A 57,671-nucleotide genomic window follows, 5' to 3' on the forward strand; every position below is an offset into this window, starting at 1 on the left:
AAATTTCTGAATCGTTGATGCAAAAATGACTGTATTGACGGTTTTTTTATCCGGTGTTTTCAAGAAATTGTCTTATTTAAAGGAAAGTAGTAAGTGATTAATAGGGTAATTCGTGAGAAAACTTTAATTTGTGATTAATTATGTGTAAATTCTTGTGAGAAAATGGCGTGAACGTGTAAGATAAATGCCAGAGATTAGAATTATTTGAAGGGGTGGTGGTTCTTTGTCGAATTGGGCCAAATTTGTGAACAACGTCCCACTTAGGAGATTTGTTGTTCTTGGGGTAGTTGTCTTAATCTTGTATTTTGCACGCAGCATGATGAGTACTTTGCTACTAACGTTTATTTTTTGTTTGTTGGTCGTTAAATTAACAAATGGCATTCGCAGATTTGTTAAAATTCCATCGGAAGTCATTGTTGTGATTGTTTATTTGTTGGTTTTAGCCGGGCTGTATTTTGGCGTAACCGTCTATATTCCACAAGTTGCCGACCAGGCAATCAGCTCTACAAAAGATATTGTCGATTTTTATTCCAATCCAAGTAATTTACCTGATGACAATACGTTAAGATGGGTCAATGAACTCATAAAACAAAGTAATGTGATGGCCCAAGTGAAGAACGGCGTTTCACTTATTTGGAGATATATTACAGGTGTTGGAACAATGGGTATCACATTGTTTTTATCAATGATCTTAAGTTTCTTTTTCGCAATAGAGAAGAAGACCATGTACAACTTTTCGCATCTATTTTTAGATAGTGATTTTTCCTGGTTCTTTCAAGATCTTTATTTCTTTGGTAAAAAATTTGTGGCAACGTTTGGCGTTGTTATCGAAGCCCAATTTTTCATCGCAATTGTGAATACGGTTTTAACCACAATTGTCTTGGCTTTTATGCATTTGCCACAACTTGCAGTATTAGCGCTGATGGTCTTTATCCTGAGCTTGATACCAGTAGCCGGTGTGATTATTTCGTTTATACCATTGTCATTAGTCGGCTATTCCGTTGGCGGTTTACAGGATGTTTTGTACCTAATCATTACGATTGTTGTCGTTCATGCACTGGAAGCTTATGTTTTAAATCCTAACTTTATGGCTTCAAAGACCAATCTGCCGATCTTTTACACGTTTGTTGTCCTCTTAGTCGGCGAACATTTCTTTGGGGTATGGGGACTGATCTGTGGTGTGCCGGTTTTCACTTTCTTACTGGATATTCTTGGTGTGAAACGGCATAATGAGCCATTACCGCCAGCTAAACCCGACACCAAAACCTTTAAATATTGATGTTCAATCACAAAGTGAAATCAGTGATTGAAATCATTAATAATTTGTATGTTATTTCACAGACTTTTTTCTGAATACTGATGAAAATTATTCTGATTTGGTGTAAAATCAATCTGATAGAGATATAGAAAGAGGTAATGATATTGGCAAAACTTGTTTTAATTCGTCATGGTCAAAGTGAATGGAATCTTTCTAACCAATTTACTGGTTGGGTTGATGTTGATTTAAGTGAAGAAGGGGTTAAGCAAGCCATCAATGCTGGTAAATTAATCAAAAAAGCCGGTATTGAATTCGACTATGCTTTCACTTCAGTTTTGACCCGTGCGATCAAGACACTGCACTATGCTTTGGAATATTCAGACCAACTTTGGATTCCTGAAGAAAAAACATGGCGTTTGAACGAGCGTCACTATGGTGCATTGCAAGGTCACAACAAGGCTAAAGCTGCTGAAAAATATGGTGAAGATCAAGTTCATATCTGGCGTCGTTCATACGATGTTTTGCCTCCGCTTTTGGATGCAAGTGATGAAGGTTCAGCTGTTCACGACCGTCGTTACGCCAACCTTGATCCACACATTGTTCCCGGTGGTGAAAACTTGAAGGTTACACTCGAACGAGTAATGCCTTATTGGGAAGATAAGATTGCACCGCTTTTACTTGATGGTAAAAACGTTGTTATTGCTGCCCATGGTAACTCACTTCGTGCACTTTCCAAGTACATTGAAAACATTTCAGATGAGGACATCATGAATCTTGAAATGGCAACCGGTGAACCAGTTGTTTATGATTTCGATGATAAATTAAACGTTACAAACAAGACTAAGTTGGACTAATTTTCCAATTTAACTGAGGGTCTCACTAAACATGGTGAGACTCTTTTTCTTTCACAAAAATAAGTACTCGTCATAGTGTTGATAATAAATCAGGCCAACATGAATGATTAAAGTCCATGCTGGCCTGATTGGTTAAAAAATGTTTTATTCTAATGATACTGAACTTCAGCGGCTTTCTTATTATTGCCAAGATCTTCAAATGTTTTCGCAATGACATTTGGATCCATATGCCCGGGTTTGCCTTTTCGAATATAGGTGTTAATGGTTACAATTCCAGCAAAAACACCGGATTTACTTAATTCCTTATTTAATGCAATGACATAGCTATGCAGGCCGGCTTTGCCAATTGATTGTTCAACATCACTTGTACCGGTTTTGGCTGCTACGATGCTCCCCGTGTAAAGAAAGACACCGTCACCGGTCTTTTTGACGTAAGGCAAAGCTAAATTTGTCACCGTCACAGCGCCAAGAAGGTTACTTGCCAGACTTTCAGTTAACAAGTCGCTGGTTAAGTCGGCAGGCTTGTTTTTGGTCCGCATTGTTGCTGTATAAAGGACGACTTGAAGGTCTCCCTTTTGGGCAATTTCTTTTAAAGCATTTGAGACACTAGCCGGGCTTGCTAGATCAGCGGTTACTGAAAAGACTGAAATATTGGAGGCCGTGAGAGTCTTGACTAAATCATTTAACGGATTGGGATTTCGGCCGAGAAGGGCAATCGTATACCCCTTCTGACCATATCGATTCGCTAAAGCTTCTCCTAAGCCGGCATGCCCGGGACCAACAATTAAAGCAACTTTATTTGTCATTTGAAAGGCTCCCTTTCTCTTAGGGGTTAATATGCTTAAGAACGCCGGTACCCACCAGTAGTAATTCGATCGTAGTGGGGCCGACAAATGTAAAGCCGCGTTTCCTCATATCCCTTGCAACCAGAGTACCCAGGGTACTTGAATCCTGAACAAGTGCGCCTTCAACCAGGTTATCTTTAGGCTTGAATGACCAAAGATAATCGGCTAAGTCTTTAAACTCCGGGCTTAAGTTTAAAGTCGCCCGTGCATCCTGCACGACAGCCCGTATTTTTCTTGGATTGCGAATCATATCCGGATTTCCTTCTAACGCTTCCAGATCCATTTCGTCAAACTTGGCAATCTCTGCTACTTCAAAATGCTTAAACACTTTATCGAAAACAGGGAGCTTGCTGGCAGCAACCCGCCAGTTCAATCCCGGTTGAAAAATATTGACTGTCAGCATTTCAAACATAACACGAGGATCGTGAATTTCGGTTCCGAATAATGAATGATAAAGGTCAACACCGTTTGTACTTTTGACCATGTGAGTTCTCCTTTCAAACTTTCTTTTGTTTAGCTGCATGTAGAATAGCACTTTTTGAAGAAAAGCGTTCATGAAATGCTTAAAGTGACTGTAAAATTTTACATTTGTAAACGCTTAATGTGAATACTTTTTCCGTTTTTTAATGTGAGTATGCGAAAATATCTTCGTTGTAAGGATAATAAAATTATTTATAATAAACGCATTTAGGTTTATTATTTTCATAATAATAAAAGTCGTGATATTCTAGTTATCATTATAAAAGGTAGTTAAATATTTTTTGATTTAAATGGGTTTGGCTATTTATGAAGATTGAATTAGGACCGCTTTGATCCGCACACTCAGAAAGGACATATCACATGGAAACACAACCAAAACAAAAAGGTAAACCTGGCGGCATAGGCCTCACAGCCTTAACCGCAATGGTCGTCACATCATCAATCGGTGCCGGGGTATTCGCTTTGACATCGGATCTCGCAACTGCAGCATCTCCCGGACCTGTTCTGATTGCCTGGGGGCTTGTCGGCTTTGGCATTTTGATGTTGGCACTCTCCCTGAATAATTTGGTGTTAAAGCGCCCGGATTTGGAAGGGGTTTTTGCTTATGCCGAAGAAGGATTTGGTCAATACGCTGGCTTTATTAGCGGCTGGGGTTATTGGCTGTCTTCGTGGATGGGCAATGTTGCCTTTGCGACTGTTATGATGAGCGCGGTGGGATACTTTATTCCGATTTTTAAATCAGGAAATAATGTGCCTGCCATTATCACGGCCAGTATTATTTCATGGTGTTTAACTTATATTGTTAACCGTGGTGTTGAAAGTGCAGCTATTTTAAATGCAATTATTACAATATGTAAACTGATTCCGTTATTTACGTTTATCGTTTTCTCCATTTTATTATTTAAGGCAAATGTGTTCACTGCTCATTTTTGGAACAATGTCAGTGGCAACTTTAGCGGTGGCGCAGGTGTCGGCTCCCAAATCAAGAACTGTATGATGGTCATGATGTGGGTATTCGTCGGTATTGAAGGCGCTACAATGATGTCATCCCGGGCAAAGAAAAAATCTGATGCCGGCAAAGCAACTATTCTAGGATTGATCTGTTTATTATCAATTTACGTGTTGGCCTCCGTATTGCCATATGGTTATATGACACGTGCAGAGTTGACAACCATCCACCAACCAGCCATGGTTTATATTTTTAAGAGTATGGTTGGTAATTGGGGTGGTGCATTGATCAGCTTGGGACTCATTATTTCGACCCTTGGCTCATGGCTGTCATGGACAATGCTGCCGGCAGAAACGGTTATGTTAATGTCAAAGCGAAAGTTACTACCGCCGATCTTTGGTAAGAAAAATAAACATGGTGCACCAACCTTTTCACTTGTAATGAGTGGGGCTTTAATTCAAGTATTCTTGTTTACACTGCTGTTTACGGATCGAGCCTATAACTTTGCCTACTCATTATGTACAGCGGCAATTGTTATTTGTTATATTTTTGTGGCTGCTTATCAGGTTAAATATTCCTATCAGCATTTAAGTGAGAAGGGGAATTTAATTCAACTCTTTGTTGGTGCTTTCGCTTTTATCTTTGAATGTGTCGGAATCTATATGGCAGGATTACAATTTGTACTTTTGTGTGCTATCGCATATATTCCCGGCTTCTTCCTCTTTATGAAAACCAGAAAAGATGCCGGTTATGATAAATGGTTCTCTAGAATCGAATCAATTGTTACAGCCGCAATTGTGACCGGTGCTGTATTGGGAATTGTTCTGTTAACAATGGGAAGAATCAGTGTTTAAATTGAATGATCTACAAGGTTGAGTCAAAGTTGGGTTTGATTCAACCTTTTTTGTTGGCGTTTTTGTCAGGAAAGTCATGTTGAAAATCTTTGATGGATTTATCGGATAATGCCATGTGTTAATTAATATCGAATAGGGTAAAAAGAATTTTTTAATAATTAGTTTGAAAGTCAAATTTTCATGCTATCATTAGTCTATGATTTTAATCATACATAGCAGTTACATTTGATTTTCTTAGAAAGAAGTGTTTATCATCAGACACCCACGGAGGACCCGCAGAGTTAATCGTTGGTATAAGCAATGGTGGGTCATAATAGCCGCATGTATTGTAATTTTATTGATTGGCCTATTTGGCGGACAAACCTTAATGAATAAATTTTATGATGATTCAGCAGCTAATCAATCAGCCAACGTTAACGTCAAAAAACAAAGCAGTCATCATATTATTCAGCATAAGCAGGATCCAAATGATATTGATCATGCGCCATTATACAAAATTGGTCAATATTATAATAGTCCCAGATATGGACGAATTAAATTAACCGGGATTTCAACAGAACGGAATTTGGTATTTATGCGAAATCAACTGACGACGACCATCAACTGGGCTAAAGTATGTACGAACACACCGAGAACAGCGGCTCAACGGGCAAACTCAGCGAGTGACTATAATTTGGACAAAGTTGATAATCCATATACCTATCTAAAAGTTCAGTATACGGTTCAGAATCAGTCTTCAAACGCAATGACGTTTGGCGGTGTTAAACAAGTTGGTTTTGCCAATGGCAATGTTTTAAGCGGAACGGATGAATTAGTCATTGATGATGGGCAGTCTGAGCAACTAGCACCCCATTCCAAGCGGGTTTTCACCATTCATGTCCTTATTGATAAATTTACGGATCAGGCTCATCCAAAAAGCGTTCACCTGTATTTTGATGATTCAAAGGGTGCCGTGACATTAAAAAAGGCCTCTCAGGGCTTTAACTGTCTATTGCCGTTTACGTATGATCGAGGAAAAGGTGCCTAACAAAAACGTGACCTTTAGTGTGGCTTACTTATAGCAAGTAATCACGTTAAAGGTCACGTTTTGAGTTTGTTACATTTTGACGTAACCTTTTTTAGAAGGTTGAATTGTCAATTCAATAAGAAATTAAAACTGTCATAGTAACAGAAATATGAGTAAGGGTGCCGTTTGCCCACAGGATATAACTACCCAAGCCAATGTAAACAACCGCGGTCATATAACGTGACCAGTTTTCAAGAATATGACCGATAGTTGGAGTCTTACTTAATAAATAACCAAGATAACAGAAAAGGGTCATCTTTTGCTTATTACATGTGTCATAGTAAACATATGACTGACACTGCATCTTGATGAATAGACGATTAATTCTCTTGCTATTTCAAGAAAGTTAGTCGAGAATATAAATTAATTAATGCCATGAATGGGGGAACTGAAATGCCAAAGATCTATTTCTTATGTACAGGAAATTCTTGTTGAAGCCAAATGGCGGAAGGGTTCGCTAAAAAGTTGCTGAATGATAGTTGGCATGTTGAAAGTGCCGGTATTGAAAAACATGGCTTAAATCCGCTGGCGGTTAAGGTAATGTCTGAGAAAAAGATCGATATCTCAAGGAATCAATCCAAGTTGATTGATAGAGCGTATTTAAATCAGTGTGACCTTGTCGTGACACTTTGTGGGGATGCAAGGGACCGTTGCCCGGTCACACCGCCAACCGTAGAAAAGCGTCATTGGCCTTTACGTGATCCGGCGCAGGCTCACGGCAGCAACCTGGAAGTGCTGGATGTATTTCGGCAGGTGAGAGATCAAATCGAAAAACGGGTAGCGGCGCTAGCGAAACAATTAAACGCGTAGTTGATCATTCTACAGATTTAACGTTGGCTGCCAAAGGGGTAAACTTAAAGGGAGTACAAAACATAAAAGTGGGGATGAGATGATGGTTAAACGGGTTTTGCTGGGGATGGCCCTGATCTTTTCGCTTATTTTAGTCGATCAGTCAGTGGCGTCAGCAGCTAAAGTGACAAAGAATTCTTTTTTAACGACCAAGCGGGTGATTAAAACATACAACAGTTCCAAGACAATTAAGGTCACCATTCCCAAGGGGACGACTGTTTTGGTTAACGGAACCAAAAATGACAATGGTCAGAAGTACGTTTCGTTAAACCTGAATCGCCTTCGTTATCAGATTCGAAGGCCATTGATAACGGCTCAAAATTCAAGCCGGGTGAGTCGCTGGATCTTGGCGAAGGGCCAGAACTTCAGCAAGACCAACAAACCGGTTTATCTTTCTTACTATTCATTAACCAGAAGTAACAAAGGACATGCGCTATTATCATATGTTGCGAATGGTGATTTGTGGAAAGGCAGTACGCTGCCTGCTGATTATGCACAGCTGACCGGGACAAGGTTTACGATCACCACGGATGGGTATCTCGACTTTTTTTCGAGTTCGCCCTACAAATATACGATCAGTCCCAAACCAACCAGTTCAACTGAAATTCAAAAATCATATTACCGTTCTTCACGTCAGTTATACTTATATTTCAAAACCAAATTAAAGGGGCTGCCGGTGACAAAAGTGTCCACAAAGGGCAATAATCGTTATCGTTTGAGTATTAATCGAACGACACAGACAACATCAACTGCCGTTCCCAATGAGGATGATGCGACGCGGGTAACACTTAATGAGATATATCAGATCGGGAAAACCGACTATTACATGCATACCGAAAATGCACGTTTTCTGGGGGAAGATTGATCATGAAACAAACACGACGTTTGGTTAATATGATATTGGCATTAATTGCAACATTTGCATTACAAATGACTGTTGCCCAGGCCAAAACAACTTACTTATCAGTTTCAGCCCGTGACTATTTGCAGACTACCAAAAAAATAACGGTGACTAATTCGTACTATAAGAACATTAAAATGACGCTGCCAAAAGGGACGGTTGTCCAAGTTGCTTCGGCTGCTCGAAGTCAAAAAACGCATCATCCTTTCTTTACAATTGATATGGATACGATGAGTTATCGACTTCGCAAACCGTTTTATAATGCCAAAAGCAAGCCAAATATGACGGCAGGCATTTGGGCAACAACAGCTGATTTTAAAAAAGTCGACTCACCACAATACTTACGTTATTATCAGGTGACCAGTCCGGACACCAGGTCGGCCGGGGATTATGTTGCGGATGGAAATTTATGGCAGGGGGATAAATGGCCAGCCAACGAAACAACAGCGAAAGCCAGTGGCATAAAGGTTACGGTAGATGGTTACCTGGAGGCCTACTCAAAAGTGAAAGTTTTCCAAGCCTATGCTCCTAAACCGGTTGGTTATGCCAAAATCCAAAAAACGGTGACTAATGGGAAAACGACGGATTTTTACGTCGCATCAAAAATAAAGGGCATGCCATTAACGCGGGTCGCAAAATCCGGGAAGGATCAGTATCGGTTATCCATTACCAGAACCGGTGAACACGGGGTCACGATGATTCCCGAGGATGAGCATCCACAGTACATTGATTCTGTTGAAGTTTCAGAGAAGTATTTAATCGACAATCAAAATTACTATATGCATACTGAAGTTTTATTTTAAGTGAATGAACCGTATGTACAAAAAGATGAGCCAAAAACGATGATCGACATCCGTTTTTGGCTCATCTTTATTAAATATATAGGATTATCCGTGACTTGAAGAAGCGGCTACAATAATGGCCGTGATAAAATCATCAACCCATTTCGCAAATTTGAAGAAGGTTTCGTATTCGGGATTGTGTCGAAGGTCTTTTACCTGTTGTGTTAATTGGGCGCGTTGATCTTTGTCAAAATAATTTTTTAATGTTCTGCTTCTACTCAGATTTGCGACTAATGCGATATTTTCCAGTGAAGCAGTGTTTGATCCAAGCAATTCTGCTTTAATTTGATTGACAACTAATTTTTTTGCGTCAGCCCTGGGAATATATTTATCATGACTAAATATTAAGCCGCGACTGCTTGTCTTTGTAGCCTTGTTCTTAAACAAAAGCTTTTCGCCAATACCATCGTATACGATCCGATTGATTTTACGATTTAAGACAACGTGACGCAAACTGTTTTTGCTTGATTTATTTTCACGGTCATTGAGGATATCCAATACAGGATTTAAAAAGCCGTAGTCCTTGGATAATGGTGCGATAACCTGCATACCCTTGTCCGTTAACTTAATGATGCCGCCAAGCTGTAGGTCAAATAAAACGCTGGCAGAAAGATAAGCACGTTTTCTCATTGAACGCATGATAGCACTACGGTTACCGTCCGTTTCGTTAAGCAGAAGGTACATTTCCGAAATATCACTTTTCATCGTCTTTCCTCCAGACCGAATTGTTATATGAATACCTATGATGTAACCATAGCATTGATATTCCTGATAGTAAATTGAAACGAAAGCAATTTTTTGTAATTACGGGAAACCTAAAAAATGATTTGTTGTCCTTAAATTAAATCTTACTTGATGCCTAAAAAATGATATGATAAGAAGCGGGGAGGTGATAAAATGACCGAACTGTTTGTTCACAATACTAATGTGCCACAACCGATTAAGTTATCGGATGGTAAGCCGGGGTATTTGAGCGTCAAACGCGAAGGTAATCATTTTCGATACTTCTTTAAGTTCGAAGCACATGAACATCATGACTTTTGGTACGATGCACCTGCATTGCCAAATGATCTTGTCATTAAGGTTGCATCGATTGATGGTCCGGAAAGCTTTAGGATTAAGCTGATTAATTAATATATGAAGAAATATTAATTTATGTCTCTATATATAAGTTAATCAACAGATAAAAGAGAAAAGGTAACATGTTTGTTCGGTTTAGTCGTTATTAATTGAAGTTGTTGATAAATTAAAAGCTGACTGCGAATTTGATTTCGCGGTCAGCTTTTATAATTCAGAACATTGTTAGCAGGTTAATGGAAAAACATGATTTGGCAATTAGTTTGAAATCGGGCTAATCTTAGTTGAAATAGAAAGGAGTTAACTTAATACACTCATTGATTAACTAGATAACAATATTCTGAATTATTTTGATTATATCATAAATACACGGTCACGCTGAAAAGAAATTTAATTAATTTGGTTTACTCTGATTACTATGCATGTTAGTATCTACATATGAAATAGTTACCATATCAAAACGATCGTTATTTTGAAAGAAGTCTTTATATGGAAAATCAATTACAAAAGCAACATTTAGTTTCAAGCAGCCTACGAACAGAATATTTTTCAACAGGATGGATGGCCTTTGAGTTCCTGGTTGGCTTTATTTCCGGCTTACAAGCAGGGTCAATTCTGTTGATAGCCTTTGGGCTGGACAGCTTTTTGGAAATCATTTCCGGAAGTACGTTGATTTGGCGGTTACGCAAGGAAGCAAATGGTGCGTCGGCCGAGGAAATCCAAAGTGCCGAGAAACGATCGTCGTTAATTGTTGGGACGATTTTACTGCTATTATCTGTTTATGTTATTTTTGTGTCATTATTTAATTTAGTTAATCACCAGGCAGCTGATACGAGTTATTCTGGAATTGCGATTGCGTTTGCATCGGTTGTTCTTATGCCAATCCTAACCTTTATGAAACGGGCACTTGGTAAGCAACTTCATTCGGATGCCCTGGTTGAAGATGGTATGTGCAATATCACATGTGCCTATATGGCTGCCACGGTTCTTGTCGGTGCGCTACTGACCTTCTTCTTCAACTGGTGGTGGGCCGATTCGGTTGCCGCCCTGGTTCTGGTTTACTTTATTGCCAGTGAAGGATGGGAATCTTCTCAAGAAGGACGCGGGAAGGATTAAGCTTGCGTAAATGTGCTTGAATTTTCGGTCTGCTTCAGTGATATAATAACAGGTAATAACTGCAAATTTCATGATTGGAGTGGCGTCCTTTGACTGAAAAGGATTCATTGACCGATATCGAATTGATAGATCAAAAACGTTTGGCTGAATCGGAACGGATTTTTAAATTATTAAGTAACCCGTCGCGTTTACAGATGCTGAAAGTGTTGGAGCAGCGTGAGTTAAATGTTGGCGAACTTGGTGACTTGTTGGGCTTGGAACAGTCAGTGGTTTCCCATCAATTGGCTTTGCTGAGAAAACATCAATTAGTCAGTTCGGAGCGGGTTGGCAAAGCTAATTATTATCGTTTGGATGATCCTCATATTTTGGATGTGGTGAACGAGATGTTGGAACATGCCGATCACGTGATGCGTGGAAAAACGCACGGTCATTAATGAAACAACGTTAAACAATTTCTGAAAAATAAGGAGGCTGGATGCTAAAGATAATTTTGGCGTTCAGCCTTTCTTGGTTAATATGATAAATTTATGGATCAGCGGGTCCGCAGGCGGTATATAATAAAATCGTCAGTTTAATCAAAAAGTTGGGAAGGCGTTGCCATGTTGAAATTAATGGCGGTTGTCGACACGCAATCGAAGTTTTCTTATAATCGGATGCGACGCTATTGCAGTTCACGAGTAGGTGTCCCGTCAAAAAAGAAGGGGACAACTATAGAAAACGAGAAATTTTATCCAGATGAAATAACAGGGGCTTCTTTTAGCGATGCCAAAACAGGCGCAACTCAAAATAGCAACAATTGGGATAAAAGACAACCCGACTTTGCAGATAACAAACAAGATGGCAAAACCGGTGCTTCAAAACATTAGTATATAAGGAAGAATTGGGGATGATCGCTTATCGAGGAAAATCTTGCACAAAAAAAGACCACAAAAAATTATTATGGACTGGGAACGCAAATCAGATTAACATTATTCGGTGATGTCATGGCCGAACAGCTTAACGCGACTAATCGATTGATTGCCTATTATGAAAACTTGTTAACAGTCAATCGGCCACAGTCTGAAGTGATGGCCATTAATGATGCGGCCGGCAAACATCCGGTTCAGGTTTCAGACGCAACCTATACCTTAACAAAACGGGCACTTCAATTGAGTCGTCAACATTTCGGCTTTAATGCGACGATTGGACCGCTGGTTAAATTGTGGAAAATCGGGTTTAAGGGTGCCAATGTCCCATCCGAGTCAGCCATCAAAGAGAAGTTGGCCTTAATTAATCCCAATCAAACCGACTTTAATGATCAAGCGTTATCGATTTTCTTGAAGCAATCAGGCATGCAATTGGATCTTGGCGGCATCGCAAAGGGGTATATTGCCGATCGGATTGCTGATTATTGGCGGGCCTATGGCAAACGTTCCGGAATAATCGATCTTGGTGGCAACTTGTTGCTTGTCGGTGATTCACCCGCACATCAAGATCGGCAATGGCGAATCGGTGTTCAGGACCCCTCTTCAGAAAGGGGTCAGTCGATTCTAAACGTTAAGATCGGTCCATGCTCCGCTGTGACAAGTGGGATTTATGAACGGCATTTGGAAGTAAATGGGCATTCTTATCACCATATTTTGGATTCTCAAACGGGGTATCCAAAGCAAAACGATCTTGCAAGCATCACGATTTTTTCAAAATACTCAATTGACGGTGAGATCGAAACGGCCAGATTGTTTTTTGCCGGTAAACCACTTGCCGGCTGGGCACGTGATCGGCCGGATATTTATGGCGCTGTTTTCGTAACTCGAGATAGGCACGTGACCATTGTGGGCCTTGAAGACGCGACAGTGACGTTGTTGGATGAGTCCTATCAGGTTCAAAAAGAATCTAAAGGTTGATTTGAGCGATTCAAACAAAAAATGAGTAGGGACGTTGCCCATAAGGCGATGTCTCTACTCATTTTTGTGTTAATGAAACGTTCTTGAACGGTAATTATCCCAATCCGGCAGCGGTGTGTTGGTCTGTTCTGCGGTGCGGATATCTTGATAGAAGTGAAGCTTTCGTTTGATATGCTGTTGATTTTGTTTAAGCAGGGTTAACTGCTCATCGACTTCTTGACAATGTTGATCGAGCAGGTCAACAATTTTGTCAAGGTCACCGCCGTGCTCACTATAACTAAACAGTGTTTGTAATTCGCTCAATGTCATCCCAGTATTTTTAAAACAGCAGATTGATCCCAAACGATCCAAATGTTGTTGGGTATAGGCACGCCGATTGCCCTTTCGAGGGATGTCGTAGAGTAGCCCCAGGTCTTCATAATATCTCAGCGTGGTAGTGGGTAAATGATACATTTCTGAAACCTGACTGATCAAGTAAGTTTTCATAGCCCTTTTAACTTCTTTCTTTACTTCAAGTTAACTTGAAGTTGTATGCTATAGCTAAGCTTAGTAGAGAAGATCAAAAAGGACAACTGTTAAATAAACGGGAGGTTTTAAAATGTATCAGGCAAATGACAAACGTTATGAAAAAATGGTTTATAATCGCGTGGGAAAGAGTGGCTTAAAACTTTCTGCATTGGGACTTGGACTTTGGCACAATTTCGGTAGTGTGGATTCCTTTGAAAATCAAAAGGCCATTATTCACCAAGCGTTTGATCTGGGAATCACCTATTTTGATTTGGCTAACAATTATGGGCCCGTACCCGGAAGTGCTGAAAAGAACTTTGGCCAAATCATGGCAGGAGACATGAAGCCTTATCGGGACGAAATGATTATTGCCAGCAAAGCCGGTTATGAGATGTGGGATGGACCATACGGTGATTGGGGTTCTAAAAAAAGTATCATTGCCAGTGCCAATCAAAGTTTGACACGCTTAGGCTTGGATTACGTTGATATTTTTTATTCACATCGCCCAGATCCGGAGACACCGGTGGAAGAGACTGCACTGGCTTTGGATCAATTGGTTAAACAAGGTAAAGCCTTATATGTAGGCATTTCCAATTACAACGGCCAACAAACCGAGGCAATTACAAAAATCTTTAACGACCTTCACACACCATTTGTGATTCATCAACCTCGCTACAACATGTTTGATCGAACAATTGAAAAGGATTTATTCCCGGTCTTGCGAAAAGAAGGCAAAGCAGCCGTCAGCTTTAGTTCGTTGTCACAGGGCCTGTTAACGGATAAATATTTACATGGGATTCCTGAAAATTCCCGTGCAGCCAAATCTACCAGTCCGTTTTTGCATCCATTGCAGGTTGAAGAGACAATTAAGACAGTTCAACACCTTAATGAGGTTGCAAAGAAACGCGGTCAAACATTGGCTGAAATGGCGCTTGCATGGAATTTACGCGAACCCGAAATTGCATGTGTACTGGTAGGGGCGAGTCGACCGCAGCAATTGTTGGATAATGCAAAAGCACTGGATAACTTAACTTTCAGCAGCGAGGAGCTGGCAGAGATTGATCAGATTTTGGGAAATCAATCAAACATCAAATGGGGTGCCTATTAACCAGACGTGTCAGTGATCAGAGTTTACGGCCCCAGAACTTAAAGCTATACTTAATATTGAAAATCGTTCGTCAGGTAATGACACTTGCTTTTTTACGATTACAAATGTAGACTATTAAATATAGGAAGTTTACGCTTGTAAATTAAAAAGATGTTGACACCAATTATGATCGTTGAATACGCTCTTGAAAACTGGATTAACGTATGGGAATGATAAGCAGTTATTTATTTGACGACTAATTTTGAACATGATATTAAAGGGGACTCCAAAATGATTGATGCAAAAGATGTGGCAATCTCTGATTCAGAGTGGGAAGTTATGCGGGCCATTTGGACGTTAAAACACGTGACCAGTCGGCAATTGATTGATGTGATGTCTTCGGCTAGGGGATGGTCGGAATCAACGACCAAGACATTGCTTCACAGGTTAATTACAAAGGATGCGGTTGTGCGAGTTGGCGATGGGCGGCCTTTTGAGTATGAACCGGCCGTTGATGAAAGAGACTCAATGGGAGCGGCTGCCGTTAACCTATTTGATCATATGTGTGCTATGCGTGCAGGTGACACCCTTGTTAAAGTGATCAACTCTCGCGACCTGTCACAAAGTGATATTAAGAAGCTTCAGACAGTTCTTGCCGAGAAAGCAAAAGCTGCTCCTGAAATGGTCGATTGCAACTGTCTACCACAGGAAATGATGAGTGGCGATGGTTGTCAGTGATGATTCTTTAATAATCCTTAAACACCGCTTAACGCAGTTCTTATAAGCGATTGGAAGCGTTTTAGAAAAAGAGGGTTGTCAAATGTCTTGACTCTTTGATGATTGAAGGTAAACTTAGTGTCAATTATCAAGTCACTTTTGATAATCAGCGATGCTTACAAAGCGTTTTAAATCATTCTAGTAGACAATCCAATTGAGAGAGGTTTTTTAAATGATTACATTACTTTTACTGGCATCAATTGCCGTTTATTATGTCGTAACCCGTTCGTCCAACAATCAAAGCAAGACAACACGTGATCAATTTGGCCGTCAGCACGCTTATGCCCGTGCCAGAAATGATGAACCTGAAATCTTGGATAAGGGCCAAACCAACGGCAGATCCAGACGAAACGTTAATTAAAGCGCCTGTCTTTTAGGATATGTGTCTTTAAAAAGTGAATTAAAAAGAAGTGGCGATAACAAATTTATTTTGTTATCGCCACTTCTTTTTATGCTGAGAATAATTAATTGCTGATACTAAAACGATTTCTGTTGATTAGTCAAAGTGGCGCCATTCCTTGTCCATCAACGCTCTTGCTACAAACAAACCAAGTGGTAGGAACATGATAATCAAAGATGCTTTCGTTAACCAGAGAGCCCCAACTGCAATCTGGTTGGTACCAATATTGTAAATGGCCCGGTAAATGTAAAGTCCTGGGACCATGATGACAATTGAAGGGACGGTTAGTGAAATTCGTGGATAGCCGTTATAACGATTAACAATAGAAGCAATCAGTCCTGCGACCAAGGCACCAAAGAAAGCCGCTGCAGCAGGCGGCATAGAGGTTAAATCGACTAATTCAAGCCGCAGTGTGTTGGCAATCGCACCGATACATCCTGCCACCATTGCCATCTTTTGAGAACTGTTAAACATAATTGAGAAACCAAAAACCCCACAGAAACTGGCGGGAAGTCTTAAAAGCATGACGATAAAAGGTGACAAGCCAAGCGGCAGAAAGTTTGCAGGTCGAAAATTAAAGATTAATGCGACCAGCCATCCAACCAAAGTGGCGATCAGCGTAATCATGATTGCGTATGCAAGTCGTTCTAATCCCGATCGCATATCCAGCTTTGAAATATCCAGGATACTAGTAATAAATGGAAACCCGGGAATCACGAAGAGCATTGCGCCGATGTAGCCAGCCTCATGTTGTGATAAAACCTGGAAGTAAAATTCAAATATTTCGAACGTACACATATAGGTCAGACATGCAACGGCCACACTGATTGAAATACTGGCTACCGTTGTCATTGAGTGCTTTCCCATCATTGCCCGAGTCCAATTACCAATACCGGCACCAATGAAAGAGCAAATCATTTCCGGAATACCGCCACCCAGCAAAAAGATGAAAGCGCTGCAGGCCAGTGCGGCAGCTAAACCTGAAATCAATGGTGAATATTGTTTTGGGCGTTTTTGAACGTCGTCAATGATATTATGAATCTGGCGAACGGTTAATGATGAGAAATCATCATCAAAGTTCTTGACAAGGTTTTCCAGAATATTTAATTTATCTGTATTAACGCCGGTATTTGGTAACGACAGCACCTGGGTGTAACTGTGTTCGTTACTAAAACAGGTGAATTCCAAAGAAATCAAGCCGATATCGGCTGAACATGTCAGTTCCAATTTTCTGGCGACTCTATCCATTGCATCACGTACCCGCCAAGCACCGGTACCACATGACAACATAATGATCCCGATCCGACCGACAATTGATGCCCGCTCGCGTAAACTTGCCTTTCGGGCAGGAAGATTATCATTTTGAATAAAGCTGTTCCATGGAATTGTCATATGATGGCGCTGAGAAAGATGAAACCTTTTGGGCGCCTTTGGGTTACTTTTGTTATCCATTTGATCCTCCAATAGTGTTATGTACCACTTCGTAAAGCTAACAATTCTTTAATTATAGGCGCATCTTCCTGCGGATTTCAAGATCCTGATTGTATGAAATCCCTTTCAAATAACAGTGATTCTCATTCCGATCGCAATCTTGCCATTCTTTTGTTACTTAATTCACAGACGTTTTTTACCAGTAACTTCTATACTATTTTTTGGTAAAAAGTGACATATTTATAAATTGGAGCGTTAATTAATAATGAAACATAACAAAATAAAGACGAGCGGGCTTGTCTTAATGATCATTTCAACAATCTTCGGGTTTGCTAATACGACAGTAGCATATGAGCAAATGGGATATGCCAGTATCATCTGGTATGTCTTGGCAGCTGCCTTCTTCCTGCTTCCGAGTTCATTAATGTTTGCCGAGTACGGGGCAACTTTTAAGGATGCCCATGGCGGGATTTATTCTTGGCTGGCCGGCTCGATTGGTGAAGAATGGGCCTTTATCGGGACCTTTATCTGGTTGTCATCTTGGATTATTTGGATGACATCGACTGCCTCGAAAGTTTGGATTCCGTTTTCTACAACACTGTTTGGTAGTGACAAGACGCAGAGCTGGGGCGTAATGGGGTTAAATTCAAATCAGGTTATTGGGATTCTGGCTATTTTTTGGATCCTGACGATTACTTGGTTTGCCGTTCGCGGGATGGACTCAATTGCTCGAATTGCTTCCATCGGTGGCATTTTTACGATCTTGTTGAACGTGATTTTTGGGATTGCCAGTTTGATGATTCTTTATTTAAACGGTGGTCATTTTGCCCAACCAATTAATGGCATATCAAGCTTTATTCAATCACCTAACTCCCAGTTTCAATCACCAGTGACACTGATTTCATTCATTGTTTACGCTGTTTTCGCTTATGCGGGGACCGAGTCCATGGGTGGTGTAACCGATAATATGGATAAGCCCGAAAAAACATTTCCGCGTGGTTTGATTATTTCAGCGGTTATCATCACCCTCGGCTATTCCTTAACCATTTTTCTTTGGGGAATAAGTACTAATTGGCAAAAGGTCTTGGGCAATGACCAGGTTAACTTGGGAAATATTACTTATGTCTTAATGAATAATCTTGGCTATACTTTGGGGGAAGGCTTCAATCTTTCGGCTTCGGCAAGTGCCTTTTTGGGTGGCTTATTCGCCAGGTTTGCCGGTCTGGGGATGTTTATTGGATACCTCGGTTCATTCTTCGTGCTGGTTTATTCACCGCTCAAATCGTTTATCATGGGATCTAATCCCAACTTTTGGCCAAAGCGAATGACCAAACTCAACAAAAAAGGAATGCCCGCATTTGCAATGTGGACGCAGGCTGCCGTTGTGGTTGTGATTATCTTCTTTGTTAGTTTCGGTGGTTCCAGTGCCCAGCAGTTTTACGTTATTCTCACCAACATGGGCAATATTTCAACATCATTCCCGTACCTCTTCCTGATTGCGGCGTTTCCGTTCTTTAAGCGTCAAAAGAATTTGCAACGACCATTTGAGATTTATACCAATCGCCGCTGGACGGATTTTATCGTTGGCGTTGTGTTATTTGTATTGGTTGCCGGTATCGGCTTCACAGCCATTGCACCGGTTTTGGCGCATGATTATCAGACGGCGTTTTGGACCATTATCGGCCCAATCTTCTTTGGCTTTGTCGCTTGGGTATTTCTTCAGTATCAGAATAAAAAGAAAAGCAAGTCTCATAATTGGGCCGAAAACCCGAATCAAAATTGATAAGTTAAGAAATGCTTAAAGCATCCGGTGAGTCGGGTGCTTTTTCTTTGGTTTAAGGCTCGCTTAAGTTAATGATTTTAACATATGGTTATTGATTCAGAAATGACTGACAGGAACTGGAGGCTTTCACATGAAAATAATCAGTGAGACTATTCAAACAGCACTTTTCCAACAAATAAAAATTTCAATTATTGTTTCAGATATGACCATTAACAACATGGCCGATATTAAAGGCAAATTTACAATGATTACCCAGCATATTAAAGCGAGATTTAATCAAATCGACCAGGTATTTTCACTTCAAAAGTCGGCATCACTTGTCAACAGATTCAAAAATGGTGATACCCGTCCTTTGTTTCATTCACACGACTTTCAAGCAGTATATTCACTTGCCCGGACTTCAAAAGAAGTGACTGATGGTTACTTTGATCCTTTTGATGGTGGTCGATACACTCCGTCGGATTTAATAAAAAGTTGGGCCGTCGATCAAGTATTTGCACGTTATCTCAAAACTTTGATCAATGGGCCGGTAGTGGGAATCATGATTGAAGCGGATGGCATTATTCAAACGGCGGTTGCTAAAAACTCGAGACTCCATTGGCCGATTCTGGTTCATGACTCATATACGGGTGGGGGTCTATTGGAAAAGTATCAATTAGCCGGCGGTGGTATCGTTACCGTTAATGCACAGACCACTAAGCGGATGCAAAGTGCTATTAAACAACTGACAATCATTAGTGATCGTGTCAGTGATGCGACCATGTGGGCCATTGCCGGTTTGAATGCCGGGACAAACAGGTTTCTTAGATTAATTAATCAAAAACGTCTCAGCGGCATTCTAATTGACAGGGCACTGGGCGTTATTGGATTTGAATCGGGCAAGCTCAGATATAAGCAGGTTTCGTAGTGAAGTGGTTGTGGCTTAGTGATTGTGGATAATCAGTGTTAAAATACGGGTGAGGTGATTTAATGCATGATATCAACCCCATTTCGCTTTATCATAAGTTATTTGACGAAATGGGTCCACAACACTGGTGGCCGGCCGATACCAAAATGGAAATTGTGATCGGTGCGATTCTGGTTCAAAATACGAATTGGAATAACGTTGATTTGGCACTTCAAAATTTACGTACGGTTACGGGACTGGATCCCAAACAAATTTTGAACTTATCTGTGGCCCGACTTCAGCAGTTAATTCGACCAAGCGGATTTTATGTTAATAAAACCAAAAGCCTTTTGAGTGTTTTGGGATGGTTTAACGATCATCATTATGATTTTTCCGGAATGGTTCATCAGTATGGGCCGAAACTACGGCATCAATTGCTGAGCTTGACCGGAATTGGTGAAGAAACTGCTGATTCTTTGTTGGTTTACGTTTTTGATCAGCCGGCGTTTATTGCAGATAAATATGCCAGAAATCTGTTTCAGTTTTTAGGCTGTCGCCACATTGAGACTTATGCAAAGTTACGAAAACGCGTTCGATTGCCGGTTGATTTTGACTATCATGACGCCCAAGAATTTCACGGTTTAATAGATGAATTTGGTAAATTATGTAAAACCAAGGAACAGTTTCGAAAGAGTTTTCTTAATGGCTTTTTGCTACAGCAAGGATTGAAGTCGGAAATTAAGAAGTGATGGTTTCAAGTCAACAAGTATTAGATAATTATACCAACTTGCCAAGAATTAAATCTTGGCAAGTTTTTTCGTATGATTGAGTTTTCTTGTCAAAAATTGAAAAAAATTTACAGGAATCCGTTTACATTTAACCATTTTGACTTTATCATTAACACATAAGTTTTTTTAGTCTGAATAAGATGGTCGATTAGAGAGGATGTTTGTTTTGAGTATTTTACTATTATTGTTACCAGCGTTGGGATGGGGTCTTTTGCCGCCGATTGTTGCTAAAATTGGTGGTAAGCCTGCCAATCAAATTTTTGGAACCGCTGCCGGTCTTCTTCTGGCCAGTTTAATTGTGTTTGCCGTTGTCAGACCGACGACTGATATGAGGAGTTTTCTTCTGGCAGGATTAGCGGGTGCCTTCTGGATTGCCGGTCAGGTTGGTCAATACATAGGATATAAGAAAATCGGTGTGTCAACGACGATGCCGATCTCAACAGGGATGCAATTAATCGGAACATCTTTAATCGGTGTGTTTATCTTTGGTGAATGGTCAACAGGAATCGAAAAAGCTGCCGGTATTACTGGGATCATCTTATTGATCATTGGCATTTGGCTCACATCAATTAAGGACAAAAGTAAAACTGAAAATAAAAAGGTTTTAACAAGTACCATTATCATGCTGACTTTTACGACAATCGGGTACTGTATCTATGAATCAATTCCAAAGGGCCTTCAAAGTTCCGGTATCGCTATTTTCTTACCGGAATCGATTGGTATGTGTGTGGGTGTGTTGATTTATCTGCTGTTCAGTGGACAGATCAGCGTCTTTAAAGAAAAGACGAGCTGGCTAAACGGTATTGCTGGGATTGTCTTTTCGTTCGCAGCTGTTTCTTATATTTACTCAGTACGTTATAACGGTGTGAATACCGCATTTATTGTGTCACAGTTGTCCGTTGTTATTTCGACCTTGGGCGGCATGCTGGTTATGCATGAGTCTAAAAGTAAACGTGAGCTGACTTTTACGTTAATCGGCCTGGTATTGATCATTGGTGGTGCATTTATTACATCTGTTTTCTAAAAGGGCTTGTCAACTAAATTAACAATGCTATAATAATGATTAATTGGGGGATTATTCTTAATTGTGTTGGCAGTGGGGGCTTCCAGCAGATGACTTTTCGATTACTTTTTATACTAGTCAGTATGAAGGGTACTTGGATCGGGTCATAGCTGGTTGTTAAAATAGCCGGTACATCACTAATAGTTAGTTTAATCAGATTTGAAACTGAAATATTATCCTTCAATAAAAAGAATAGAGACCGGAACATCCTTCAATTTACCGATCTCTTTTGTTGTATTTGCAAGTCGCTAGGTGCAAAAAATCGCCGGACATTATGTTCGACGATTTTTTGTGTTTAAAACAGGTTAATTACTTTGTGGCTGCTAATTTTGTATCGTGATTAACTGTCTTTTTGGATTCTTTGGGTTCATCGATGGCACCTGTTTCCGGACGATGATCGCCCATAATCAGGTTCAAGATAATGGCACTGACTGCCGCGATGGTGATAGGAGATCCTAAGAGATATTGAATAATCTGTGGTGTGCTGTTAACAAGGTGACTTGGTACCAGGATAACAGCCATTGTCAGGACAATTGGAATTCCCAGAATATAAATGGCACTTTCATTTGTGTCAAGATAACGAATGACATTCAAACCGTTTAACATGATAATGACACAGATAATTGAAAAGATCCCGCCAATAACCGGTGCTGGCACAGCAGATAAGAATGCGGATAATTTACCGAAAAAGCCGAGAATGATAAACCAAATGCCGGCTGAAATAAATACTCGACGGCTGGCAACACCCGTGATGGAAATAACACCGGCGTTGGTTGAGTAACCGGTCATTGGGGTTGTTCCGAGAATAGCGGCAAAGAAACAGCTGAGCCCTTCACCGATAATCCCCTGATTCCATTGTTTTTTAGAAATCTTTTCACCGACAACGGCGCTCATGGCAAACCAGGTACCGGTTGTCTCGGTAGTTAGTACCATATAAATCACAATGAACGTTAAAATTGCAGGTAATGAAAAGTGAAAACCATAGTGAAATGATGTGAACTGGGGAATGCTGAACCAGGGTGCGTTATTAACTGATGACCAATCGAAGCGTCCCATGAATGAGGCAGCCACTGTTCCAGCAATCAAAGCGATAATGATTGAACTGACTCGGAATAATCGTTGCAACTGGGGAATCCGAATACCGATGGTAATAGCAAGCAACATGACAAAACCGGTTATAGCAGCAATTTCGATATTTTGACCAACGTTACCCGTTGCTTTAAAAATATTGTCGTTCAATGCGGAAGGAAGCAGGGACAGTCCCACGCAAGTGATGATTGTGCCGCCGACCAGTGCGGGTACCAAGGTATTAATCATTTTTTGGTAGATACCGGATAGGCCCAGCAGAATCAATAAAACGGCACCGACAATTAATGAACCGAGTACGGTTGCCATTCCGCCGTTAGGACCGCCATTTGCCAGATACACTCCAGCGACGGCACCGATTGGCACAAACGACGGCCCTTGTGATACGGGCAGCTTCATAAAGAATTTGGTTTGAAGAATGGTACCAATGCCACAGGCTAGAAAGGCAGCTTGTAAAAAACCGGTTTTCTGGACCACACTCATTGATAGTAAACCAGCGATAATCAAAGGCGGCACGTATACATCCATTGCCAAAACATGTTGAAGGCCCAAAAGACCTGATTGAAAGTATGAAACCTTATCTTCGGGACCATAAAGTAAACCGTTATCTTTGCGTTTCATAGTGACCTTCCTTTGCGAGTTTTCCTTGAACAAAGACCTGTTTAATGTCGTTCTTTGTTGTGTGATAAATAATTTTTTCAAAAATATCATCCGGAGTTTGATCTGTAAAAGTCGGATAGGGTGCTTTAACCACTTGCAGATCCGCCAGGTAACCGACTTTTATTTGACCGGTTTTGAGGTGTAGACTTTGAGCACCGCCGACGGTTGCCAGATAAAAGCCGTTTTTAGCGGTAATTGCATTAATACTGGTACCGCGCTTCGCTGGTGGCAGTGCCTGGTCAACACCATCATGAAGCATTCGGGATGACACAATCGCCTGATCAATGTTTCGATACAGACTTGGTGAATAGCCACCGGAAATATCAGTGCCAAGACCAATTTTGTTTTGTTGGGCCAGGATTTTGGCAACCGGCAGAACAGCATTGCCAAAATAGGCGTTTGAGATTGGGCAGTGGGCAATGGCAACCCCACGTTCTTTAAACAGGTCAAGATCAGATTGGTTTAAAAGGGTACCGTGAGCCATGATGGCCCTATCCGTTAGTAATCCAAATTGATCAAGAACTTCAGCGTCCCTCTTATGGTAGTGAGTCAACGCGTAGTCATTTTCCCAATCACTTTCGCTGCAATGTGATTGGATGGGCAGATCATATTTTTTGGCCAATGCACCGAGACCTGCTAATGATTCAGGGGTACAACTCGGCACAAAACGGGGTGTTATGACAGGCGTTTGTTTTAAGTCGGCTGTTCGATTCAAATCGACTACTTGCTGGATAAATGTTTCCGCATGACTAATGGCCTGTTTTGCTGAAGCATCCCGATAATAACTTGGTGTTTGATCAGGGTTATCCATTGTTACCTGACCGATAAAGCCACGCTGTTGATGGCGAATACAAGCTTTTGCCAACTCAAGATTGGCTTCGTTATGAATAGTGCCAAAATAAAGTGCCGAAGTTGTGCCATTATCGACCAGTTCCCGAATTAAATGATTATAAACCTTCTTGGCAAAGGCGACCTCTTTATACTTGGTTTCAAGTGGAAAGGTATAGTCGTTCAGCCATTCATTGAGCGGCTTGTCCAACGCAAGCCCGGCATTTGGCCATTGTGGTGCGTGAACATGGAGGTCAATAAACCCAGGTAGCAGGAAGTCATCTTCATTTAAAGAAATCAGTTGATTTTGACGTTTTGCGGCATTTCGAGTTGATGAATAGTCTGGATCTGTCTGATCAATAATGCGGCTAATGTAACCACCGTTATCAATACAAATCAGTTGATGGGGCAAAAAAGAAATGGTTTCGGGTCCGGTTGATGTAATGGTGGACCCCTTCAATAATAGTTGTAATCGAAATAAAGCTCACCTCATTAAAAAGTAATTAAGCAAAACACGAACTTTATTGCTGATACTTAATTCATAATTCGCATTACTTTATAGCCGTTATTATAGACTGTAGGTAATCATTGTTCAATACGAAAGACGAAATTAAATTTAATTCTAATGTTCGTGTTTACTCGATAAATATTTAAATGTGGCGGGTATACCTTCATGATTGTTGGTGGAAGTCTTTTTTACCGATTTAAGAACGGAACAATTCATCTGCATACAAAAAGGAGAGATTTTATATTAATTTTTTTCTAACCGTTTACTAATTTTTGCAAACATTATATGCTATTAACAAGTTACAACTGAAAGGATTGATAATCGTGTCTAGAAAGAATGTGCAACAATATTTCGAGCATTTAGGGCTTTTGGAACGGATTAAAGTATTGGATCAATCAAGTGCAACGGTGGCGGATGCCGCGGCAGCTTTAGGATGTGAACCGGAACATATCGCTAAAACGTTATCGTTATTGATTGATGAGCAGCCGATTTTGGTGGTTATGGCTGGGGATGCAAAGATTGACAATCATAAATATAAGGAAGCCTTCCATAAACGCGCGGAGATGATTCATCGCCAAGAAGTTGAGGCATACATTGGTCACGCGCCGGGTGGTGTCTGCCCGTTTGCGGTGAAAGCAAATGTCTTAACGTACCTGGATGTTTCACTGAAAAGATTTGACACTATTTTTCCGGCAGCCGGAGATAGTCACAGTGCAGTTAAGTTATCACTTAAAGAATTGGAAGCTTGTGCAAAAGCTGAAAAGTGGGTAGATGTCTGCAAAAACTGGGCATAATGGCTTCACTTAAATAATAATATAATTGTAATGATTATGTACGCTTTATTTCTACCGATTTTCGATTAAATACTTAATTGACCGTGATTTCTAATAATCCGGTCTTCTTTTTTATTGACTAAAATCATAACTAGTATATACTATCTTGTGGCAATTGGTTGATAAAATAGTTGATTAAATTCCTTTGTTTTTATGGAATTTAGTCAGACGAAGGGAAGGCTAAAGATGAAAGATGATGAGGAGAAATCGGATAAACAGAAACTGTTTTCCTTTGATGAGCAGGAAGGTAAAAGTCTCGATGAGGTAAACGGCAGTATCGAAGTTCCTGATAACGCTGGTTTCTGGCAAACATTATTTACTTATACAGGTCCCGGCATCCTAATTGCGGTTGGCTATATGGATCCCGGTAACTGGATTACGTCAATTGCCGGTGGTGCCCAGTTTAATTACAAGCTGCTGACGGTGATTCTGATATCAAGCCTGATTGCAATGCTGCTTCAAGCAATGTCTGCTCGATTGGGTATTGTGAGTGGAAAAGATCTGGCACAGCTAACCCGGGAGCACACTTCCAAGCGAGTCGGTTTTTTCCTTTGGATTATCACGGAATTGGCCATTATGGCGACGGATATTGCTGAAATTATTGGTTCTGCTATTGCCATCAAGCTTTTATTTAATATTCCGCTCATTATTGGTATCTTGATTACCAGTGCCGATGTGTTGATCCTGTTACTTTTAATGAAGATGGGCTTCCGAAAAATCGAAGCGATTGTAGCGACCCTGGTTGCCGTTATCCTATTGGTATTTGCGTATGAGGTCTTCCTATCCGGACCTAAAGTTGATCAGGTATTGGCCGGTTATTTTCCATCTTCGGATATTTTGACTAATAAATCGATGCTGTACCTTTCCCTTGGGATTGTTGGTGCAACGGTTATGCCTCATGATTTGTATCTGGGCTCTTCAATTTCTCAGACACGGGCTGTTGATAGAAGTGATCGTGGTGCGGTTCGAAAAGCGATTCGATTTACAACGATTGATTCCAACATTCAGTTGACACTTGCCTTTATTGTGAATAGTTTGCTATTGATTTTAGGGGCAGCCTTATTCTTCGGCACCCACAGTGAGCTTGGGCGATTTGTTGACTTGTTCAACGCGCTGAGTAACTCAAAGATTGTTGGTTCAATTGCCAGTCCGCTGTTAAGTATGCTGTTTGCCATTGCACTATTGGCATCTGGGCAGAGTTCGACCATTACCGGGACGTTGTCTGGACAGATCATCATGGAAGGCTTCATTCACCTGCATATGCCATTATGGGCACAGCGATTGTTAACACGGCTGTTATCGGTTACACCAGTGATCATTTTTGCCATTTATTATCACGGTAATGAAGCAAAAATTGAAAACTTATTAACTTTTTCGCAGGTTTTTCTGAGCATTGCGTTGCCGTTTGCCATCGTGCCATTAGTGATGTTTACAAGTAGTAAAACAATTATGGGAGAATTTGCCAATCGGGTGTGGGTCAAATATGCAGCCTGGATTGCCACGGTAGTCTTGGTCGTGTTAAATATTTATCTGATCCTGCAAACTTTCCATGCATTTTAATCACAGAAACGCCATTCCTTTTATAAAAAATAGTCACGTCTTGATTGGAATGTTCTTTATAAAGGGACTTGACCTAAATGATACAAAAGGACAATTGATCCGGAGTTTTTTCCGAGTCAATTGTCCTTTTATGATGAATGATTCTTTGATATTGATCAGTTATCAAAGGATCTGTTCGCAATCGGTTTATTTGGGTTATTTTCAATTAGTTACTGTTTGACTTGGTAATTGCCATCAGGAATGTAGATGGTGGCCGGTTTGATTTTGCGCATGATGGGTAGGCCTGGATCTGGAGTCACCGAAGTGACATTCCCAGTAGGTACAGCCCTCGATGATTAGGCCGGCACCCATACTTAGTCCACAAAAAATTACAATTACCAATAAGGTCATAACTTGACAGTCCCTTCCTTTGATTACCCGGTCATTGCCTGATCTGGTACCATCTTGTTAACTTTTACACTGTAATCATAATAGAAAACGTTATAAATAACAACCCCTGCGGAACAAATTAATCAACCATTTTCTGACTTAACGCTTTTGTGAGCGCGTCTACCGTATGGTTGATTTCAGTGCTGGTAACGGGTTGCTTAAAAAATAAATAACTGACAACCAGCCCCGCGACCACGGACCACATAATCCTTAGAATTTCAGTGTTTGCCCAATTAACCAGGAACTGGTTTGCTTTAAACATTGAAAGATTCCGGTTGATATTTTCTAAGTAAAATGTGGCTGATGAGGCAAACTGATCCTGGAAATCGGCTCTTAGTTGGTCATCATAAATCATTTCGGCCATAAAAATTTTGAGGACATCTGCGTTTTCTTCCATAAACCGAACCCGATCTTTTACCGATGCTTCTATAAAGGCGTGTAAAGTTGTGTATTTATCGACGATTTGGGCATCTGTAAATTTATTCAGGGTTGCCGGGAAAATCGATTGGATAACCGGATCGATGATCGCTTGGAGAAGACCGCGTTTGTTGGTGAATCGACTAAAGATGTTGCCTTCTGCAACACCGGCTTCCTCGGCTATTTCCTTGGTACTTGAATTTGAATAGCCTTTTTCAGCAAACACCTTAATAGCCGCAATCAGAATTTTTGACTGTTTATCGGTTAGGTCATCAAAAACGTGATTCTCTGTGAATAGTTTATATGAAACCTTGGTTAACAAAATATGGGAACACCACCTTTTTTATTGAAATTGACTTTACATTTTTTAGTATACCTTTTAATCGAATTTTTACAATAAATTGATTAAAAATTTATGCATGCCAAACTTATCAGCAACTATTTCAATAATAAAGGCGTTTTCAAGGAAATAAAAGGTTGACGAATTTCACAAAGCCACTATAATAAGCAGTGGGAATTAATTGAGTACTCACTCAAGTAACCAACCTGAATTCAAGACAATGAAAGAGGGCTTCAAAATGCGTGAAAGCGTGGTATCATCAAAACATCGTTTCTTTGAAAGCACAGAAGGCAGTAATAAGAGTTTAGACGAAGTAAATGGCAGCATCAAGGTTCCAAAAGACGCGGGATTTTTGAGAACTTTAATGGCATATACCGGCCCGGGAATTTTAATTGCGGTTGGTTATATGGATCCTGGCAACTGGATTACGTCAATTGCCGGTGGTGCTCAGTTTAAATACAGTTTACTGTCGGTCATCCTGATTTCCAGTTTGATTGCGATGCTGCTTCAATCTATGGCAGCACGATTGGGCATTGTCACTGGTAAGGATTTAGCTCAGTTAACCCGCGAGAATACCACTAAGAGAGTCGGTTTTGCATTATGGGTTGTGACGGAACTGGCCATTATGGCAACCGATGTGGCCGAAATTATCGGTTCGGGTATTGCGTTGGAACTGTTGTTTAAGATTCCGTTGGTTGTCGGAATTTTAATTACCAGTGCAGATGTCTTGCTGCTGTTGGTATTGATGAAGTTGGGTTTTGGAAAAATCGAGGCGATTGTTGCAACTTTGGTTTTGGTTATTCTGGGAGTCTTCTCATATGAAGTGTTCTTGTCAGGCCCGCAGATGAGTCAATTGTTTGCAGGCTATCTGCCAACAACGCATATTGTGACAAATAAATCGATGCTGTATCTGGCTCTAGGAATTGTGGGCGCAACCGTGATGCCTCACGATTTGTATCTGGGATCATCAATTTCTCAAACCATGGCGGTAGATCGAAACGATCGTGAAGATGTGGCCAAGGCAATTAAGTTTTCAACGATTGATTCAAACCTTCAGTTAACAATTGCCTTTATCGTTAACTCACTCCTGTTGGTATTGGGGGCCGCTCTATTCTTCGGTACCCATAGTACGGTTGGTCGATTTGTTGACTTGTTCAATGCACTGGGAAATTCAAGTATTGTTGGTTCAATTGCAAGTCCGATGTTAAGTATGCTGTTCGCTGTTGCATTACTGTCATCGGGGCAAAGTTCTACAATTACCGGGACACTTTCAGGCCAGATTATTATGGAAGGTTTCATTCATCTGAGAATGCCAATGTGGGCTCAACGACTGTTAACCCGGTTATTGTCAGTCACACCGGTACTGATCTTTGCAATCTATTATCATGGAAATGAAGCCAAAATTGAAAATCTCTTAACACTATCACAGGTTTTCCTAAGTGTTGCATTACCGTTTGCAATTATTCCATTGGTTAAGTACACGAGTGATAAGAAACTAATGGGTGAATTTGCAAACAAGGACTGGGTTAAGTACTGTGCATGGACTGCGACAGTCGTCCTGATCGGATTAAATGTTTATCTGATTTTGCAAACTTTGGGACTCATTTAAGGTAATCAAATCCATTTATAAAAAGAATTTGCGAGATGAAAATGCTCTTTATAAGTGAATTTGACAGAGTGTGAAAAAAGCTGGTTAGACTCCAGAGTATAACGCCATAAGGCCAATATTCCCAAATCAGGAATATTGGCTTTATGACGTTATATGGCCGGAGTCTGGCTTTTTTTACACGTTTCGGCAAATTAAAACAAACTACATTTAATAGGTGGTTTATGTGTCAGCGTCACTTATATACGGTAGAATGAATGTAATGCCAATGAAAACGAAGTGCACGGGGGATTAGATGATGATAAAACCGGAAAAAGAAGTTGCTGGTATCAAATGGATAGAAACTGAAAGGCTCACCGCTGAGGAGCGGCAACAACTTCAAAAACAATACGCAATCGATGAAGACATCATGACTTATGTGACTGATAAGGATGAAAGTGCCAATTATGTTCATGATATTAATGAGGGTGATCAATTGTTCATCTTCTTGGCACCATATTCGATTGATCGGAAAAACTTACGTTATATTACCAGGCCGTTTGCGATTCTGCTGCATAAGGGCAAGCTGTTTACTTTTAATGAAAGTCGAATTCATGAAGTTACCGCGTCGTTGCGGGATGCAGCGGATAATCCAGAAGTTCATACAGTGGATGCGTTTATTTTGGAAACGTTGTTTTCACTTGTGGACAGTTATATTCCAATTTCCAGGGAAGCTTCTAAAAAGCGAAATCATTTGGACAAAATGCTTAATCGAAATACAAAAAATGCTGATTTAATTGCCTTGTCGCATTTGCAACAGACATTGACATTCTTGTCCAGTGCAACGCAAATTAATTTAAATTTACTCAATCGATTACCGAGAACTTATTTTGGGAATAATGCTGATCAAGACAAGAAAGACCTGTTTGAAGATGTTCAGATTGAAGCCGAGCAGGTTCAACGAATGATTGAAATTGAAACCCAGGTGGTTGACCGAATTGACCATACCTTTAATAACATTGCCAATAATAATTTGAATGACACAATGAAGTTTCTGACAATCTGGTCGTTAACGATGGCGGTACCAACAATTATTACCGGTTTTTACGGCATGAACGTTGCTTTACCGTTATCAAGAATGGAGGACGCGTGGGTACTGGTCATCCTGATCTCAGTGACGTTGATTGTGTGGCTGTTGATAATGTTGAGGGTGAGGCACAAAATGTAGCGTGCGAAAAGAGACGTTTAGTTCCCAGAATATAAGCAGGGAGCTGTCTCTTGGAGCACGTTTCGTGACCAAAAGCAAAAAACGGTTTGCCGGAATTAATAGTGTTAATCAGCTTCTACCATCTCCATGTCAGTTAACCGATACTTAACTTTTACGCAATCTTTACGGGTAATTCACCAAACCAATCACTGAACGAATTACAATAATGGTGTTACATTAAAGGTTGTGAGACTGAAAAAGGGGTGTGATTAGAATGAAGAATAACAGTGCAGCATTTGCTACATCAACGTCATCATTTGAAGCTGGTGCAATCCCAATCTCCGAGTCCCAAGGCGTTCAAATTAAGACATTAGCACCAACAAAATCAGAGGCGGATCACGAAATTAAATTGGAAGGTGCATTCAACGTTCGTGATCTCGGTGGCTTCGTCACAAAAGATGGTCGGCGAATCAAAGACCATCTTTTACTACGTTCAGCGCGGTTAAACCATTTGACTAAAAATGATATTCAAGTACTTACTCATCAATATAATGTTGGCATCGACTTTGACCTGCGACGTCCTCAGGAAGTGGCGGAAGCACCTGATATGAAGATGCCGGGTGTCAAATACATCAATGATTCGGTGGATACGGACGAAAGTTTCCATTATCACATTAATGACCGTAATAATCGGAAACATTATCGTTCCTATATTTCCAATCAGCGTGCAAGAGAAGCCTACCATGATTTATTTATGACGCTTCTTAACGCCAATGATAAAGCGGTACTTTGGCATTGTGCTTCCGGTAAAGATCGAACCGGCCTGGGCGGTGCTTTGATTATGTACGTGCTTGGTGTTGATATGGCAACTATTTTTGATGATTATGATGCTTCCAATGATTTCTTGCGAGCACATAATATGAAACGTCTTGAAGCCTTGAAAACGGCCGGTGCCAGTCGGGATGAACTTGAATTGGCCCGTGTTGATGGTGGCGTTGATCGTTCTTATCTTCATGCTGCTTTTGATGAAGTTAAGAAGGAGTTTGGCTCCATTGATGCCTATTTGGTAAATGGGTTGCGGATTTCCAAGCGTCAGCAAAGAAAACTCAGAAAACAGTATTTGATTTAAATCGTTTAATAAAGATTGAGCCACTTGGGTAGAGGAGGATTCCTTTATTCAAGTGGCTTTTATGGTGTGATAAGGGTTGTTATTTGTATACTGCCCGGGGTATGATGAAGATGGAAACACAAAGAAAGAAGGTCGATTTTAATGATGAGATCATGGGGTTGCGGTTCAGGTTGGTCTGGTTTTGGTCACATGGGCTGGATGGGTTCAGGTATGAGCTATCTAACAATTGCATTAATTGTGATTTTAATAGTCGTGTTGTACATGGCCTTTCGTACCAATCGTCAGTCAAATCAGCAATCGTCCGCAATGGCAATACTGGATGAACAATATGCTTTGGGAAAAATTAGTGAAGATGAGTATTTGAAACGCAAGAAGAATTTGGGCAAATAGATGTTGCTTGTGCTTGGTACAAGAAACCCGAACCCTTTTGAAGTCAAAAGGGTTCGGGTTTCTTTATTTTTATTTATATAAGTACTGAACAACAGGTTTTTGATGCGTGTCATAAGAATATCTAATCAAAGCGGTCTTGCCATTTTTCTTGGTTCTTTTAAGGTACATTTTGTCATGACTAACGGTTAACGTGAATTTCCAATAGCCCTTTTTGTTTGGCTTATTGCTCATGATAAAACCGGTTGAAGATTTTGAATTCCTATCTGATTGCATATTAAAATTGATTCCATTCTGCGTGAGACGATATTTAGAGACGGTCAATGTAAATGAATAACCGGCGTCCGTTGTTGTGTAGGAGCCTTTCCAGGTTCCGCGCAAAGTAGATGGAATTGGCTTTAATGCTGTGTCTTTTGCCAGAACAGTCGAGCCGGAAAATAAAGCAAATGAGAAGACCGCTGTCGTGATGATACCGGGTTTAAGTAATGTCATCAAAAATCGCTTCCTTTTCTAACGTATTGATCTTCGTGCTAGTTTGAGTATACATCAGTAGATTGATAAAGTGGCGTGTTTTTACATTAGCATTCTTGACGGCGTTGGTTACTTGGAATCAAGCTACCTGAATGTTAAGGATTCGATTTAATAGCCCTCTGTTAAGGTCTACCTGGTTCACAGCGACTGTTCCGTCAGCCAGATATGATTGTAGATTTTTATAAAAAATTGAAAAAGGCTGCTTCATTGTAAGTTGAAAAGCCACCAGAGATATGTGGTGTAATCAGGACGTTTGGCATATCCCAAAGTATTGATTCTTTGTCCAACAGTTCTTGATCAAAGACATTAAGAACTGCAACGGATAATTGATGATTTTTTAATGCTGTCTTCAGAGCATCCGTATCAACACTTGGGCCCCGGCCAGCATTAATAAAGATAGGTTGATTGGTAAAGGCAGTAAAAACGTCTTGGTTAAAGTAACGAGAAGTTTTTGATGTGAGTGGCATTGTATTAACAATGAATTTGGCTGACTGAATTTGTTTTGAGGAGATTTGGGTTGGTAAAAAGTGATCGAATCCGGGAACTGTATGCCCAGAGGTATTTATACCGATGGTTTTTATTCCAAATATAGGCAATTTTTGACCCGATCTTTCCGGTGTCGTAAATGGCAATCGGGACGTCTTTAAGATTATAGACGTGCTGACGCAAAGAAGCACTCAGCTATTTTTCGAAATAATAAGTTCCCATTCGTTGACCACCTCGAAGTACTTTAGCTGTATCAACACCATAACCACGAAGATGATAAAAGGCTGCCTCGCCGAGCATGTTTTGGGGGAGTTTTGTGATAAAGCTGATTTGATCACCTAATACAGAAAGTGAGACAGCAACGTTTAATTCCACACCACCAAATGGAGCCTCAAAAGAAGTGGCCTGAATAATTCTTGTAGAATCTGCAGGTTTGAATCGTAACATCAGTTCACCGAAAAAAGTAAATTTCATAATTGAGTCGTCTCTTAAATTCGAATATTTGGTTCCGCTTACACTAATTGCATATTAATATATCAAATTGCTGGCGATTATTTAAAAAAACTCTTTTGAATGAGCTTATCAAAAGAGGGAGATAGGCGGATGAGTTTTAAATAATCGCATATGGATTTTCAAAATTAATCGATAAAGTAATCCGGGAATTCTGAAACAAGTGTTTTCTTTTCAGCAAGTATCAGGGTCAGATGGTCAAAGGCACGTTGACCGCTTAATTGCTGGTTGTGACTTTTTGTCGCGTCAAGGATGCCTTGATGCTGCTCAATTAATTCTTCCCATGGCATTTCTGCTTTCTGAATTCGAAGAAAGCGATAACGGTCTAGTTGAAGTGTGAGTACCTTCAACCAATTCCAGATTTCACCTTTGCCGGTTGCCATATAAAACTTTTTGTGAAAGTCGTTATCCAAGTAGAAAAAATCAACACTGTTTCGGTTCTTGGCAGCCAGCTTTTGCTTTTCGATCACATTTTGAGCATCCAGTACATCGAAATCACTCATTTCTTGAGATGCTTCTTCTACGACGCTTCGTTCCACATTTTGGCGGACAAAACGGGCATTTAAAGCACTTTTTAAACTGATTTTGGTGACATATGTACCGCTTTGTGGAACCGTGTCCATGAGGCCGTCGTTTTTAAGGCGTAAAATGGCTTCCCGGACAGGGGTTCGACTAATATTTAATTTGTCTACCAGGTTTTTATCCTGAACCCGTTCACCTGAGGTTAATTTAAGTTTTAAAATATCATCAAGGATTGTTTGATAAGCAATTTCGTTAAGGCTTTTCATTGGTTAATTCTTCATATTTTTGTTTTATTAAAATCAGTATACTAATATTATTCTGTCACGACAATCATGGCTGAATAGAAAGGATATAATATTATTTGACAGTGCTTTCCGGGCTTGGTAAATCAGTTTTGATTAATATACTAGAATGTTATTTTTGGCAGATTAAAACTTTTCTGTAGGAGGAAACTATGGCAAATCTTAAAATAGGGTTTCGTTGGTTTGGTCAGAAGAATGACCCGCTCTCGCTAGCAGAAATCAGACAGATCCCTCAAACAAAATAGGTTGAAAATGTGGGTTTAAAGCTCGAAGTGATTGAGTCGGTTAATAGACATGATGACATTAAAATCGGCCTGCCTAGTCGTGATCAGTATATTGTAAATTACATTCAGACAATTAAGAATCTTTCGAAAGTGGGTATTAAGGTTATTTGCTATAACTTTATGCCGGTGTTTGATTGGTTTACCACGGATTTTCAAAGATCGTGACGATATGATTAGAATTGAACAGATTCATGAATCACGTTATAACGGGTTTACCATTTGTACCGGGAATTTGGGAGAAAATCCGGTAAATGATCTACCGTCGATTATCCGCTGATTTGTTCCCAAAGATAGGGTCTCGTTTATGCAGGTTCATAACATCAAGTATGTTGGCGAAAATGCATTTCATGAATCTGCTCATCCATCGTCAGAAGGTTCTCTAGACACGTTTGACATTATGAAAGCACTTTATATGATACCGATTATGACGGGGATATTCGTCCCGACCACGGCCGAAATATTTGGGGCGAGGATGGTCATCCCGGTTATGGTCTATATGACCGCGCCCTCGGCATTACTTATTTGTTGGGACTTTGGGAAGCGTTAGAAAAAACGTCTAATTAAATTTGCGGGTCATTATTATAGAAGAAAAAATTGGCATCCACCATGATGAAAATGGGTCAGATGCCAATTCTTTTGTGCTTGATGAAGGTGTTAGCTGCTTTGCCTCTCGGTAATTTTAATAGGCGTATAAAGTGACTTGAATTGTTTAATAGATTGACTGAGGAGGGTTTCAACACCCTTGACGCCCATTTCTCGAAATGATTGGGTAACACTTGTGATTTGGGGCCGCATGATCGTGCATAGAAAAGTGCCATCGATACTGATAACGGCAAAATCGTTTGGTACCCGGATACCGAATTTTTGGGCCTGGTTCAACATGCCGATGGCAGCGAGGTCACTGGAAGCGACCGCTGCTGTTAAGTCGGTGTGTTGTTCATAATAGGACATTGCGGAAATACCATCATCATATGTGAACTCGCCATCATAAACCCAATCTAGTTTTGGCGTGACATGATTGCTGGACAGTGCCTTCCAATAACCGGCTAATCGTAACTGGCCGATAACCGTTTCGGGATCAGCTGCCGCAAAGCCGATTTTGGTATGTCCCTTATCCATGAGATATTTAGTTGCCTGATAGCCGACTTGAAAGTCGTCCGATGAGATGAACGGGAACCGTCCTTTGAGAAACCCGATGGAGAGAAATAGAAAGGGGATGTTTGCCGATCTCAACAAAGCATCGTTCTTTGTATTTAAATCGATCGCTACCAACAAAATTCCCATGACGGTACGTTCAATAACCGTTTCCAGCGCACGTCTTTGTAAGTCAAGGTTCTTCTCGCCCGCATATAAAATAATAACATCCAAACCGTTCTTCATTGCTGTTTCCTGAATGCCGTCAATAATTTGATCGGCAGCGTTGGTCTGAATTGTACTGATAATGACTGCCAGAACATGGCTTTTTTGAGTGACTAATTCAACGGCACTGGTGTTTTTTTGGTAGCCTAATTTTTTTACCGCTTGTTTCACTTTCTTAGCCGTTTTTTCTGAGTAAAAATCGGTTTGACCTGACAAAACTCGCGAAACGGTTGCCGGTGACACCCCCGCTAATTTTGCAATATCCTTGATTGTGGTGCCCATTTTCGCCGCTTCCTTTCTAAAGCATGAATCATATTAGTAACTATTCTACCATATAAATTCTGTTATTTTTGTAAACGTTTGTGCAAGTGATATAAAAGAGTTGCAACCGTTTGCATTTAATGTTAATATCTTCAGTATAGAAGTTGATGAAACCGTTTTCTATCAATTTATATCAATTGGCCAAATGATATAAAACGGTTCCGTAACAAATAATATATCTTGATACCTGTATATATTGGGGGAGTTCATATGATTGCTAAAAAACAAGTTGGTAAGATCGCCGGGCAGGCACAGGTTCAATCCGAAGCCAAGCCACAGCATAAGGGACTGCCAACGTTAAAATTAAGTACTATTTTTGCAATGACATTCGGTTTCTTCGGCGTCAACATGGCGTTTTCATTACAGTCTTCGCAAATGGGACGGATTTTTCAAACCATTGGCGCAGATCCGACAAAATTAGGTTTCTTCTTTATTCTCCCGCCTCTTGCGGGAATGGTTGTTCAGCCATTAATTGGTAAGTATTCGGATCAAACGTGGAATCGATTTGGCCGACGGATGCCATATCTGATGATTGGCGCACCGATCGCTGCGTTGGTCATGATTTTGCTTCCAAATGCCGGGTCGTTTGGTTTTGGCTATGCATCGCTTGCTGCATTGATGTTTGGTGCCATTACGATTCTATTTATGGATTTATCATCAAATGTCTGCATGCAGCCGTTTAAGATGATTATTGGTGACATGGTTAACGAAGATCAAAAGGATAAAGCATGGTCTTGGCAACAATCATTTTCCAATCTTGGCGGTGTACTTGCTACGATTTTTCCATTCCTGTTAACCTGGATTGGGGTTTCAAACGTTGCGCCAAAAGGTGAAGTACCTTTGTCCGTTAAGATGGCCTTTTATATTGGTGCCGGCGTCCTGCTTTTGACATCGCTATACACCATCTGGTCGGTTAAAGAGTACGATCCAATGACTTATGCACGCTATCATGGTATTTCGGAAGATAAGAAGAAAGAAAAACAGCCAAGTCTTTGGCACTTGGTTAAAACAGCTCCCCGGTCATTCTGGGAAGTCTCATTTGTTCAATTGTTTGACTGGTTTGCTTTTCAATACATCTGGACTTACGGAACGGGTGCAATTGCTAAAAATGTTTGGAATACCAGTAATCCAGCATCTGCCGGTTATCAGGCAGCCGGAAACTGGTTTGGTATTATGACCTGTGTTGAATCATTGGCCGCGGTTATTTGGGGCTTTTTGGTTCTGTCACACACGAAACCCACGCAGCGTAAATTCTGGTTTAGAATTGGTTTGATTATGGGTGGTACCGGTATGATTTGGGTATTCTTTGTCCATTCACAAATGCTGCTGATTGTGCCGTTTGCTCTAATCGGTATCAGTTACCTGACAATGCAGACTGAAGCATTATCATTATTCACGGAGTCACTTCATGGTGAAAATGAAGGGGCTTATCTGGGACTGTTCAATTGTGGGATTTGCTTACCGCAAATTATCGCATCGGTTGCCAGCTTTGCCCTTTTCCCATTGATCGGAAAATCAATGCCCGGAATGATTGTGATTGCCGGTGTGATGATGTTTATCGGTGCTTTGGCAGTTGGAATGATTCATCCGGCTTATTCTGAAAAATCAGCAATTAATCAATAAGTGAAGGATTTTAAATTAAAAAATGGAGGATGTTTAGTATGGCACACAAGTGGTGGCAGGATTCGGTTGTCTATCAAATCTATCCAATGAGTTTTCAAGACAGCAATAACGACGGAATCGGCGATTTACCGGGTATTCAGAGTCGATTGCCCTATCTAAAAAAGTTGGGAGTCGATGTCATCTGGTTGAATCCTATTTATCAATCACCGAATAAGGATAACGGCTATGATATTGCTGACTATGAGGCAATTAATCCGATTTACGGCACAATGGATGATTTTGACAACCTGCTTGAAGCGACGCATAAAAATGGCATCAAGCTGTTAATGGATCTTGTGGTTAACCATACCTCCGATCAACACAAATGGTTTAAGGAAAGTAAGAAATCTCGTGATAATCAGTATGCCGACTATTATATTTGGCGCGATCCGGTGGATGGTCACGAACCCAATAATTGGGGTGCGGCGTTTGGTGGATCTGCATGGACATACGTTAAAGAACGGGGACAGTATTACTTGCACCTTTTTGCACCGGGACAACCCGACCTCAACTGGGAAAATCCAGAAGTTCGACAATCAATCTGGAAGCTGATGCGTTTCTGGTTGGATAAGGGTGTTGATGGTTTCCGAATGGATGTCATTAATCTTATTTCCAAGCCTGATGGGCTCCCTGATGCGCCTGCACCTGCAAATTACGCCACTGTTGAAAACGTGGTTGCCGATGGGCCTAAATTAAATGATTACCTGCATGAAATGAATGATCAAGTGTTGTCGCACTATGATGTCATGACGGTAGGGGAAATGCCAAGTTCCAAACCGGAAGATGCGATTGAATATACCGGCTTAAAGAGCAATGAATTGAACATGGTTTTTCAGTTTGAGCACGTTTCCCTAAGTGCCAATCCGGACAAACGGCTGGGGAAATGGAATGATGCCCCAGTTAAATTAACAGACTTGAAGCGGGCATTATCGCGTTGGCAGGTTGAATTAGACGGCAAGGGCTGGAATAGTTTGTATTGGAATAATCATGATCAGCCAAGAGCTGTTTCGAAATTTGCGAATGATGATCCGAAGTATCGGGTACGTGCCGCAAAAATGCTTGGTAATACGCTTCATATGATGCAGGGGACCCCCTACGTTTATGAGGGTGAAGAACTCGGAATGACAAATGTTCACTACACGAGTTTGGATCAATATGAAGATTTGGAATCGATTAACAGCTATCATGAGTTAGTTGATCAGAATCACGATGTTGATGGTCAGACGATGTTGAAGTATCTGGCAAACGTTTCCCGAGATAATGCTCGGACACCGATGCAATGGGATGATCAGGAAAATGCCGGCTTCAGTCAGGCAAAGCCATGGTTTGCATTGAATCCCAATTATAAGACCATCAATGTTGCAAGTGAGCTTGAAGATCCGCAATCCGTTTTCTACTACTATCAGAAGTTGATTGCATTAAGGCATGATTCCGAATTGATTCGCTACGGTACTTATGAGGAAGTTGATTCGGAAAACTCTGAAGTGTTTGCTTATCGGCGTCATTATGCCGGTAAAACATTGCTGGTGATGAGTAATTTTACGGATCAAACGGTTATTCGAGACTATGATCAGGCCAGTGCCGATGAGTTGTTGATCAGTAACTACGATGATGATCAGGGTGTTAAACTTCGTCCTTATGAAAGTAAAGTTTATATCAAATAAATGAAATGCAACATTGACAAAAAGACAGTGTGATCAGGTCCACCGGTTGGTAGGCTTAAGACACTGTCTTTTTGTGTAAGTAATTTTTAATTCAAGGCGTGATGATTATATTTCTGGTTATTGACTTGAGATGGTTTCAAAGACCTGTTTTACTTGTTTCTGATAGCGTTGAGCCTCTTTATATATGGCTTGGTGTTCTCTGTAACTTGATCATAATCGCCGACAGCACCCGGGGCAACCAAATTACCGCCTGTACCTGCACAAACTGCACGGCAGCGAACCAGTCTTGAAGATTATCCAAGTTAACGCCACCGGTTGGCATGGTGTTCATTTGTGGGAACGATCCATGAAGTTCTTTGATCATGCGTGGCCTACAACAACGGCAGGAAATAGTTTAACAATAAAGGAGTATTTGTAAATACTGTAAGCGGGTAATGGCGTTTATATAATAAGAACTAAATTTTATGCAAAAAGATGCAAACCGCATTAAACTGTATTAAATATTTTTAATACAGTTTAATAAGGATGTTGACAAAAATGTGTGAAGCGCTTACATTGGTGTTGGAACTTAAATTTGCGTATGGGAGTGTGAGTGATAGATGAGTCACGAAAAAAAAGCTCAAGCAGATAGCCGCTGGTTAGACGATCCAGAAGTTTTTCGGATTAACGAATTACCAGCACACAGTGATCACAGATTTTATCGAAATCAAGATGAAATTGAACGTGATCAAAGTAGTTTTGTTCAATCATTAAATGGTGATTGGCGATTTTCTTATGCCAAGGATCCAATGAGTCGTCAAAAAGATTTTTATAAAGCAGATTTTGATTCCAGCAATTTTGATACAATTCGGGTTCCTGGATTAATTGAATTTGCCGGATATAATAAGATTCATTACATTAATACGTTTTATCCATGGGAAGGCAAAGAATTCCGCCGACCAGCGTTTACAATGGGACCGGATCAAGATGAAGCCGGTATGTTTAGCAAGGGCAAAGACAATCATGTTGGTGCCTACATTAAGAAATTTACGTTGAACCCGGATTTACAGGGCCATGATGTCCGCATTCGTTTTGAGGGCGTTGAAACCGCAATGTATGCCTGGCTGAATGGTCATTTTCTGGGCTATGCTGAAGATAGTTTTACCCCTCACGAATTTGATTTAACACCTTATTTGACTGATGGAGAGAATACCTTGGCTGTAGAAGTATTCAACCGCAGTACGGCCAGTTTCTTGGAAGATCAGGATATGTTTCGTTTCTTTGGCATTTTCCGCGATGTGTCGTTAATCGCTCAACCGGCTGTTCATATTGAGGATTTATCAATTAAGCCAACCGTGAACGATGATTTTCAATCTGGACGATTAAAGGTTGAAGCTCAGTTTTCCGGTCAGCAAAGTGGCGTTGTTGCCCATTTAACCGTTGCTGGCGCAACAGGCAAGCAGGTCTATGAAAGCAGAAGTGAGGTTGACAGCGATGTTCGATTGGCCGATACATCGTTTAAGACAATTCACCTCTGGGACAACGATAATCCGTACTTATATCAGTTAACGATCACATTGACGGATAAAGATGGTCGGACATTGGAAGTTGTCCCATACCAGTTCGGCTTTCGTCGAATTGAAATCAATCAGGATAAAGTGATTGTCCTAAATGGCAAGCGACTGATTATCAAAGGTGTTAACCGCCACGAATGGGACGCCGAGTCCGGACGGGTTGTCACAATGTCGGATATGAAGCAGGATATTGAAACGTTTAAGAAAAACAACATTAATGCTGTTCGGACCTGCCATTATCCGGATCATATTTCCTGGTACTACCTGTGTGATACCAACGGCATTTACATGATGGCCGAAAATAATTTGGAATCCCATGGAACTTGGCAGAAACTGGGCAGTGTCGAACCGTCCTATAACGTTCCCGGATCGGTTCCGCAATGGAAAGCGGCCGTTCTTGATCGAGCTAAAAATAATTATGAGACTTTCAAGAATCATACCAGTATTTTATTCTGGTCACTTGGTAACGAATCATATGCCGGTGATGATATTGAGGCTATGAACAGCTACTATAAGGAAGTTGATCCATCAAGGCTTGTACATTATGAAGGCGTTTTTCATAATCCTAAATATAAACAAACTATTTCAGATGTTGAAAGCCGAATGTACGCAACACCAACTGAAATTGAGGCTTATTTGAAAGATAATCCGCAAAAACCTTTCCTACTATGTGAGTACATGCATGATATGGGTAATTCAATCGGTGGTATGAAATCGTATATGGGTCTCCTTGATAAATATCCAATGTATCAGGGGGGCTTCATTTGGGACTTCATCGATCAGGCGGTTGCAGTCAAAGACGAAGTAACCGGTCAAAAGGTGCTTCGCTATGGCGGCGATTTTGATGACCGGGTTTCCGACTATGAATTTTCTGGAGATGGCTTGATGTTCGCCGATCGGACAGAAAAACCAGCAATGCAGGAGGTTAAATACTATTATGGCAAATACTAGTCAGTTAAAAGTCATTTACGGCGATGGGACTCTTGGTGTTGGTGGTGATGATTTCCATTATATCTTCAGCTATTCACGAGGTGGTCTTGAATCTTTGGTCATCGGTGGTAAGGAATGGTTATATCGTGAACCCAAGCCGACTTTTTGGCGGGCAACAACCGATAATGACCGGGGGAATGGCTTTTCAAAGAAATCAATTCAATGGCTGGGAGCCGATATGTTTATCGATGTCAAATCGATTGATGTTAAAGTGAATAATCAGCTGATTGACTTTCCAGGTGCTCCGTTAAATAATCGGTATTCCAACAATGAGTTTGTGGATCAAATTGAGATTATTTACCATTATGAAACGTTGACGATTCCGAGCGCAACGGTGGACGTGAGTTATACAGTGACAGCAAATAGCGTCATTAAAGTGGCTGTTCACTATGCCGGACAAAAGGAGCTTCCGGAATTACCGGTATTCGGGATGCGTTTTGTATTACCAACAAAGGCAATTGGTTATCAGTATGACGGTCTTTCGGGTGAAACATATCCTGATCGAATGGCTGGCGGTGTCCCCGGGGTTTATCAAATTGATGGCTTACCGGTCACAAAATATTTGGTACCGGAAGATAATGGTGTCCATATGGAGACAAACTGGGTCACGGTCACTCGAAACAGTACTAAGAATAACGCGGACTCATCCAGCGTCCCATTTAGCCTGACTTTCGAAAAAGTGGATCAGCCATTTGCGTTTAGCGCTTTGCCATACACTGCAGAAGAACTGGAAAATGCCACGCATATTGAGGAACTTCCGCTTTCAAGAAGAACCGTGGTGACTATTTTAGGTGCCGTTCGTGGTGTCGGCGGTATCGACAGTTGGGGTGCGGATGTTGAATCTCAATATCATATTCCGGCAGATCAGGATATCGATTTTGACTTTGTGATTAAACGAGGGTCGAAATAAGATTCAGGTTGTGGGTCTCTAACAACTATGTAAACTTAATTTGAAATAAACGAGGGCCTCCGAGATTTGTCTCTGGGACTCTTTTGTCATTCATTACCCAAATGTCACTTGAAAAAATATGATCAATAACATGCTGATAACGGCAGTGATGAGTGTCATTGTTCAAAATCCAAGTTCGTCGTAATGATTAATTTTGGGATATTTTTGACAAGGGTTATCCGGGTGAGTGATTGAATCACTGATTATGAAGACGCTTTAATTGATTTAAGTACTTTCTGGGTAGATACTTCATGTGATGAAACATTGAGCGTTTGATTTCTATCTAGGGGGAATTTAAAAATGGCAAATTTAGTTGTTAAAACGGATGTTGAATATGATTCGATCAACCATCAAAAGACCGATATCTATTATGATGGGGATGTGAAACAGGCTAAGGGTGCAATCATCGATATCCATGGCGGCGGTTGGTTTCGTGGCAATAAATCCAAGGATGCCGATTCATCTAAACGTTTCGTTGAATTGGGATATTTAGTCGTTACACCAGCTTATCGTATTACACCGGTTGCCTATTATCCGGCACCGTTGGAAGATATGGATCATTTGTTTGAGTGGCTGAAAAATTCTGATTTACCGTTCGATCATGATCATATCGGCGCATTTGGTTCGTCAGCCGGCGGAAATATGGTGGTTGAATTAGCCATTAAATACGGCATTCCAATCGTATCGCTTTCCGGAATTTTGGATATTGATGATTGGTTGGGCAAACATCAGGACGTGGTCGCTGCAGAAGGCGATACCAGCGGATTTAACGCTACAGCCAGTGCAAATATTAATCAGACCGGTGCCAACGATCCATTTTACAAATGGTTTGTGACCAACTATTTCAACGGCCGAACGGATCAGTATGAAGCGGCAACTCCTTATCACAGAGTAACCAATCAGACTGGCACAATGTATTTGGCTAATTCCTTGAATGAGTTTGTGCCAAACAGCGGCGTTTTAACGATGGCAAAGACGTTATCCGATCACCAAATTCCTTATATGACCAGGATGCTGACCGGAAGCCGACATGCAAAGGGATATTTGGATGATGTATGGGATGACGTTGCGGCATTCTTTAATAGGACGGTTTAACTTGCTATTCTACGATAGTTAATCTTTTCATTAAAAAGCTTGACCAGATACAAAATAACGGTTCAATAACTTCTAAAGTCAGTTTTAGAATATTGAACCGTTATTTTTTTGTCTAATTTGATGAATTAAGGTTTTTATCACCTTAGATAGTTAAATTTCCATGATAAAGAATCTATCCATGGCCGAATGTTCGCCATGATTTAGAGGATGCCCCAATTCAGAGAAGCCATATTTCCGGTAAAGATGAATGGCTGTTTTTAGATTATGATGGGTTTCGAGATAGACTTCTTTGTAGCCGGCATGTTTGGCAAAGTTAATTGCTGCATCAAGTAATTTGTAACTGAGATGTTTTCCTCTGGCATTTTCTGTTAAATATAATTTTTGCAATTCGGCAATTCTATTTTTGGCATCATATTCAGCGATGCCGTTACCGCCTAAAATATCACCGTTGTCAGTGGAAGCTACGAAGTATTGACGTTTAGAGCTTGACTGATAATACTGACTTAGGTTAGAGAGTTCGGGATCAAAATACGCTGTCCCTGGGATATCTAATTGATATGCTTTTAATGAATGTTGAACAATATGCGCTAAAGCTGAATTGTCGCGATTTTCAATGGGTCTGATTTGTATCATTTACATTACTCCAATTCAAATTAATGATATGTTAGGCATGTACTTCTTCAATTAGTTTAGGATTACATGAAAGAAAGCTCATATAAGTCATCGTTATTGGCAATCTCTAAATTACCGCTTAGGGTTTAAAAGGTCAACTTAACAATGACGAGTCGGAAATCATCCAGCCAAAGGTTTATGAACCATTCTGATGTGTGGTGTGGAATGAAAGATAAATGGGTCGCCTTGAGTGATGAAACCAAACTTCTGGTATAGGGATTCGACTTGAATTTGGGCTTCAATTTTGATTGGCGTATTTGGAAAATCAGTTTGGATTGTCTGCATAATATGATCAATTAAGGCTCTGCCATATCCTTTCCCTCGATATTCCGGTGCGGTAACGACACGGCCAAACGTGACTTGGCCATCGTCCTCGAATATCCGGGCATAAGCTGCGATGTTGCCGTCGACTAATTTGAAAACGTGAATGGCCTTAAGATCGTTGGTATCTACTTCCTGATAGATTCGCTTTTGATCGACCACAAAAATTCTGGTTCGAAGATATAGAATGTCGAATAGTTCTTTGGTTGTTAACTGATTGAATGGTTTGATAACCCACATAATGAATGCCTACTTTCTGGAAAATAATAATTGATTAATGGTTTCAACGGCTTGATAAAATTGATCCTGTTTGTCGACAGACAGCTTTGATAATAATTGTGCCACCTGTTCGTTTGACCTATCATCCAGGTTTTTGGTCATTTGCTGACCGGAAGCAGTTAGCTTCAATTGAACGGAACGAGAGTCTTTAAGGGAGCGCACTTTTTCAAGGAAGCCTTGCTTGACCAGCCGATTAATGATTCGACTGGTATAGCTTTTATCGATTTTTAAATGGGTGGCAATCTCGTTGGGGTTGATGAGGTGGTTAATTTTAATTTCCAATAAGATGCGTCCTTCCTGCCAACTTAGACTGGTATTGAATACCTGCCTGTTCAGTAATCCAAGAAGCTCCGTATAATCTCGATTAAATTCGCGAATCAAGGAAATTTCTTTTTGTGAAAGCAAAACGGTCCCTCCGGATGTTTAAAATTTGGCGAACGTGATTTTAATTATAAATATTTTAGTGGCTTTTGTCCACTATTTTTTTAATGATGATTCTTCTTATTTAAATCAAAAAAAAGTTCAAAATTTCTAAAATGAGGTTAGAAATTTCAAACCATTATCGAATAAGTTTAAAATGAAGACTGCCAAAATTTATTTAATATAAGCATTTTTATAATTATAGTTTGGTCCTGCGGTGTTATAAATGATTCCTTTGACCTTAGGATTGATTAACCATTTTTCCCCTGACTGATAAAGCGGTATGATAGCTTGGTCTTTTAATGCCAGGTTCTGTGCACTCACCATATCGTTCCAACGGGCTTCGGGTTTATCAGCATCCTGGCCGTTGCTTTTAGCAATTAATTTATCATAAGCAGCGTTTTTCCATTTTGAAATGTTACTGGGGTTCTTAGACGTTAAGATGTTTAAGAATGTGATCGGATCGGAATAATCGGCGAACCAGTCGGCAACGGTTGCTTGAAATTGTTGATCGGCCTGACGTGACAGGACAACTCTGGCAGGAATGTTATTTAAGGAAACCTTCAAGCCGGGTAATTTTTCAAGGGCGCTTTGGAGGTACTCTGTCAGCTGTTTAGTAGAATAATCATCCCCAGCCATCAGCGTAAAGCTAAGTGATTTTAATCCCTCTTGTTTTAGTCCTGCTTTAAACAGTTTCTTGGCTGCCGGTAGATTATAGGTCATTGAGGCAGGCGCAGTTGCGTCTTCAGTAAAGTCCTTTCCAGTCTTTGGCGAAACGGCCAATCCTTTGGAAACAAAACTATCATTTTGGATAGCACCGCCACCCACGACTTTGTTTGTCATAACTTTTCGATCAATGGCCATTGAGATTGCCTGACGAATTTTTAAATTCTGAAAAACTTTTTTCTTTTGATTGAAAGCAATGTAGTAGGAAGATGACTGATTTCTGGTCACCATGTGTTTATTCTTACTGTATTGCTTGGCTTGGTCATTGGAGAGACCGTCCATATCCAACTTCTTTTCGTTATATAAATTAAGGCCGGTTGTCGGATCTTTTACAACACTGTATTTAACCTGATCCAATTTGACGTTTTTCTTATCCCAATAGTAAGGATTCTTTTTTAAGGTCCACAATAAGTTTGTTCCTGTCCATTTCGTTAATGTGAATGGCCCGTTGTAAACCTGTTTGTCAGATGACGTCCCATATTGACTACCATATTTTTGAACTGCTTTGGCGTTTTGGGGGAAGAATACCGGGAAGCCCATGAGTAGTTTAAAGAAAGGCAGCTTATCTTCAAGTGTGACGGTTAGTTTATACTTGCCGTCTGCTTTAATGCCCAGGGATGACACAGGGGCTTTATTGGTTTGGATCTTATCCGCATTTTTAATTCCTGAAAAAAGATAGCCATACTGTGAAGAAGTCTTTGGATTCAGTGTTCGACGCCATGAATAAACGAAATCCTGTGCAGTGACCGGATCACCGTTACTCCATTTTGCATTTTTTCTGAGATTAAACGTGTAGGTCTTACCATCCTTGGATTCTTTGTAGGATTGAGCAATTCCGGGTTCAATCTTACTATTCTTGCCCAAGCGAAGAAGACCCTCATCGACGTTATTTAGTACTGTAAAACTGTTAAGCGCAGTCGTTTTCGATGGGTCGACAGACGTTAATTCGGAGTCGATTGATGTTCGGATAATTTGCTTGTCAGAAGACTGTTTGGATTTTCCACAGCCAACCAATAGTACTGAAAAACAGGTGATGCCAACCAATAATTTAAGTTGTTTTGATGACCCCATATAAAATCCTCCCTAAGTTCCGCTTTCGTTCTTAGTAAAATATTAGAAAACGGTCAGTTGATGTTAGAATATGTAACATTTTCATTAATTATACTTTAATCAAATTTTAATGCAACCTTTTTTGATAAAATCAAAGCTTATAAACGGATTTTATTCAAATAGAAAGGGACAGGGATGGGGGATCAGTAAAGGTGACAGCAGTTTAAGAAAGGTTGATTTTTAGACATAAAAAAGCGATTCAGTTTTCCTGACATTAATCCAGGAAAACTGAATCGCTTTTTAAACGAACCTTATTCAAAATAACGGATACAACGCTAATTGAGCGGTTCTATTTTTTTGAGTGGCGTTATTGCCCCACCGTTTGAGTTTGATAACCCTACTAAAATAAAAAGTTTATCGACAGGACAAACGCAATATAAAGGATGCCGTATGCCAATACGACAAAGTGTAAGGTATCTGTCAGCTTAAGCAGTCGGGTGGTTGCGTAATCTTTATTGAAAAATATGTGGAACCACCCCAATGGCAGTAACACAAGCAGGATACCATAGCCGATTTGTTCATAGAAGTGAGCCATTGTCAAAATCACAGGTGAGAAAAGAATCATCATAGTGACACCCACCAAGTACATAATGGCAAACGACTTCATAAATTTTGGATTGATTAATCGTTTTAAATTTGAGTTCATCAAAATAAATCATCTCCGTTTGAGTGGCTTACACTGGCATTATAACAAGTTAAAACCGTTAAAGCCAAATTGATTTAAAAAATACAAAATTTATTCAGGGGCTAAAATATGATACCCTGTCAGTATGCATTAAGAAAGTAGGGATAATTTGATACAAACACGTTGGTCTTGGCAGAAGCTTCTTATTTCCGCTGTCATTTTATTTGGATTATTATTTGGTACCAGCTTTGTTTCCAGAGCGATACTGTTTTCCGGTCACAGTGAGACGGCGATTTATCTTCGAGCAGTTGTCAGGTTTACATACGCTTTTATCGCGGGTGGCATTGCGTACTATGGATTGGGAGGCAATCGGCTTTTAAAATCGGTGCCGCCATTAAACCTTTTTCTTAAAATAATGATAACGACTATCGGTATGTTATTAATATTACTGTTGCTCGTAAGTGGCTTTCCATATCGGCTGTTGGCAATGGTCCATTCAAATCTGTTTATTGCAAATACATTAGTTGCATTATCGGCCGGAGTTCTTGAAGAGTTTACCTGTCGGGGGCTGTTACTGTCGGCTTTCGCGCAAGCATTTGAACGAAATAAGTACCGTTATACGTGGGCGGCGGTGGTTTCAGGCGGTTGTTTTGGGTTACTGCATTTATTTAACTTACTTGCCGGTCAAGCCTTAATGACCACACTTCAACAAGCCATTTACGCATTTGTTTTGGGCATCCTTTTTGTCGCAATCAGATTAACGACTAATTCGCTTGTTTGGGTAATTATCATCCATTTCTTTATTGACTGGCAGCCAACCATCTCATCCCAAGTCATGACCGGAAGTGGGTCCCCATGGGGGGCATTCTTCATTATTTGGACACCTGTTTTGTTGATCGGATTGGCATTTATGATTGGTTTTGACAAGAACATTCGCTGGCATTCGGGGTTATCATTTCTATAAATTGAGGTGAAAGATGATTAATTTACTCGCTTAGTGGTCGCTATTTTGCTGACTATCGATTATGTCAAGCAACAGAAATCTCAAGCAAATATGGACAGTACAACTTACTGAAAATCAATGAATGGCATTAGAAGTCGAGCTGAAAGGACTTTTAGTGTCATTTTATTGTGCATGCGGGTATTTTGAAGTTATATATCGGTCTTTCAGAAAAAAGAGTCCTGCAATTAAGGGCCCCAGTAGCGCATAAAGCAAACTTAGACTGATATTGATGACGAGCCCCCACTGGTCATCGTGGAGTTGCATCATGAATTGCCACTGAGATAAGCGTTCTTTTCGTCGATTGATGAATCCCCATTCATCTTTAGGAGATCGTTTTCTGATTCTTTCGGATTTTAATTCTGACAGTCCCTTTGTCGGCAGTGATTGACCGGTTAAATAAAATGTTTTGCGATTAACTAAGAATAGCTGAGAGACCCATGAGCAAAAAAGCCATGCATTGAACCAGTTAAAATTAAACACGAACCGCATCCTACCATCCGCATTGAAGAAGTAGAGTAACCCGATCATGATTAGAGATTGGCAGATGAAGCGGCCTGTCTTTCTATAGATCATTGTTTTGTCCCTCCAGTTTTTGAAAACTTGCCTATGGTCAAAAGTATAGCGAATTATTGCTAAAATTAAAGACATTTTCTCAGAAATACGGCACATTTCTGAGAATCCCTTTAATTTTAAGCGATTGTCTTTATAATGGAAACCAGTTAAAAGTTCGAAGAACCTAATTGGAAATAGTGAGGATGGGAGGCAGTTAGATGACAATGGCTTATGAGATTCGTGGCCTTGAAAGGGGAACGCTAAGTGTCTTGCTCATTTTATTTTTTAACATAACCAGCTTTAGCGTATCGGCATTTCATATTAAGTTTAATTGGTATGTGGATCTGATACTCCTAGGCTGTATCACGGTTTATCCATATGTCAGGCATCGCCTGCATCGACTTTATCAATGGCAGTTATTTTCGAACAAAAAGTCACGGTTAACCACAGATGTTAATCAATATCGTGACCGGTATCTGGTGACGGCCCGGATGCCTGAATCAAATTTGAGAACATTGGCTTATTCAAGTGATGGTCATTATTTGTGATTCTTCGCAAAGTGTTTGAAAAACTTTTTGTTGGATTTGATCGTTATGCCGCTAAGTATTTTAATAAGTGTCTATTTTGCTTTAAAAAATGTGATGGGTTATAAATGTTGTTTCAAAAGCATATGTTTATAGATAATTAAAAACGAGATCGGAAATTCCGACCTCGTTTTAAGAGGTATTTAAGCATCACCAATACCCCAAAAGTTTCGTTAATTTAGCTCTATTAATATCCCGGTTCGATAACTTGTTGGTAAATCCCGCGAAAGAACCATTGCCGGTTTTAGACGTCGTCCAAGAATATTTAATACTACCGGCACTTTCGCCTGATTGAGCGTACATGATATCGTCCAGATAAGGTGTGTGATCCAGCCCCAGGCTATGGCCGAGTTCATGGGTGATCGTTGCTTCCCAGAAGCCGCGGTAATACTTATCGTAGGCAGCTTTGTCAGCGGCGGTCTTTGGCTTGGATACCTTTTTTCCGCTAACGGCTTCAAGTACGGTCAAGATGTAGCTGTTACTATTGAAGTGGGATTTATTGACCCAGAGCTTATTGGTCCTGTACAGGCCATCCCACAGACTGCCGTTTTGACCACCCGTTCCAAAGCCGACTCTGATTGTGTAGTTGGTGCTCGTTCCGGTTTTAAAAACGGTTGTTCCCAAAGCGTTATTCCAGGTTTTCATCGAAACAGCCAAGTATTTACGAAGCTGGGGAGAGGCGGTGTAAACCAACGCTTGGTGATGGTTAAAGACAGACGGCTTGCTCATCAAATCAACATTATATTCCTTGTTGAATGTTGATTTGTATTGACTGTAAGTCGCTTTGGAAAATGAGCGGACGCTGCTTGTCGGATTTAGATCGGGTGTCTTTTGAATCCGTGAGATAACGGTCTTTTTTGCGGTGGTTTTAGCGTAGGCCTGTGTTTGGAAATGGGATCCAAGGGAAAATGGCAGTGCGGTGGCGATTGTCAGGGATGCCAATAAACTGGCAAGTAAATGTTTCTTCTTCATTATCAAATGATAGCTCCTTACATATAGTCCATTATAAGTTATTGGAATCATAACACCATCTAAGAACCGGTTCAAGAAATCTCCATCAAAGGTTCCAGTTTATTATGAAATTTTCATCATTAGAATTTATAGTGAATATGTAGAGGGAATGATCATCTTAATAAATATAAGGGGAGTTTGAAAATTGAAAAATAAGAAGCGTCATGACCGGAAAGGGTTCTGGTGGCAGTTATTCAGAAGCCTGATTGTTTCACCGTTAATTGTCGGATTCATTGGTGTTTTTGGACTCGGCTGGTGGTGGGCAATGATACCGGCATTATTGTTGAACGGGATTTATTGGTATCACTACAATAAGAAGAATCAAATCGCCAACGTTTCAAATGAAATAAAAGCAATGATCATTTCTTTGGTCTATTACTTGGGTGTTTTTTCGCTTATTATGATTGTTTACCGTTACAATTATGTTGCTATGTCGGAATATCCGTTAATTGCATTTGCCTTTCCATACAACTTATCCAGTCTGATAGCCGGTGCTTTTTTAATGTATGACCTTTTCCCATGGTTGATTATCGGGACATTTTGGTCAGGGGTATTGGGTGCTGTTTACTACCAAAGTGTGGCTGGACAATTTCCAAAACTGGGAAAGAGGCAGATGACTTGGTTAATTGGGCTCTGTTTGATTAGCTTACTGCCACTTTACCAGCAATTTGCCAAAAATTTGCGATACGTTCATACATATAGCGATACTTCCAGTGAACTTAATTTAAAGCAGTTTCGACCGTTTATGAAAAAGTCACATCTGGCGAGTTTGGACCATTCAACAAACTTGCGATTTGTCAGTCACTATCCCCGTTTGGATGGGGCTACGGCTGCGTATCCTATTTATTCAGCGGTTGCACAGACATTGTATAAGGGAATGACGGCAAAGCAGGCCGCTAAAATAGTTCGGGTAGGAACAACCCCACAGGCCTTTGATCGACTGATTCATAAAAAAGCTGACGTTGTCTTTATGGCTCAGCCGTCCACAAAACAATTAGCAGCTGCCAAAAAGGCCAACGTTAAATTGAAGCTGACTCAGATTGGCAGTGAAGCATTTGTGTTTTTCGTTAACAAAAAGAATCCGGTGAACAGTCTTTCCGTCAAACAGATTCAATCAATCTATCAACGAAAGACCATTTTTTGGTCAAGCGTAGGTGGTCGTTTTGAAACCATTTTGCCGTTTCAAAGGGCAGAAAACTCCGGCAGCCAAACGGCCATGGAGAAGCTGGTCATGCGCAATCATCAATTAGCTAAACCATTGAAATATCAGGAAGTTGACGGCATGGGTGGCATTATTGATGACGTAGCCGGATACAACAATCGTACCAACGCACTCGGCTATTCGTTTCGATTCTATACGACAAAAATGAAGCGAAATAAGAAAATTAAATTATTGAGGGTTAATGGGATTGAACCAAATATGACGACTATTCGTCATGGCAGTTATCCGTTTATTGCTAAAATTTATGCAATTAGCAGACGTCATCAGACTAAAAATACCCAACGATTGATTCGTTGGGTACAAGGCAGGGACGGCCAACAATTGATTGATCGAACCGGATATGTGGGGTTGAGGTAGCTTACTGAATTGAATCAGTTACCGGCATCAATCCCACCAATCATCAATTTGTTTAGCTAAGAATGTCTGCCAATACTCAGCTTCTTCACCGGCGAAAGCACCATTAGACATTCGAGGTACTAAATAATCTGTGATAAAACGCCGCATTTCTCTTTTGACAACGTCAGCGCCAACGTAAGATCTCTGTGCCCGAATCATTTCCCTGATCATTAGTTTTGTTAAAAGGGCGTAATCATTGTCACTCTGGATTAAATTAAAAAGTGATTTTGCTTGTTTCTGTAATAGTTGATTTTCAACAATGAAGTAGTCATCAGCGACTTCATCCAATATAAGGTCGTCATGGTGCTTCATGGCGAGGTTGGCGTCTAAGTATGTCTGTTGGGGTTTACTTAAGGTGCCATAAAAAGTTTGGTGAATGCGAACATTAGCTTCGATAAATATGAGTAGGTAGCCATAGTCCCAGTTGCCAATATAACCTCGTAAATAATTACGATAAGCTTTGCCATCTCCTGCACTGGCTTCGGGAAACATGTCGTAAAATAATCTGACGGCCTTTTTCTCAAACTGTGGTTTGTACTGAAGCGATTGGGAAAAAGCACCATGCTTTCTGTTGTGTCTACCGACTCTATAGCGTTTTAACAGCCCTTTTTTTGTTGCATAGCGATCACCAATCAGGTTTTGTTCCGAATCAGGCGTTGGCAATGTGCGGTATTTCCCTAAAGGTCGCTTTTTATACATAGTTAAACCTCCGTTCATTTTAAGAGATACTTTTCAGACAACCTTCATTTCAATAATGATGTCGTTGGCGTTTGATCATCAAACAAGCCAAAAGGATCGGCATGATACTTTCTATAAGGTAAGCACCATATTATACCAAATTTCATCAGCGTGATCGGAATCCGCCACGCCTTCGTTTTTGTAGCCGTGGCTTTCATAGAAAGGAATCAATTTCTTTAAACAGGTGAGGCTAATGGCGGTTCGTCCTTGCTTTCTAGCTACCTTTGCCAATTCATCCAGCAATTGACCGGCAATGCCGTTATGTTGATATGAAGGGTCAACTACTAAGCTGAGCACTGTTTGATAGCTTTCACTTGGATTGTTTGGTCTCGCCTTTTCATAAAGCTCGTCGGTTAAGTAGCGTTGACTAAAGGAAGGTCCCACAATGTAGCCGACGACTTGGCCTTGATCATTTTTTGCAACGATAAATGTATCCGGGTAAAGCCGGATTCGGTCTTTCATAGCTTCGGTAGTGGCAGCTTCAGCGGCTGAAAAGCCGGTATGTTCAATCCGCATGATGTCGGATAATGCTTGTGGTTGGGCGTGATCGAAAGTTATTTTCATCTTAAAAGCTCCTGTCTAACTGATTGTCTGTTCTTATTTTATCTGATAATGGTAGATTTTTCTATGTGAACAATTTTGAGAGAAGGGATTCGGGTTTATGAATCACAAAACAGAAACATTGGATAAGCAGCAGGGTCCTAATAAACGGTGGATCATTATGACTGCAGTTTTTATCGCTACGTTCATGACATCGGTTGAAGTGACCATTGTGACGACAGCTTTGCCTTCCATCATCAGTGAGTTACACGGGCTGGCTTTTCAAAGTTGGATTATGAGTGCGTATTTGCTCACAACGGCCATTACAACACCGATTTATGGCAAATTGGCTGATATGATGGGGCGACGAAACATTTTTCAATGGGGCGTTTTTGTCTTTACCGTGGGGTCTTTGTTAAGTGGGTTATCACCATCTATTTTATTGTTGATTATCTCCCGGGCGCTTCAAGGGATTGGTGCAGGCGCAGTCATGCCACTGACGTTTACCATTATTGCGGATAATTTTAGTTTTAAAGAACGCGCCACGGTGTTGGCTTTTAATAACACGGCGTGGGGGTTATCAGCGTTGGTTGGACCGTTAATTGGCGGTTTTCTGGTTGATCAGTTATCTTGGCACTGGGTTTTCTTTGTTAATGTACCGTTGGGCATTGCGGTTATGCTATTCGTCTGATTTGGCTACAAAGAAAAAGTTAAGTTACAGAAGAAATTAGCAATTGACTGGTTTGGTATCCTTTGGCTTGCGGTCAGTTTGGTCGGCTTACTGTTAGCTATCCAGGTTTTGGATAATCAGTCTGTGATGGCGCTGGGACTGTTTATTATTGCTACGGTTAGCCTATGGTTGTTAGTTAGACGGGAACGGCATTTTTCAAATCCATTGTTATCACCAAAAATGTTTCGTTCGGCAACCTTTAGCATTCAAATTATCACCGCAACGATCTTAAGCGGGGTTCTGATTGGCTATCAGGTTTATTTCCCGATTTGGCTGCAGTCGCTTTACCGGGTTTCCGCCACGACAGCGGGGTTAGTTGTCACATCTAGTTCGGTTATGTGGTTAATTGCTTCCTTCTTCGTCGGTCCCTTGCTTGCCAAATATGTGCCAAAACGGATTGCAATTGTCCTGATTATCTTGATGTTATTGGGATATGTCGAGTTGATAGTTGCAGGTAAGTCGTTTCCGGTTTGGGCATTCTATGTGATTGCGATGGTTAACGGTACCGGGATGGGCATTGTGATCAGTATGAATACGATTCTCAGTCAACATTTGGTTTTGCCGACCATGGTTGGTTCGGCCACCTCAATCTTAACTTTGGGGCGGTCATTGGGCCAAACTGTCATGGCGGGTGTCTATGGAGCAATTTTGAATTTGATGATTCGACTGAATCTACATGACGGCATAACCTTTTCACAGGTTAATGGTGTGATCAGCTCAAACCACACGCATGAGGTGGCCAATCGGGCAATGGCAGATCCTATTATTTTAATGGCATTACATGCGGTTTTTATTTCCGTTGTTGTGATTTTGCTGATTGTAATCGTGATTAATTGGCTGGATCCGAATAAAAAGATCATCAATTAATATCAATCGACGAAAAGCTGCTTGACTGAAATTTTAGTTTGTTAACGGTTGATTTAACATGTACTTTCACTGAAAAAGAAAGTCAAACAATTTTATGTAGTACTGAGATAGTGATTTCTTAGAAATTATGTCGTTAAAATGTTTATTCCAAAAAACATTGCTTTTTAAAACTAATTAATGTTTTACTTTACTTCAAGCGTACTTGAACTGCTATCATTAAAGATGCCAAACATCCGCAACATGTTTGTTCATCATATTCTAGAATTGGCAAGAAAAATTTGTTGGTAGCAGTATTGGTGATTACCATCTAACCTAGAAATTTTTCCTGGTGATTGCTAATTAGCAGATTTATTTTTCTGGTTTTATGACATATAAAGATAAACTCAAAGGAGACAGAAAATGATGGAATTCCGAAGATTTGGCAAGACGGGCTTTTCAATCAGTGACGTTTCATTAGGCACTTGGCAGCTTGGCGGTAAATGGGGAACACCTTTTGATGCAAAGGATGCCTATGATACACTTTCAGAAGCTTATGATCACGGCGTGAATTTTTTTGATACCGCAGACGGTTATCAGGATGGTAAAAGTGAACAAACTGTCGGTAAGTTTATTAACAGTCACCCGGATGTTCATTTCACCACTAAGATTGGCCGTAAAGAAGAACCGTTGAGCGTTGAACATTTCGATGCAGCACATTTAACACGCTATGTTGATGAATCACTTAAAAATATGAATCTCGATACCTTGGACTGTGTGTTATTACATTGCCCGCCAATGAGTGTTTATTATATGCCGGAAACGTTCTTTACGATGGACCAACTGAAGAAAGAAGGCAAAATCAAACACTACGGCGTCAGCGTCGAGCGTGTTGAAGAAGCGATTAAAGCGATGTCTTATGATATTTCGGCAGTCGAAATCATTTTTAATATGTTCAGGCTACGACCAGCTGATTTGTTCTTTGATTTAGCTAAGAAAAACAATA

58 protein-coding genes and 2 pseudogenes (1 of these 60 only partly in view) are annotated in these 57,671 nt (G+C 40.5%); 36 read left to right on the forward strand and 24 right to left on the reverse strand.

Going from position 1 to position 57,671, the window contains the following annotated elements:
* Positions 1-223: 223 nt before the first annotated feature.
* Together HMPREF0519_RS10145 and HMPREF0519_RS10150 are read left to right on the forward strand one after the other, a co-directional pair.
* Positions 224-1,279: an AI-2E family transporter gene (locus tag HMPREF0519_RS10145; RefSeq protein ID WP_081447202.1), complete on the forward strand. Its 1,056-nt coding sequence runs from the start codon at positions 224-226 to the stop codon at positions 1,277-1,279.
* Between the two features lie 143 nt (positions 1,280-1,422).
* Positions 1,423-2,112: a 2,3-diphosphoglycerate-dependent phosphoglycerate mutase gene (locus HMPREF0519_RS10150; protein WP_035444397.1), complete on the forward strand. Its 690-nt coding sequence runs from the start codon at positions 1,423-1,425 to the stop codon at positions 2,110-2,112.
* A gap of 149 nt (positions 2,113-2,261) precedes the next feature.
* Here HMPREF0519_RS10150 and HMPREF0519_RS10155 read toward each other — a convergent pair whose 3' ends face one another.
* The gene (locus HMPREF0519_RS10155) at positions 2,262-2,918 is read right to left on the reverse strand and encodes an SDR family NAD(P)-dependent oxidoreductase (RefSeq protein ID WP_003635966.1); all 657 of its coding nucleotides are present in this window, start codon (positions 2,916-2,918) and stop codon (positions 2,262-2,264) included.
* Positions 2,919-2,937: 19 nt separating this feature from the next.
* Positions 2,938-3,513: a DNA-3-methyladenine glycosylase I gene (locus tag HMPREF0519_RS10160; protein WP_003635968.1), complete on the reverse strand. Its 576-nt coding sequence runs from the start codon at positions 3,511-3,513 to the stop codon at positions 2,938-2,940.
* Between the two features lie 284 nt (positions 3,514-3,797).
* Here HMPREF0519_RS10160 and arcD point away from each other — a divergent pair, with 284 nt between their 5' ends.
* On the forward strand, positions 3,798-5,240 hold the full coding sequence (gene arcD / locus HMPREF0519_RS10165; RefSeq protein ID WP_003552853.1) for an arginine-ornithine antiporter: 1,443 nt from the start codon (positions 3,798-3,800) through the stop codon (positions 5,238-5,240).
* A 367-nt stretch (positions 5,241-5,607) separates the two neighbouring features.
* Complete coding sequence (locus tag HMPREF0519_RS10170; protein WP_003635970.1) at positions 5,608-6,267, forward strand: hypothetical protein; 660 nt, start codon at positions 5,608-5,610, stop codon at positions 6,265-6,267.
* Positions 6,268-6,379: 112 nt separating this feature from the next.
* On the opposite strand, the gene HMPREF0519_RS13415 is transcribed toward HMPREF0519_RS10170, so the two are convergent.
* Positions 6,380-6,610, reverse strand: coding sequence for a cadmium resistance transporter (locus tag HMPREF0519_RS13415; protein ID WP_318630592.1), 231 nt, complete (start codon positions 6,608-6,610; stop codon positions 6,380-6,382).
* Positions 6,611-6,747: 137 nt separating this feature from the next.
* On the opposite strand from HMPREF0519_RS13415, the gene arsC reads away from it, so the two are divergent.
* From arsC to HMPREF0519_RS10185, 3 genes are all read left to right on the forward strand, one after another.
* Positions 6,748-7,116 (forward strand): arsenate reductase (thioredoxin), encoded by a 369-nt coding sequence (arsC, locus tag HMPREF0519_RS10175; RefSeq protein ID WP_003635974.1) that lies wholly within the window; start codon positions 6,748-6,750, stop codon positions 7,114-7,116.
* Positions 7,117-7,195: 79 nt separating this feature from the next.
* Positions 7,196-8,020 carry a hypothetical protein gene (locus tag HMPREF0519_RS10180; RefSeq protein WP_003635976.1) on the forward strand — a complete coding sequence of 275 codons (825 nt, stop codon included), beginning with the start codon at positions 7,196-7,198 and terminating at the stop codon, positions 8,018-8,020.
* 2 nt (positions 8,021-8,022) lie between these two features.
* Entirely contained in the window at positions 8,023-8,859 is an 837-nt protein-coding gene (locus HMPREF0519_RS10185; RefSeq protein ID WP_003635979.1) for a hypothetical protein, read from the forward strand.
* An 84-nt stretch (positions 8,860-8,943) separates the two neighbouring features.
* Here the strand turns inward: HMPREF0519_RS10185 and HMPREF0519_RS10190 are convergent, their stop codons facing one another.
* Positions 8,944-9,603, reverse strand: a complete 660-nt coding sequence (locus tag HMPREF0519_RS10190; protein ID WP_003635980.1) for a GPP34 family phosphoprotein — start codon at positions 9,601-9,603, stop codon at positions 8,944-8,946.
* Positions 9,604-9,795: 192 nt separating this feature from the next.
* Here HMPREF0519_RS10190 and HMPREF0519_RS10195 point away from each other — a divergent pair, with 192 nt between their 5' ends.
* The 5 genes from HMPREF0519_RS10195 (at position 9,796) to HMPREF0519_RS10215 (ending at position 12,974) form a co-directional block, all read left to right on the forward strand.
* On the forward strand, positions 9,796-10,032 hold the full coding sequence (locus HMPREF0519_RS10195; RefSeq protein ID WP_003635982.1) for a hypothetical protein: 237 nt from the start codon (positions 9,796-9,798) through the stop codon (positions 10,030-10,032).
* 432 nt (positions 10,033-10,464) lie between these two features.
* Complete coding sequence (locus HMPREF0519_RS10200) at positions 10,465-11,091, forward strand: cation efflux transmembrane domain-containing protein (RefSeq protein ID WP_003635983.1); 627 nt, start codon at positions 10,465-10,467, stop codon at positions 11,089-11,091.
* A 107-nt stretch (positions 11,092-11,198) separates the two neighbouring features.
* Complete coding sequence (locus tag HMPREF0519_RS10205) at positions 11,199-11,525, forward strand: ArsR/SmtB family transcription factor (RefSeq protein WP_375711428.1); 327 nt, start codon at positions 11,199-11,201, stop codon at positions 11,523-11,525.
* Positions 11,526-11,690: 165 nt separating this feature from the next.
* Entirely contained in the window at positions 11,691-11,957 is a 267-nt protein-coding gene (locus HMPREF0519_RS10210; RefSeq protein WP_003635985.1) for a hypothetical protein, read from the forward strand.
* Between the two features lie 78 nt (positions 11,958-12,035).
* Positions 12,036-12,974, forward strand: coding sequence for an FAD:protein FMN transferase (locus HMPREF0519_RS10215; protein WP_404803325.1), 939 nt, complete (start codon positions 12,036-12,038; stop codon positions 12,972-12,974).
* Between the two features lie 69 nt (positions 12,975-13,043).
* On the opposite strand, the gene HMPREF0519_RS10220 is transcribed toward HMPREF0519_RS10215, so the two are convergent.
* Complete coding sequence (locus HMPREF0519_RS10220) at positions 13,044-13,460, reverse strand: MerR family transcriptional regulator (RefSeq protein ID WP_003635990.1); 417 nt, start codon at positions 13,458-13,460, stop codon at positions 13,044-13,046.
* Positions 13,461-13,572: 112 nt separating this feature from the next.
* On the opposite strand from HMPREF0519_RS10220, the gene HMPREF0519_RS10225 reads away from it, so the two are divergent.
* The 3 genes from HMPREF0519_RS10225 (at position 13,573) to HMPREF0519_RS10235 (ending at position 15,706) form a co-directional block, all read left to right on the forward strand.
* Complete coding sequence (locus HMPREF0519_RS10225; protein WP_003635991.1) at positions 13,573-14,589, forward strand: aldo/keto reductase; 1,017 nt, start codon at positions 13,573-13,575, stop codon at positions 14,587-14,589.
* Between the two features lie 270 nt (positions 14,590-14,859).
* The gene (locus HMPREF0519_RS10230; RefSeq protein ID WP_035462312.1) at positions 14,860-15,306 is read left to right on the forward strand and encodes a CopY/TcrY family copper transport repressor; all 447 of its coding nucleotides are present in this window, start codon (positions 14,860-14,862) and stop codon (positions 15,304-15,306) included.
* A gap of 211 nt (positions 15,307-15,517) precedes the next feature.
* Entirely contained in the window at positions 15,518-15,706 is a 189-nt protein-coding gene (locus HMPREF0519_RS10235) for a hypothetical protein (RefSeq protein ID WP_003552881.1), read from the forward strand.
* Positions 15,707-15,841: 135 nt separating this feature from the next.
* On the opposite strand, the gene HMPREF0519_RS10240 is transcribed toward HMPREF0519_RS10235, so the two are convergent.
* Positions 15,842-17,197 carry a threonine/serine exporter family protein gene (locus tag HMPREF0519_RS10240; protein WP_003635995.1) on the reverse strand — a complete coding sequence of 452 codons (1,356 nt, stop codon included), beginning with the start codon at positions 17,195-17,197 and terminating at the stop codon, positions 15,842-15,844.
* Positions 17,198-17,441: 244 nt separating this feature from the next.
* Here HMPREF0519_RS10240 and yjeM point away from each other — a divergent pair, with 244 nt between their 5' ends.
* The 4 genes from yjeM (at position 17,442) to HMPREF0519_RS10260 (ending at position 21,657) form a co-directional block, all read left to right on the forward strand.
* Positions 17,442-18,959 carry a glutamate/gamma-aminobutyrate family transporter YjeM gene (gene yjeM, locus HMPREF0519_RS10245; protein WP_003635997.1) on the forward strand — a complete coding sequence of 506 codons (1,518 nt, stop codon included), beginning with the start codon at positions 17,442-17,444 and terminating at the stop codon, positions 18,957-18,959.
* Between the two features lie 130 nt (positions 18,960-19,089).
* Positions 19,090-19,866 (forward strand): FAD:protein FMN transferase, encoded by a 777-nt coding sequence (locus HMPREF0519_RS10250; RefSeq protein ID WP_003635998.1) that lies wholly within the window; start codon positions 19,090-19,092, stop codon positions 19,864-19,866.
* 62 nt (positions 19,867-19,928) lie between these two features.
* Complete coding sequence (locus HMPREF0519_RS10255; RefSeq protein ID WP_003558278.1) at positions 19,929-20,594, forward strand: endonuclease III domain-containing protein; 666 nt, start codon at positions 19,929-19,931, stop codon at positions 20,592-20,594.
* 205 nt (positions 20,595-20,799) lie between these two features.
* A complete protein-coding gene (locus HMPREF0519_RS10260; RefSeq protein WP_369077484.1) occupies positions 20,800-21,657 on the forward strand; it encodes a GRP family sugar transporter in 858 nt (285 codons plus the stop codon).
* Positions 21,658-22,005: 348 nt separating this feature from the next.
* Here HMPREF0519_RS10260 and HMPREF0519_RS10265 read toward each other — a convergent pair whose 3' ends face one another.
* Both HMPREF0519_RS10265 and guaD read right to left on the reverse strand, forming a co-directional pair.
* On the reverse strand, positions 22,006-23,403 hold the full coding sequence (locus tag HMPREF0519_RS10265; RefSeq protein WP_003636000.1) for a uracil-xanthine permease family protein: 1,398 nt from the start codon (positions 23,401-23,403) through the stop codon (positions 22,006-22,008).
* The gene (gene guaD, locus HMPREF0519_RS10270) at positions 23,387-24,730 is read right to left on the reverse strand and encodes a guanine deaminase (protein ID WP_003636002.1); all 1,344 of its coding nucleotides are present in this window, start codon (positions 24,728-24,730) and stop codon (positions 23,387-23,389) included. Before guaD ends, HMPREF0519_RS10265 begins: the two co-directional genes overlap by 17 nt.
* 371 nt (positions 24,731-25,101) lie before the next feature.
* On the opposite strand from guaD, the gene HMPREF0519_RS10275 reads away from it, so the two are divergent.
* Both HMPREF0519_RS10275 and HMPREF0519_RS10280 read left to right on the forward strand, forming a co-directional pair.
* On the forward strand, positions 25,102-25,572 hold the full coding sequence (locus HMPREF0519_RS10275; protein ID WP_225429149.1) for a YbaK/EbsC family protein: 471 nt from the start codon (positions 25,102-25,104) through the stop codon (positions 25,570-25,572).
* Between the two features lie 225 nt (positions 25,573-25,797).
* Positions 25,798-27,171: an Nramp family divalent metal transporter gene (locus HMPREF0519_RS10280; protein ID WP_040472794.1), complete on the forward strand. Its 1,374-nt coding sequence runs from the start codon at positions 25,798-25,800 to the stop codon at positions 27,169-27,171.
* Positions 27,172-27,679: 508 nt separating this feature from the next.
* Here HMPREF0519_RS10280 and HMPREF0519_RS10285 read toward each other — a convergent pair.
* On the reverse strand, positions 27,680-28,339 hold the full coding sequence (locus HMPREF0519_RS10285) for a TetR/AcrR family transcriptional regulator (protein WP_003636006.1): 660 nt from the start codon (positions 28,337-28,339) through the stop codon (positions 27,680-27,682).
* A gap of 256 nt (positions 28,340-28,595) precedes the next feature.
* Between HMPREF0519_RS10285 and HMPREF0519_RS10290 the strand changes: the two genes are divergently transcribed.
* The 4 genes from HMPREF0519_RS10290 to HMPREF0519_RS10305 all read left to right on the forward strand — a co-directional run bounded on the left by HMPREF0519_RS10290 (position 28,596) and on the right by HMPREF0519_RS10305 (position 32,668).
* Positions 28,596-29,966 carry an Nramp family divalent metal transporter gene (locus tag HMPREF0519_RS10290; protein WP_050768679.1) on the forward strand — a complete coding sequence of 457 codons (1,371 nt, stop codon included), beginning with the start codon at positions 28,596-28,598 and terminating at the stop codon, positions 29,964-29,966.
* A 295-nt stretch (positions 29,967-30,261) separates the two neighbouring features.
* Positions 30,262-31,170, forward strand: coding sequence for a magnesium transporter CorA family protein (locus HMPREF0519_RS10295; RefSeq protein ID WP_035462317.1), 909 nt, complete (start codon positions 30,262-30,264; stop codon positions 31,168-31,170).
* 253 nt (positions 31,171-31,423) lie between these two features.
* Positions 31,424-32,278 (forward strand): tyrosine-protein phosphatase, encoded by an 855-nt coding sequence (locus HMPREF0519_RS10300; RefSeq protein ID WP_003552898.1) that lies wholly within the window; start codon positions 31,424-31,426, stop codon positions 32,276-32,278.
* Between the two features lie 141 nt (positions 32,279-32,419).
* Positions 32,420-32,668, forward strand: a complete 249-nt coding sequence (locus tag HMPREF0519_RS10305) for an SHOCT domain-containing protein (RefSeq protein WP_003636011.1) — start codon at positions 32,420-32,422, stop codon at positions 32,666-32,668.
* Positions 32,669-32,737: 69 nt separating this feature from the next.
* On the opposite strand, the gene HMPREF0519_RS10310 is transcribed toward HMPREF0519_RS10305, so the two are convergent.
* The 4 genes from HMPREF0519_RS10310 to HMPREF0519_RS10325 form a co-directional block, all read right to left on the reverse strand.
* On the reverse strand, positions 32,738-33,157 hold the full coding sequence (locus HMPREF0519_RS10310) for a hypothetical protein (protein WP_003558300.1): 420 nt from the start codon (positions 33,155-33,157) through the stop codon (positions 32,738-32,740).
* A gap of 218 nt (positions 33,158-33,375) precedes the next feature.
* A complete protein-coding gene (locus HMPREF0519_RS10315) occupies positions 33,376-33,828 on the reverse strand; it encodes an NAD(P)-dependent oxidoreductase (protein WP_003636013.1) in 453 nt (150 codons plus the stop codon).
* A gap of 49 nt (positions 33,829-33,877) precedes the next feature.
* Entirely contained in the window at positions 33,878-34,156 is a 279-nt protein-coding gene (locus HMPREF0519_RS10320) for a PfkB family carbohydrate kinase (RefSeq protein WP_003636014.1), read from the reverse strand.
* 164 nt (positions 34,157-34,320) lie between these two features.
* Positions 34,321-34,980 (reverse strand): GntR family transcriptional regulator, encoded by a 660-nt coding sequence (locus HMPREF0519_RS10325; RefSeq protein ID WP_003636016.1) that lies wholly within the window; start codon positions 34,978-34,980, stop codon positions 34,321-34,323.
* A 188-nt stretch (positions 34,981-35,168) separates the two neighbouring features.
* Here HMPREF0519_RS10325 and HMPREF0519_RS13420 point away from each other — a divergent pair.
* Positions 35,169-35,864, forward strand: a pseudogene (locus HMPREF0519_RS13420) (mannonate dehydratase).
* 90 nt (positions 35,865-35,954) lie between these two features.
* Here the strand turns inward: HMPREF0519_RS13420 and HMPREF0519_RS10340 are convergent.
* On the reverse strand, positions 35,955-36,941 hold the full coding sequence (locus tag HMPREF0519_RS10340) for a LacI family DNA-binding transcriptional regulator (RefSeq protein WP_003636022.1): 987 nt from the start codon (positions 36,939-36,941) through the stop codon (positions 35,955-35,957).
* A 249-nt stretch (positions 36,942-37,190) separates the two neighbouring features.
* Between HMPREF0519_RS10340 and HMPREF0519_RS10345 the strand changes: the two genes are divergently transcribed.
* Together HMPREF0519_RS10345 and HMPREF0519_RS10350 are read left to right on the forward strand one after the other, a co-directional pair.
* A complete protein-coding gene (locus HMPREF0519_RS10345; RefSeq protein ID WP_003636025.1) occupies positions 37,191-38,603 on the forward strand; it encodes an SLC45 family MFS transporter in 1,413 nt (470 codons plus the stop codon).
* A gap of 38 nt (positions 38,604-38,641) precedes the next feature.
* Complete coding sequence (locus tag HMPREF0519_RS10350; RefSeq protein WP_040472796.1) at positions 38,642-40,306, forward strand: glycoside hydrolase family 13 protein; 1,665 nt, start codon at positions 38,642-38,644, stop codon at positions 40,304-40,306.
* 178 nt (positions 40,307-40,484) lie between these two features.
* On the opposite strand, the gene HMPREF0519_RS13425 is transcribed toward HMPREF0519_RS10350, so the two are convergent.
* Positions 40,485-40,670, reverse strand: coding sequence for a hypothetical protein (locus HMPREF0519_RS13425; protein WP_003636028.1), 186 nt, complete (start codon positions 40,668-40,670; stop codon positions 40,485-40,487).
* Between the two features lie 235 nt (positions 40,671-40,905).
* Between HMPREF0519_RS13425 and HMPREF0519_RS10355 the strand changes: the two genes are divergently transcribed.
* From HMPREF0519_RS10355 to HMPREF0519_RS10365, 3 genes are all read left to right on the forward strand, one after another.
* The gene (locus HMPREF0519_RS10355; protein WP_003636029.1) at positions 40,906-42,810 is read left to right on the forward strand and encodes a glycoside hydrolase family 2 TIM barrel-domain containing protein; all 1,905 of its coding nucleotides are present in this window, start codon (positions 40,906-40,908) and stop codon (positions 42,808-42,810) included.
* Positions 42,797-43,759: a beta-galactosidase small subunit gene (locus HMPREF0519_RS10360; protein ID WP_003636031.1), complete on the forward strand. Its 963-nt coding sequence runs from the start codon at positions 42,797-42,799 to the stop codon at positions 43,757-43,759. The genes HMPREF0519_RS10355 and HMPREF0519_RS10360 overlap by 14 nt, the downstream gene beginning before the upstream one ends.
* 339 nt (positions 43,760-44,098) lie before the next feature.
* Entirely contained in the window at positions 44,099-44,893 is a 795-nt protein-coding gene (locus HMPREF0519_RS10365; protein ID WP_003558326.1) for an alpha/beta hydrolase fold domain-containing protein, read from the forward strand.
* 150 nt (positions 44,894-45,043) lie between these two features.
* Here HMPREF0519_RS10365 and HMPREF0519_RS10370 read toward each other — a convergent pair whose 3' ends face one another.
* From HMPREF0519_RS10370 to HMPREF0519_RS10390, 5 genes are all read right to left on the reverse strand, one after another.
* Entirely contained in the window at positions 45,044-45,526 is a 483-nt protein-coding gene (locus HMPREF0519_RS10370; protein WP_003558328.1) for a GNAT family N-acetyltransferase, read from the reverse strand.
* A gap of 159 nt (positions 45,527-45,685) precedes the next feature.
* The gene (locus HMPREF0519_RS10375) at positions 45,686-46,126 is read right to left on the reverse strand and encodes a GNAT family N-acetyltransferase (protein ID WP_003552927.1); all 441 of its coding nucleotides are present in this window, start codon (positions 46,124-46,126) and stop codon (positions 45,686-45,688) included.
* 9 nt (positions 46,127-46,135) lie between these two features.
* Positions 46,136-46,570, reverse strand: coding sequence for a MarR family winged helix-turn-helix transcriptional regulator (locus HMPREF0519_RS10380; protein WP_003636033.1), 435 nt, complete (start codon positions 46,568-46,570; stop codon positions 46,136-46,138).
* A gap of 189 nt (positions 46,571-46,759) precedes the next feature.
* Positions 46,760-48,382, reverse strand: coding sequence for a peptide ABC transporter substrate-binding protein (locus HMPREF0519_RS10385; RefSeq protein WP_003636035.1), 1,623 nt, complete (start codon positions 48,380-48,382; stop codon positions 46,760-46,762).
* Between the two features lie 379 nt (positions 48,383-48,761).
* Positions 48,762-49,067, reverse strand: a complete 306-nt coding sequence (locus HMPREF0519_RS10390) for a hypothetical protein (protein ID WP_003552940.1) — start codon at positions 49,065-49,067, stop codon at positions 48,762-48,764.
* Positions 49,068-49,215: 148 nt separating this feature from the next.
* Between HMPREF0519_RS10390 and HMPREF0519_RS10395 the strand changes: the two genes are divergently transcribed.
* Positions 49,216-50,010 carry a CPBP family intramembrane glutamic endopeptidase gene (locus tag HMPREF0519_RS10395; RefSeq protein WP_003636037.1) on the forward strand — a complete coding sequence of 265 codons (795 nt, stop codon included), beginning with the start codon at positions 49,216-49,218 and terminating at the stop codon, positions 50,008-50,010.
* Between the two features lie 162 nt (positions 50,011-50,172).
* Here the strand turns inward: HMPREF0519_RS10395 and HMPREF0519_RS10400 are convergent, their stop codons facing one another.
* Positions 50,173-50,622, reverse strand: a complete 450-nt coding sequence (locus HMPREF0519_RS10400) for a hypothetical protein (RefSeq protein WP_225429150.1) — start codon at positions 50,620-50,622, stop codon at positions 50,173-50,175.
* Positions 50,623-50,819: 197 nt separating this feature from the next.
* Between HMPREF0519_RS10400 and HMPREF0519_RS10405 the strand changes: the two genes are divergently transcribed.
* Complete coding sequence (locus HMPREF0519_RS10405; RefSeq protein ID WP_003636040.1) at positions 50,820-51,149, forward strand: hypothetical protein; 330 nt, start codon at positions 50,820-50,822, stop codon at positions 51,147-51,149.
* Positions 51,150-51,335: 186 nt separating this feature from the next.
* Here HMPREF0519_RS10405 and HMPREF0519_RS10410 read toward each other — a convergent pair whose 3' ends face one another.
* Positions 51,336-52,157: a zinc metalloprotease gene (locus HMPREF0519_RS10410; protein ID WP_003558340.1), complete on the reverse strand. Its 822-nt coding sequence runs from the start codon at positions 52,155-52,157 to the stop codon at positions 51,336-51,338.
* A gap of 184 nt (positions 52,158-52,341) precedes the next feature.
* Between HMPREF0519_RS10410 and HMPREF0519_RS10415 the strand changes: the two genes are divergently transcribed.
* A complete protein-coding gene (locus HMPREF0519_RS10415; protein ID WP_003636042.1) occupies positions 52,342-53,775 on the forward strand; it encodes a PstS family phosphate ABC transporter substrate-binding protein in 1,434 nt (477 codons plus the stop codon).
* Between the two features lie 27 nt (positions 53,776-53,802).
* Here the strand turns inward: HMPREF0519_RS10415 and HMPREF0519_RS10420 are convergent, their stop codons facing one another.
* On the reverse strand, positions 53,803-54,513 hold the full coding sequence (locus tag HMPREF0519_RS10420) for a hypothetical protein (protein WP_225429151.1): 711 nt from the start codon (positions 54,511-54,513) through the stop codon (positions 53,803-53,805).
* A gap of 111 nt (positions 54,514-54,624) precedes the next feature.
* The gene (locus HMPREF0519_RS10425; RefSeq protein ID WP_003558348.1) at positions 54,625-55,116 is read right to left on the reverse strand and encodes a GNAT family N-acetyltransferase; all 492 of its coding nucleotides are present in this window, start codon (positions 55,114-55,116) and stop codon (positions 54,625-54,627) included.
* Between the two features lie 97 nt (positions 55,117-55,213).
* Between HMPREF0519_RS10425 and HMPREF0519_RS10430 the strand changes: the two are divergent.
* Both HMPREF0519_RS10430 and HMPREF0519_RS10435 read left to right on the forward strand, forming a co-directional pair.
* A pseudogene (locus HMPREF0519_RS10430) lies at positions 55,214-56,689 on the forward strand (MFS transporter).
* 402 nt (positions 56,690-57,091) lie between these two features.
* Positions 57,092-57,671 carry the 5' portion of an aldo/keto reductase gene (locus HMPREF0519_RS10435; protein WP_190870501.1) on the forward strand. It continues 398 nt past the right edge of the window, so the window shows 580 of its 978 coding nt (coding positions 1-580); its start codon is at positions 57,092-57,094; its stop codon lies beyond the right edge, outside the window.

The sequence above is a fragment of the Lentilactobacillus hilgardii DSM 20176 = ATCC 8290 genome (assembly GCF_000159315.1).
In the GTDB taxonomy this organism is placed as follows: Bacteria; Bacillota; Bacilli; order Lactobacillales; family Lactobacillaceae; genus Lentilactobacillus; species Lentilactobacillus hilgardii.

Coding starts and splice junctions, on each gene's coding strand:
- HMPREF0519_RS10180 (WP_003635976.1), top strand. CDS start 7,196: ATGATGGTTAAACGGGTTTTGCTGGGGATGGCCCTGATCTTTTCGCTT.
- HMPREF0519_RS10195 (WP_003635982.1), top strand. CDS start 9,796: ATGACCGAACTGTTTGTTCACAATACTAATGTGCCACAACCGATTAAG.
- HMPREF0519_RS10360 (WP_003636031.1), top strand. CDS start 42,797: ATGGCAAATACTAGTCAGTTAAAAGTCATTTACGGCGATGGGACTCTT.
- HMPREF0519_RS10235 (WP_003552881.1), top strand. CDS start 15,518: ATGATTACATTACTTTTACTGGCATCAATTGCCGTTTATTATGTCGTA.
- HMPREF0519_RS10210 (WP_003635985.1), top strand. CDS start 11,691: ATGTTGAAATTAATGGCGGTTGTCGACACGCAATCGAAGTTTTCTTAT.
- HMPREF0519_RS10375 (WP_003552927.1), bottom strand. CDS start 46,126: ATGTGGGTTATCAAACCATTCAATCAGTTAACAACCAAAGAACTATTC.
- HMPREF0519_RS10225 (WP_003635991.1), top strand. CDS start 13,573: ATGTATCAGGCAAATGACAAACGTTATGAAAAAATGGTTTATAATCGC.
- HMPREF0519_RS10320 (WP_003636014.1), bottom strand. CDS start 34,156: ATGAAATTTACTTTTTTCGGTGAACTGATGTTACGATTCAAACCTGCA.
- yjeM (WP_003635997.1), top strand. CDS start 17,442: ATGAAACATAACAAAATAAAGACGAGCGGGCTTGTCTTAATGATCATT.
- HMPREF0519_RS10370 (WP_003558328.1), bottom strand. CDS start 45,526: ATGATACAAATCAGACCCATTGAAAATCGCGACAATTCAGCTTTAGCG.
- HMPREF0519_RS10345 (WP_003636025.1), top strand. CDS start 37,191: ATGATTGCTAAAAAACAAGTTGGTAAGATCGCCGGGCAGGCACAGGTT.
- HMPREF0519_RS10265 (WP_003636000.1), bottom strand. CDS start 23,403: ATGAAACGCAAAGATAACGGTTTACTTTATGGTCCCGAAGATAAGGTT.
- HMPREF0519_RS10295 (WP_035462317.1), top strand. CDS start 30,262: ATGATAAAACCGGAAAAAGAAGTTGCTGGTATCAAATGGATAGAAACT.
- HMPREF0519_RS10190 (WP_003635980.1), bottom strand. CDS start 9,603: ATGAAAAGTGATATTTCGGAAATGTACCTTCTGCTTAACGAAACGGAC.
- HMPREF0519_RS10310 (WP_003558300.1), bottom strand. CDS start 33,157: ATGACATTACTTAAACCCGGTATCATCACGACAGCGGTCTTCTCATTT.
- HMPREF0519_RS10305 (WP_003636011.1), top strand. CDS start 32,420: ATGATGAGATCATGGGGTTGCGGTTCAGGTTGGTCTGGTTTTGGTCAC.
- HMPREF0519_RS10250 (WP_003635998.1), top strand. CDS start 19,090: ATGAAAATAATCAGTGAGACTATTCAAACAGCACTTTTCCAACAAATA.
- arsC (WP_003635974.1), top strand. CDS start 6,748: ATGGCGGAAGGGTTCGCTAAAAAGTTGCTGAATGATAGTTGGCATGTT.
- HMPREF0519_RS10160 (WP_003635968.1), bottom strand. CDS start 3,513: ATGAACGCTTTTCTTCAAAAAGTGCTATTCTACATGCAGCTAAACAAA.
- HMPREF0519_RS10425 (WP_003558348.1), bottom strand. CDS start 55,116: ATGAAAATAACTTTCGATCACGCCCAACCACAAGCATTATCCGACATC.
- HMPREF0519_RS10325 (WP_003636016.1), bottom strand. CDS start 34,980: ATGAAAAGCCTTAACGAAATTGCTTATCAAACAATCCTTGATGATATT.
- HMPREF0519_RS10220 (WP_003635990.1), bottom strand. CDS start 13,460: ATGAAAACTTACTTGATCAGTCAGGTTTCAGAAATGTATCATTTACCC.
- arcD (WP_003552853.1), top strand. CDS start 3,798: ATGGAAACACAACCAAAACAAAAAGGTAAACCTGGCGGCATAGGCCTC.
- HMPREF0519_RS10290 (WP_050768679.1), top strand. CDS start 28,596: ATGCGTGAAAGCGTGGTATCATCAAAACATCGTTTCTTTGAAAGCACA.
- HMPREF0519_RS10405 (WP_003636040.1), top strand. CDS start 50,820: ATGACAATGGCTTATGAGATTCGTGGCCTTGAAAGGGGAACGCTAAGT.
- HMPREF0519_RS10420 (WP_225429151.1), bottom strand. CDS start 54,513: ATGTATAAAAAGCGACCTTTAGGGAAATACCGCACATTGCCAACGCCT.
- HMPREF0519_RS10350 (WP_040472796.1), top strand. CDS start 38,642: ATGGCACACAAGTGGTGGCAGGATTCGGTTGTCTATCAAATCTATCCA.
- HMPREF0519_RS10280 (WP_040472794.1), top strand. CDS start 25,798: ATGAAAGATGATGAGGAGAAATCGGATAAACAGAAACTGTTTTCCTTT.
- HMPREF0519_RS10240 (WP_003635995.1), bottom strand. CDS start 17,197: ATGGATAACAAAAGTAACCCAAAGGCGCCCAAAAGGTTTCATCTTTCT.
- HMPREF0519_RS10170 (WP_003635970.1), top strand. CDS start 5,608: ATGAATAAATTTTATGATGATTCAGCAGCTAATCAATCAGCCAACGTT.
- HMPREF0519_RS10385 (WP_003636035.1), bottom strand. CDS start 48,382: ATGGGGTCATCAAAACAACTTAAATTATTGGTTGGCATCACCTGTTTT.
- HMPREF0519_RS13425 (WP_003636028.1), bottom strand. CDS start 40,670: ATGATCAAAGAACTTCATGGATCGTTCCCACAAATGAACACCATGCCA.
- HMPREF0519_RS10390 (WP_003552940.1), bottom strand. CDS start 49,067: ATGAACTCAAATTTAAAACGATTAATCAATCCAAAATTTATGAAGTCG.
- HMPREF0519_RS10155 (WP_003635966.1), bottom strand. CDS start 2,918: ATGACAAATAAAGTTGCTTTAATTGTTGGTCCCGGGCATGCCGGCTTA.
- HMPREF0519_RS10200 (WP_003635983.1), top strand. CDS start 10,465: ATGGAAAATCAATTACAAAAGCAACATTTAGTTTCAAGCAGCCTACGA.
- HMPREF0519_RS10410 (WP_003558340.1), bottom strand. CDS start 52,157: ATGAAGAAGAAACATTTACTTGCCAGTTTATTGGCATCCCTGACAATC.
- HMPREF0519_RS10340 (WP_003636022.1), bottom strand. CDS start 36,941: ATGGGCACCACAATCAAGGATATTGCAAAATTAGCGGGGGTGTCACCG.
- HMPREF0519_RS10230 (WP_035462312.1), top strand. CDS start 14,860: ATGATTGATGCAAAAGATGTGGCAATCTCTGATTCAGAGTGGGAAGTT.
- HMPREF0519_RS13415 (WP_318630592.1), bottom strand. CDS start 6,610: ATGCAGTGTCAGTCATATGTTTACTATGACACATGTAATAAGCAAAAG.
- HMPREF0519_RS10355 (WP_003636029.1), top strand. CDS start 40,906: ATGAGTCACGAAAAAAAAGCTCAAGCAGATAGCCGCTGGTTAGACGAT.
- HMPREF0519_RS10255 (WP_003558278.1), top strand. CDS start 19,929: ATGCATGATATCAACCCCATTTCGCTTTATCATAAGTTATTTGACGAA.
- HMPREF0519_RS10300 (WP_003552898.1), top strand. CDS start 31,424: ATGAAGAATAACAGTGCAGCATTTGCTACATCAACGTCATCATTTGAA.
- HMPREF0519_RS10400 (WP_225429150.1), bottom strand. CDS start 50,622: ATGATCTATAGAAAGACAGGCCGCTTCATCTGCCAATCTCTAATCATG.
- HMPREF0519_RS10185 (WP_003635979.1), top strand. CDS start 8,023: ATGAAACAAACACGACGTTTGGTTAATATGATATTGGCATTAATTGCA.
- HMPREF0519_RS10365 (WP_003558326.1), top strand. CDS start 44,099: ATGGCAAATTTAGTTGTTAAAACGGATGTTGAATATGATTCGATCAAC.